Annotated in this window: 55 protein-coding genes, 1 tRNA gene and 2 pseudogenes (1 of these 58 cut by a window edge); 34 read left to right on the top strand and 24 right to left on the bottom strand. The window is 54.5% G+C overall.

Translation table 11 applies throughout. The features are described from left to right. Together NG99_RS29970 and NG99_RS30205 are read left to right on the top strand one after the other, a co-directional pair. Positions 1–246: PI-PLC domain-containing protein (locus NG99_RS29970; RefSeq protein WP_034893229.1), on the top strand; the 246-nt coding region annotated here is incomplete at its 5' end. A 421-nt stretch (positions 247–667) separates the two neighbouring features. Further along, the gene (locus NG99_RS30205) at positions 668–796 is read left to right on the top strand and encodes a hypothetical protein (RefSeq protein ID WP_269745681.1); all 129 of its coding nucleotides are present in this window, start codon (positions 668–670) and stop codon (positions 794–796) included. Positions 797–836: 40 nt separating this feature from the next. On the opposite strand, the gene NG99_RS12765 is transcribed toward NG99_RS30205, so the two are convergent. Genes NG99_RS12765 through NG99_RS12775 form a run of 3 tightly spaced genes read right to left on the bottom strand, consistent with a single transcriptional unit; the run spans position 837 to position 4,661 of the window. Next, positions 837–1,310, bottom strand: coding sequence for a hypothetical protein (locus tag NG99_RS12765; RefSeq protein ID WP_034893235.1), 474 nt, complete (start codon positions 1,308–1,310; stop codon positions 837–839). A gap of 57 nt (positions 1,311–1,367) precedes the next feature. Beyond that, positions 1,368–3,947, bottom strand: coding sequence for a fimbria/pilus outer membrane usher protein (locus NG99_RS12770; protein ID WP_052130704.1), 2,580 nt, complete (start codon positions 3,945–3,947; stop codon positions 1,368–1,370). Between the two features lie 15 nt (positions 3,948–3,962). After that, positions 3,963–4,661 carry a fimbria/pilus periplasmic chaperone gene (locus NG99_RS12775; RefSeq protein WP_034893240.1) on the bottom strand — a complete coding sequence of 233 codons (699 nt, stop codon included), beginning with the start codon at positions 4,659–4,661 and terminating at the stop codon, positions 3,963–3,965. A 915-nt stretch (positions 4,662–5,576) separates the two neighbouring features. Here NG99_RS12775 and NG99_RS29250 point away from each other — a divergent pair. Continuing rightward, a complete protein-coding gene (locus tag NG99_RS29250; protein WP_157032627.1) occupies positions 5,577–5,753 on the top strand; it encodes a hypothetical protein in 177 nt (58 codons plus the stop codon). Here NG99_RS29250 and NG99_RS12780 read toward each other — a convergent pair. Beyond that, entirely contained in the window at positions 5,743–6,405 is a 663-nt protein-coding gene (locus NG99_RS12780) for a TetR family transcriptional regulator (protein WP_034893242.1), read from the bottom strand. The genes NG99_RS29250 and NG99_RS12780 overlap by 11 nt on opposite strands. Before the next feature lie 121 nt (positions 6,406–6,526). On the opposite strand from NG99_RS12780, the gene NG99_RS12785 reads away from it, so the two are divergent. Together NG99_RS12785 and NG99_RS12790 are read left to right on the top strand one after the other, a co-directional pair. Beyond that, positions 6,527–7,186, top strand: a complete 660-nt coding sequence (locus NG99_RS12785; protein WP_034893245.1) for an O-methyltransferase — start codon at positions 6,527–6,529, stop codon at positions 7,184–7,186. 112 nt (positions 7,187–7,298) lie between these two features. Next, a complete protein-coding gene (locus tag NG99_RS12790; protein WP_052130690.1) occupies positions 7,299–8,504 on the top strand; it encodes an arabinose transporter in 1,206 nt (401 codons plus the stop codon). A gap of 171 nt (positions 8,505–8,675) precedes the next feature. Here NG99_RS12790 and NG99_RS12795 read toward each other — a convergent pair whose 3' ends face one another. Together NG99_RS12795 and NG99_RS12800 are read right to left on the bottom strand one after the other, a co-directional pair. Then, positions 8,676–9,461 (bottom strand): DeoR/GlpR family DNA-binding transcription regulator, encoded by a 786-nt coding sequence (locus NG99_RS12795; RefSeq protein WP_034893250.1) that lies wholly within the window; start codon positions 9,459–9,461, stop codon positions 8,676–8,678. Positions 9,462–9,499: 38 nt separating this feature from the next. Next, positions 9,500–10,396 (bottom strand): sugar kinase, encoded by an 897-nt coding sequence (locus NG99_RS12800; RefSeq protein ID WP_034893253.1) that lies wholly within the window; start codon positions 10,394–10,396, stop codon positions 9,500–9,502. 173 nt (positions 10,397–10,569) lie between these two features. Between NG99_RS12800 and yihU the strand changes: the two genes are divergently transcribed. The 7 genes from yihU (at position 10,570) to NG99_RS28260 (ending at position 17,469) form a co-directional block, all read left to right on the top strand. Next, positions 10,570–11,460 carry a sulfolactaldehyde 3-reductase gene (gene yihU / locus NG99_RS12805; RefSeq protein ID WP_034893256.1) on the top strand — a complete coding sequence of 297 codons (891 nt, stop codon included), beginning with the start codon at positions 10,570–10,572 and terminating at the stop codon, positions 11,458–11,460. A 24-nt stretch (positions 11,461–11,484) separates the two neighbouring features. Then, positions 11,485–12,372, top strand: coding sequence for an aldolase (locus tag NG99_RS12810; RefSeq protein ID WP_034893258.1), 888 nt, complete (start codon positions 11,485–11,487; stop codon positions 12,370–12,372). A 32-nt stretch (positions 12,373–12,404) separates the two neighbouring features. Next, positions 12,405–13,415, top strand: coding sequence for a zinc-dependent alcohol dehydrogenase (locus NG99_RS12815; protein ID WP_034893261.1), 1,011 nt, complete (start codon positions 12,405–12,407; stop codon positions 13,413–13,415). A 120-nt stretch (positions 13,416–13,535) separates the two neighbouring features. Next, complete coding sequence (locus NG99_RS12820; RefSeq protein ID WP_232298297.1) at positions 13,536–14,912, top strand: MFS transporter; 1,377 nt, start codon at positions 13,536–13,538, stop codon at positions 14,910–14,912. A 94-nt stretch (positions 14,913–15,006) separates the two neighbouring features. After that, positions 15,007–16,380, top strand: a complete 1,374-nt coding sequence (locus tag NG99_RS12825; RefSeq protein ID WP_034893264.1) for an MFS transporter — start codon at positions 15,007–15,009, stop codon at positions 16,378–16,380. After that, positions 16,370–17,263 carry an aldose epimerase family protein gene (locus tag NG99_RS12830; RefSeq protein WP_034893267.1) on the top strand — a complete coding sequence of 298 codons (894 nt, stop codon included), beginning with the start codon at positions 16,370–16,372 and terminating at the stop codon, positions 17,261–17,263. The genes NG99_RS12825 and NG99_RS12830 overlap by 11 nt, the downstream gene beginning before the upstream one ends. 26 nt (positions 17,264–17,289) lie before the next feature. Next, positions 17,290–17,469 (top strand): hypothetical protein, encoded by a 180-nt coding sequence (locus tag NG99_RS28260; RefSeq protein ID WP_072017591.1) that lies wholly within the window; start codon positions 17,290–17,292, stop codon positions 17,467–17,469. Between the two features lie 138 nt (positions 17,470–17,607). Here the strand turns inward: NG99_RS28260 and NG99_RS12835 are convergent, their stop codons facing one another. Next, positions 17,608–18,666, bottom strand: coding sequence for a YeiH family protein (locus tag NG99_RS12835; RefSeq protein ID WP_034893270.1), 1,059 nt, complete (start codon positions 18,664–18,666; stop codon positions 17,608–17,610). 363 nt (positions 18,667–19,029) lie between these two features. Here NG99_RS12835 and NG99_RS12840 point away from each other — a divergent pair, with 363 nt between their 5' ends. After that, entirely contained in the window at positions 19,030–19,776 is a 747-nt protein-coding gene (locus NG99_RS12840) for a GntR family transcriptional regulator (protein ID WP_052130691.1), read from the top strand. On the opposite strand, the gene NG99_RS12845 is transcribed toward NG99_RS12840, so the two are convergent. The 4 genes from NG99_RS12845 to NG99_RS12860 form a co-directional block, all read right to left on the bottom strand. Next, a complete protein-coding gene (locus NG99_RS12845; protein ID WP_034893271.1) occupies positions 19,763–20,758 on the bottom strand; it encodes an Ldh family oxidoreductase in 996 nt (331 codons plus the stop codon). The two genes, NG99_RS12840 and NG99_RS12845, sit on opposite strands and share 14 nt — an antisense overlap. Continuing rightward, the gene (dctA, locus tag NG99_RS12850) at positions 20,755–22,077 is read right to left on the bottom strand and encodes a C4-dicarboxylate transporter DctA (protein ID WP_052130692.1); all 1,323 of its coding nucleotides are present in this window, start codon (positions 22,075–22,077) and stop codon (positions 20,755–20,757) included. Before dctA ends, NG99_RS12845 begins: the two co-directional genes overlap by 4 nt. Before the next feature lie 101 nt (positions 22,078–22,178). Continuing rightward, a complete protein-coding gene (locus NG99_RS12855) occupies positions 22,179–23,348 on the bottom strand; it encodes a UxaA family hydrolase (protein ID WP_034893274.1) in 1,170 nt (389 codons plus the stop codon). A gap of 2 nt (positions 23,349–23,350) precedes the next feature. After that, entirely contained in the window at positions 23,351–23,635 is a 285-nt protein-coding gene (locus NG99_RS12860; protein WP_034893276.1) for a UxaA family hydrolase, read from the bottom strand. Between the two features lie 372 nt (positions 23,636–24,007). Between NG99_RS12860 and hpsN the strand changes: the two genes are divergently transcribed. The 4 genes from hpsN to NG99_RS12880 are packed head-to-tail and all read left to right on the top strand — an operon-like array spanning position 24,008 to position 28,459. Beyond that, positions 24,008–25,321 (top strand): sulfopropanediol 3-dehydrogenase, encoded by a 1,314-nt coding sequence (gene hpsN, locus NG99_RS12865; RefSeq protein WP_034893279.1) that lies wholly within the window; start codon positions 24,008–24,010, stop codon positions 25,319–25,321. 10 nt (positions 25,322–25,331) lie between these two features. Continuing rightward, positions 25,332–26,087: an SDR family NAD(P)-dependent oxidoreductase gene (locus NG99_RS12870; RefSeq protein ID WP_034893282.1), complete on the top strand. Its 756-nt coding sequence runs from the start codon at positions 25,332–25,334 to the stop codon at positions 26,085–26,087. Between the two features lie 29 nt (positions 26,088–26,116). Continuing rightward, the gene (locus NG99_RS12875) at positions 26,117–27,445 is read left to right on the top strand and encodes an MFS transporter (protein ID WP_034893284.1); all 1,329 of its coding nucleotides are present in this window, start codon (positions 26,117–26,119) and stop codon (positions 27,443–27,445) included. Between the two features lie 6 nt (positions 27,446–27,451). After that, a complete protein-coding gene (locus NG99_RS12880; protein ID WP_034893286.1) occupies positions 27,452–28,459 on the top strand; it encodes an alcohol dehydrogenase catalytic domain-containing protein in 1,008 nt (335 codons plus the stop codon). Positions 28,460–28,874: 415 nt separating this feature from the next. Here the strand turns inward: NG99_RS12880 and NG99_RS29980 are convergent. Further along, positions 28,875–29,009: pseudogene (locus NG99_RS29980) on the bottom strand (integrase); the annotation flags it as partial. A gap of 491 nt (positions 29,010–29,500) precedes the next feature. On the opposite strand from NG99_RS29980, the gene tssD reads away from it, so the two are divergent. Genes tssD through NG99_RS12895 form a run of 3 tightly spaced genes read left to right on the top strand, consistent with a single transcriptional unit; the run spans position 29,501 to position 30,831 of the window. After that, a complete protein-coding gene (gene tssD / locus NG99_RS12885) occupies positions 29,501–29,992 on the top strand; it encodes a type VI secretion system tube protein TssD (protein ID WP_034893287.1) in 492 nt (163 codons plus the stop codon). A gap of 12 nt (positions 29,993–30,004) precedes the next feature. After that, a complete protein-coding gene (locus NG99_RS12890; RefSeq protein ID WP_034893289.1) occupies positions 30,005–30,367 on the top strand; it encodes a tlde1 domain-containing protein in 363 nt (120 codons plus the stop codon). Beyond that, positions 30,364–30,831, top strand: coding sequence for a hypothetical protein (locus NG99_RS12895; RefSeq protein ID WP_034893292.1), 468 nt, complete (start codon positions 30,364–30,366; stop codon positions 30,829–30,831). Before NG99_RS12890 ends, NG99_RS12895 begins: the two co-directional genes overlap by 4 nt. An 82-nt stretch (positions 30,832–30,913) precedes the next feature. Here the strand turns inward: NG99_RS12895 and NG99_RS12900 are convergent. Both NG99_RS12900 and NG99_RS12905 read right to left on the bottom strand, forming a co-directional pair. Then, positions 30,914–31,549: pseudogene (locus NG99_RS12900) on the bottom strand (tyrosine-type recombinase/integrase); the annotation flags it as partial. Between the two features lie 160 nt (positions 31,550–31,709). Next, positions 31,710–31,785: transfer RNA gene (locus tag NG99_RS12905), tRNA-Asn, on the bottom strand. A gap of 330 nt (positions 31,786–32,115) precedes the next feature. Here NG99_RS12905 and NG99_RS12910 point away from each other — a divergent pair. After that, the gene (locus NG99_RS12910) at positions 32,116–33,237 is read left to right on the top strand and encodes a Gfo/Idh/MocA family protein (protein ID WP_034893294.1); all 1,122 of its coding nucleotides are present in this window, start codon (positions 32,116–32,118) and stop codon (positions 33,235–33,237) included. 7 nt (positions 33,238–33,244) lie between these two features. Here the strand turns inward: NG99_RS12910 and NG99_RS12915 are convergent, their stop codons facing one another. Next, positions 33,245–34,435, bottom strand: a complete 1,191-nt coding sequence (locus tag NG99_RS12915; protein WP_034893296.1) for a LacI family DNA-binding transcriptional regulator — start codon at positions 34,433–34,435, stop codon at positions 33,245–33,247. A gap of 220 nt (positions 34,436–34,655) precedes the next feature. Between NG99_RS12915 and NG99_RS12920 the strand changes: the two genes are divergently transcribed. Genes NG99_RS12920 through fsa form a run of 4 tightly spaced genes read left to right on the top strand, consistent with a single transcriptional unit; the run spans position 34,656 to position 37,381 of the window. Further along, positions 34,656–35,099 carry a PTS sugar transporter subunit IIA gene (locus tag NG99_RS12920; protein ID WP_034893298.1) on the top strand — a complete coding sequence of 148 codons (444 nt, stop codon included), beginning with the start codon at positions 34,656–34,658 and terminating at the stop codon, positions 35,097–35,099. Between the two features lie 17 nt (positions 35,100–35,116). After that, a complete protein-coding gene (locus NG99_RS12925; RefSeq protein WP_034893299.1) occupies positions 35,117–35,404 on the top strand; it encodes a PTS sugar transporter subunit IIB in 288 nt (95 codons plus the stop codon). An 11-nt stretch (positions 35,405–35,415) separates the two neighbouring features. After that, a complete protein-coding gene (locus NG99_RS12930) occupies positions 35,416–36,675 on the top strand; it encodes a PTS ascorbate transporter subunit IIC (protein WP_034893300.1) in 1,260 nt (419 codons plus the stop codon). A gap of 40 nt (positions 36,676–36,715) precedes the next feature. Next, positions 36,716–37,381 carry a fructose-6-phosphate aldolase gene (gene fsa / locus NG99_RS12935; protein WP_034893302.1) on the top strand — a complete coding sequence of 222 codons (666 nt, stop codon included), beginning with the start codon at positions 36,716–36,718 and terminating at the stop codon, positions 37,379–37,381. A 40-nt stretch (positions 37,382–37,421) separates the two neighbouring features. Here fsa and NG99_RS12940 read toward each other — a convergent pair whose 3' ends face one another. Beyond that, on the bottom strand, positions 37,422–37,730 hold the full coding sequence (locus NG99_RS12940; RefSeq protein ID WP_034893304.1) for an ArsR/SmtB family transcription factor: 309 nt from the start codon (positions 37,728–37,730) through the stop codon (positions 37,422–37,424). Positions 37,731–37,948: 218 nt separating this feature from the next. On the opposite strand from NG99_RS12940, the gene fusA reads away from it, so the two are divergent. The 6 genes from fusA (at position 37,949) to NG99_RS12975 (ending at position 45,503) form a co-directional block, all read left to right on the top strand. Continuing rightward, positions 37,949–40,054, top strand: coding sequence for an elongation factor G (fusA, locus tag NG99_RS12945; RefSeq protein WP_034893307.1), 2,106 nt, complete (start codon positions 37,949–37,951; stop codon positions 40,052–40,054). 434 nt (positions 40,055–40,488) lie between these two features. Continuing rightward, the gene (locus NG99_RS12955) at positions 40,489–41,604 is read left to right on the top strand and encodes a branched-chain amino acid ABC transporter substrate-binding protein (RefSeq protein WP_034893313.1); all 1,116 of its coding nucleotides are present in this window, start codon (positions 40,489–40,491) and stop codon (positions 41,602–41,604) included. Between the two features lie 102 nt (positions 41,605–41,706). Continuing rightward, positions 41,707–42,621 (top strand): ABC transporter permease subunit, encoded by a 915-nt coding sequence (locus NG99_RS12960; protein WP_034893316.1) that lies wholly within the window; start codon positions 41,707–41,709, stop codon positions 42,619–42,621. A 10-nt stretch (positions 42,622–42,631) separates the two neighbouring features. Beyond that, on the top strand, positions 42,632–43,918 hold the full coding sequence (gene livM, locus NG99_RS12965; protein ID WP_034893319.1) for a high-affinity branched-chain amino acid ABC transporter permease LivM: 1,287 nt from the start codon (positions 42,632–42,634) through the stop codon (positions 43,916–43,918). Then, positions 43,915–44,790 (top strand): ABC transporter ATP-binding protein, encoded by an 876-nt coding sequence (locus tag NG99_RS12970; protein ID WP_034893321.1) that lies wholly within the window; start codon positions 43,915–43,917, stop codon positions 44,788–44,790. Before livM ends, NG99_RS12970 begins: the two co-directional genes overlap by 4 nt. Next, positions 44,787–45,503, top strand: coding sequence for an ABC transporter ATP-binding protein (locus tag NG99_RS12975; protein ID WP_034893324.1), 717 nt, complete (start codon positions 44,787–44,789; stop codon positions 45,501–45,503). Before NG99_RS12970 ends, NG99_RS12975 begins: the two co-directional genes overlap by 4 nt. A 121-nt stretch (positions 45,504–45,624) precedes the next feature. On the opposite strand, the gene NG99_RS12980 is transcribed toward NG99_RS12975, so the two are convergent. The 8 genes from NG99_RS12980 to NG99_RS13015 all read right to left on the bottom strand — a co-directional run bounded on the left by NG99_RS12980 (position 45,625) and on the right by NG99_RS13015 (position 53,351). Further along, positions 45,625–47,085 (bottom strand): AMP nucleosidase, encoded by a 1,461-nt coding sequence (locus tag NG99_RS12980; RefSeq protein ID WP_034893327.1) that lies wholly within the window; start codon positions 47,083–47,085, stop codon positions 45,625–45,627. A 72-nt stretch (positions 47,086–47,157) separates the two neighbouring features. Beyond that, the gene (locus NG99_RS12985; protein ID WP_034893330.1) at positions 47,158–47,889 is read right to left on the bottom strand and encodes an amino acid ABC transporter ATP-binding protein; all 732 of its coding nucleotides are present in this window, start codon (positions 47,887–47,889) and stop codon (positions 47,158–47,160) included. Beyond that, complete coding sequence (locus NG99_RS12990; protein WP_034893333.1) at positions 47,886–48,542, bottom strand: amino acid ABC transporter permease; 657 nt, start codon at positions 48,540–48,542, stop codon at positions 47,886–47,888. Before NG99_RS12990 ends, NG99_RS12985 begins: the two co-directional genes overlap by 4 nt. A 15-nt stretch (positions 48,543–48,557) precedes the next feature. Further along, entirely contained in the window at positions 48,558–49,217 is a 660-nt protein-coding gene (locus tag NG99_RS12995) for an amino acid ABC transporter permease (protein ID WP_034893337.1), read from the bottom strand. After that, the gene (locus NG99_RS13000; RefSeq protein ID WP_034893340.1) at positions 49,214–50,584 is read right to left on the bottom strand and encodes an MmgE/PrpD family protein; all 1,371 of its coding nucleotides are present in this window, start codon (positions 50,582–50,584) and stop codon (positions 49,214–49,216) included. The genes NG99_RS12995 and NG99_RS13000 overlap by 4 nt, the downstream gene beginning before the upstream one ends. A gap of 45 nt (positions 50,585–50,629) precedes the next feature. Next, positions 50,630–51,415 carry a transporter substrate-binding domain-containing protein gene (locus tag NG99_RS13005; RefSeq protein ID WP_034893343.1) on the bottom strand — a complete coding sequence of 262 codons (786 nt, stop codon included), beginning with the start codon at positions 51,413–51,415 and terminating at the stop codon, positions 50,630–50,632. A 53-nt stretch (positions 51,416–51,468) separates the two neighbouring features. After that, entirely contained in the window at positions 51,469–52,443 is a 975-nt protein-coding gene (locus NG99_RS13010; protein WP_034893346.1) for an agmatinase, read from the bottom strand. 32 nt (positions 52,444–52,475) lie between these two features. Beyond that, complete coding sequence (locus tag NG99_RS13015; protein WP_034893349.1) at positions 52,476–53,351, bottom strand: MurR/RpiR family transcriptional regulator; 876 nt, start codon at positions 53,349–53,351, stop codon at positions 52,476–52,478. Between the two features lie 443 nt (positions 53,352–53,794). Here NG99_RS13015 and NG99_RS13025 point away from each other — a divergent pair, with 443 nt between their 5' ends. The 3 genes from NG99_RS13025 to NG99_RS13035 form a co-directional block, all read left to right on the top strand. Next, a complete protein-coding gene (locus tag NG99_RS13025) occupies positions 53,795–54,664 on the top strand; it encodes a transporter substrate-binding domain-containing protein (RefSeq protein ID WP_198138772.1) in 870 nt (289 codons plus the stop codon). Positions 54,665–54,754: 90 nt separating this feature from the next. Then, on the top strand, positions 54,755–55,810 hold the full coding sequence (locus NG99_RS13030) for a proline racemase family protein (protein WP_052130693.1): 1,056 nt from the start codon (positions 54,755–54,757) through the stop codon (positions 55,808–55,810). Beyond that, on the top strand, positions 55,807–56,413 hold the 5' portion of the coding sequence (locus NG99_RS13035) for a proline racemase family protein (protein ID WP_052130694.1). 437 nt of this gene lie beyond the right edge of the window; 607 of the gene's 1,044 nt are visible here — the first part of the coding sequence; its start codon is at positions 55,807–55,809; its stop codon lies beyond the right edge, outside the window. The genes NG99_RS13030 and NG99_RS13035 overlap by 4 nt, the downstream gene beginning before the upstream one ends.

A 56,413-nucleotide genomic window follows, 5' to 3' on the forward strand; every position in this document is an offset into this window, starting at 1 on the left:
AGAATCGTGTACAGGGTCTTTCATGGGTATTATCGCAATTCGGAGGTCAGAGCCCTGGCCCGTACCTTGTTTAAATCAATATCGGGCTACGCGCAAGAGGCCGTCAGCCCACCGTTTTCACCGTATCCCGTACGCCTGCACCAGCAGTCAGCGGGAGCGGGTGAGCAGCAAAAAGTCATCCATATAACGGGCATAAAACACCTCATCCGGGTCAAAAGAGCAGTAGTAACCCTCAATATGGCGTAACAGACTGCCACCAATGAGCGGGCTTAGCGCACATCCGCAAGGAATACCATTCTGTGGTGTCCATATTTCGCCGCTGCACATATTGATTTATCAGGTGCTGATATGCCGGGGAGACCACATACCGGTTCACCAGGTTTATCATCTGAGCCTTCCGAATATGCTGATAGTCGCCCCGGATATCCGTGCGGTGAACAAACCTGAACCTGCCGCTGTGCGTAACATCCGCAACCTGAGACAGGCTCATTCTGGCGTTCCTTCCCCGCAAATGCATACAGGCATCATGTTGTGGAAGCAGAACCTGGATTTTAAGACTGACCCATTTCAGCAGCAGCGTATCCCGGGCTGAACATCGGGTGCACACCTTTTCCCCTCTGCCCTGAATCAGCATCGGGGAGAGGCGGTAGTGGCCGGAGGTGACCAGATGAAAAAGGTCTTTGCCTTCCTGCTCCCAGCGTCACCGCTGGTCCCACACATCAGCTCCGGCTGGTGCTCCTTTGCGCTGATGGCAAAGCCAGGCCCAGGCAGTCAGCCAGTCCGTATCCACGAGTGATACCAGACTTCCTTCCCGGCAGCGCAGACGAATTACCTTTTTATACCGCCCCAACATGTACGGTGAGGGTACCTGAGTAGCTACCAGCCGGCAGTTCCTTATCTCCATTATTATTTTCAAGATGTAACGTCGTTTCCTGATCGCCAGTTCCCTTAACTGTGGTCATCATTTGGTGGTTGGTTTTATCGAATTTCGCTTTATCATCATTAGCTATTGTGGCCTTGACCTGATACAGGTCATCACCTTTAGTCAGGCTGAAATGGTCATCCTCCCCGTTAGCCGAAGTTATGGTCACCTTTGCTTTGGTCGCATTCGTATGTGTTTTTATCAATACATCATGGTTCTTTTTAGTCTCATTCAGTGTCACAGAGTCGATAGGTTCCACTGAGAATATTGCCTGCACGGTAGCGTTGATTTGTACAGTCGCAGTATCTGCCGCCTGCGTAGCCAGCGGCAGTCCTGCCGCCGCCAGAACCAATGCACCCGCAATCTTCTTACTGATAATGCTTTTCATTAATAGTACCTTCTCTTTTTACTGTTAATCATACTGATTTTGTTTAAATTATTATGTTTACTGGCAGGCTACTGTCGTTCTGAGCAGTCCGGTTGCCTGCCGGTTTTCACTGACACTCCAGGCCCCCTGGCACATCTGTGTTTCTTCGCTACCCCATTTAACCTTCAGGGTTCCGCTACGGGGGAGGCCGCTCAGGTAAACCTGTCCTTCCTCCCCCACAATTCCACTGCTCTCTCCCGCATTCACCATTGCGCCAAATGGCAAGGGTTTGCCGTTTCTCATCAGCGTCATCAGTACCCGCAGGCCCGTTTTCGCCGCAAAATCAGCCCGGACTATCGCACCACGCGTCGGCACCACCCGCTTCACGGGTTCCGCCACTTCCGTATGCGCATCCAGGTGCACGACATCCAGTGCCACACGGTTCTCTCTGAACTCTCCCGCCCAGGGCTGCACCGCATAACCCCGCCAGTCCGTTATCACCCCGGTACCACCTTCCAGTGGCACGCCGGAGGTCCCCGGCACCGCGACCAGAACGCTGGTATTTCCCAGTGGCTGGCCTGCCGTCAGACCACCACTGTGCAGGATGAGGCCGCCAGCAGCGTCATAGCTCACCTGATGGTAATCCCGACCCTGACTGTAACCGGCAGACACATCACCGTAGCCCCCCCGGTATCCCAGCCGCACGCTGCCGGTGTTTCCGCTCTGGCGCGAGTAACCCTGCGAAACGTTCCAGCTCAGGTTGTTCAGCTCCAGCGCCGTTCCGCTCAGACCAGCCTGCTGAGATACATCACCGTTGCTGTCCCGCCCCGCACTGAATGAGGCATAGGTGGACTGCCCCGTCCCGGAGAACAGGCGTTCCAGTGGAACGGACAGAGACAGATTTACCCCCCGGTCCGTTCGTCCGGCAGACGGGCTGTGGCTCTCGCTGTAGCTCAGGCTGTAGCTGACCGGTCCCAGTAAACTGCTGTACCCCGCCTGCAGCGATGTGTTTGTCCCACGCCCGTGCCAGTAGGTCTGCCGGCTTCCCGTCAGGTACAGGGAGCCCCTGTCGCCCGCTCGCTGGGAAACGTTTATATCCATCCGCTCACGTCGGTTGTCCTTCAGGTCATACCAGTCACTCACAGGCCGTGGAAGCAGCCGGCCGGACGCGTCACGCAACTGCTCTCCACGCCAGCCCCGCATCACTGGCCGATGACTTTCATCCAGGGTATAGAACCCCCGAGTCGAATAGCGGTAGCCCGCCAGCTGAAAGGTCGTGCCGGTGCTTTCAAATCCACGACTGTACAGGAATCGTACAGACTGCCCCCGGTGACGACTGCCGTCTGCCAGCGTGCTGTCGGCATGCGTGACATCCGCCGATACTGCACCCCAGGAGCCCATATTCAGACCGGCGCCCAGTGCGGCGGCCTGATACTTACGGGTAAACTGCATCCCGCCGAAAGCTGTCATCCCGTGCGGCAGCCCCCATGCCAGAGTTCCCTGAAGTACCTCAGGATGGCCTCCGTCACGGTGCCCCACGTCATACAGTTGTCCGCCGCTGAGCGCATATTTCACGCGCCCCTCCCTGAGCAGATTAGGCACCGTGGCATAAGGCACGGTGAAGATACGTACGCCTCCATCTGCCTCTGTTACCGTCACCTCCAGGTCACCGCTGGAATACATCGGGTTAATGTCATCAATCTCAAATTCCCCCGGAGAGACGTTGGTCTCATACATCACATAGCCGTTCTGACGTATGCTGACCCGGGCATTGCTCATCGCGGTACCGCGAATGACCGGTGCGTAGCCCCGCTCCTGTTCAGGATACATACTGTCGTCAGTCCTCAGCTTCACGCCCCGGATGCCTGCAGAGTCAAAAATATCGCCTTCCGTGACGGTGTCTCCCATCGTCAGGGTGCTGCGCCAGGGGATAATGCCCCGCTCAAGCCAGGTTCGTCCGTGTCGCCACTGCTGGCTGTGGTATGACGAACTGCGGTAGTCACTCATCGTCCGTCCGTCACGTAAACGCCAGGGCCCGGCGTTAATTCCGCTGTTAAGGCGCAGATAGTGATTACTGCTGCTCCCGTAGCGCCCCCGACTGTCAGTGCCGCTGAACGACCAGTTCAGCAGGGCAGCCGGGATGCCGTTATCCCAGCGCTCCGGCGGAACCCAGTTACGCGGGCGTTTCTGTACCCATTTATGGGGAATACTGATATCCAGCCGCATTTGCTGAAAATCAAAAAGAACGGTCGCATCCGGTATCATGCTGACAGGCGAAACGGTCTCTCCGGTTTTATCTTCACGCGCCTGGTTGTCTCCGAAAGCCTCCGGTTTTACCCCTGCGGACATTAAATCCTCGCGGCTCAGGCAGGCCACCAGGCCCGTGTGGTCTTTAATGCCAGCCTTCTGTGCTTCGGTTTTGGCCGCAACGAAACGGACATCGCGGGTCTCAATCAGAACCCGATTGAGGTACACGCTGACCGGGTACGTACCGGGCATCTGCCCCCCACTCTCGAACTGAGAGAGGTCTACCGTTTCACCAGAACCGGACACCAGCTCAGGCGGGAACCAGAGCTCCTCTGCGTACACTCCCCGGCTGCAGAGCACTGCTGTAGCCAGTACGGTCAGCCGGAAAATCGCTAAATGTTTATGCCTCATCACGATCATTGCCTTTTAGCGAATGCGACTCTGTCCCTTGTCCAGACCACCGTAATCGTTAATGGACTGCCAGGTGACAGTATTCCCACTGCCGGTCGGCAGACTTATGGTTCCGGTTCCCTGTGGAGGTACCATCACATCCGTAAGAGCCTGAGAGCCCACTTTCATACCGCTCAGAGTCAGGTAATAGGGGGTTGGATTGCGGATGACCAGTTGCTCTCCTTTTCGGGTAAACGCCAGGTTATCTGCCGCATTTTGCCGGGCCGGTTTCAGCCCCGGCGGGCGGACAAATAGTTTTATCTGCATGACCGTCGCCACCACCAGGCTGGCCGGGCTGCCCTCAGCAGCCTTTTTGTTGACCGAAGGAATAGCCTTGACGTTGAAGTAATACAGCGTCTCCCGGTCCCGTGCGTGCGGAGCCCCGCCGGATATAATGCGCAGCACGTTTTCATTGCCCGGTGCGCTCGTATAGAGCGGCGGGGTAACAATAAAGTCGCTGGTTTTTGTTCCGTCGGCCTTTTCCACCCAGGACTGAATAAGATAGGTCGATGCATCGCTTTGATTAGCGACGGAGATGGTTGTCTGTGCTGCATCTGCCGGATACACCACGCGGGTGCCACCAAGAGATATTCCGCCTGCTGAAACAGAAGCGGACAGCAGACTGAATGCGCACAGCAGGCCGCACCCAAAAAGCTTCAAAGATATATATTTCATTTTTTCACTTTATATAAAATGCTAATCAATGAGGGGGAGCCTGAAAAACATCCACCTGTGATAATTAAGGGCAGCCATAAAGAATGCACAGGCGCAACAGAGAAAACACCATGCCTGATTTTTTTTCAAGGGAGGGTATCGATACTGCTTACCCGGTATATAATTTCGTTATCGATATCACGAACCAGTCTCTTTAAATCATTAAAATAGTCACTTTCATTATCATGTATATTCAGGCACTCTTTTGTTTTCTCACGAATATAAGTCAAATCGCTTATCTCCGGTGGAGTTGCGCAGATCAGTTGCAAAAACTGCAGCATCGCACCGCATTCAATAAACCCGTAAGGACGTACCCGCTCAAGAATGACATGACGACTTATACCGCAGTATGTTTTTTTCCTCTCATCTTTTCTGAATTTATAATTTCCGCAAGACATAATTAATCATAACGCTAAGTATTAAAAAGAATGCTGTCATTTCAGCCGCTCGTACATGGTATGCAGTGAATTATCCATACATAAAGTTAACCGTCAACACAACCATAATCCTGAATATTTCGATATTTGGTTATTTATTAAAAATAAATTCACCCATACTCATTTCATTCAGATTACACAACGTGTTGTTGTCATTGGTGTTATTGGCAAGGAGGGGGTAAACTATGATGAATGTTATTCTGACTAGTCAGAAAACCATTGTGAGATGAACAACAGGAAGATGTTTAACAATGGTTTAGGAAGACCGAAATGTCCCAATAAAATACCCATTTAATAATAACATAAAAATAACATTTAACTGGCGTTACTGGGTGGGGCGGGCTGAAGCAAAGGAGCGCGCCGAGTATTTTCTGCAAAAAGTTGGGCTGAGCGCGTTTCGCAATGCTTATCCCAACACCTTATCCGGCGGAATATGGATATGCCGTTGACGACAGCCGCGCTGGGTATCGGCGATAATATCGTTTTGCTGGAACACATTGCCGCAGGCGTAAAAATCAAGCCTGAGGCCAGTGAAAATCTGCCCTTTGCCGTGGATACTATCAGCCTGACGGCGGCGCTGAATGCCACGCTGACGGTAAACCCGGTTACGGGGTAGCTGGCCGGATCAGTGAATTCAATGCATTACCCATACTGTCAATGTATGCGCAAAACATATCTGCCATGGCATCAGCCCAGGCGGTTATTTCCTGCTGGGTACGTGGGCTCTCCGAAAAAGCATGGCCGACCGCGCCAAGCGTGGTAATAATCAACTCGCTTGCCTGAGCCAGGACCTCATCTGGCGCATCAGGTAACACTTCCCGCATAAATGCCTGATATATCTCGTCACCTTCAGATTTTGCTGCCTGAGCCTCCGGCGCGTCGCGGTAGAGCGGCGCGGCATCGTTAAGCGCCACTCTCATCGCAGACTCATCGCATTCAGACTGAATAAACGCCTGTACCAGTCTCCGCAGCCTTGCCTGCGGTGGCTTGCCGTCATCTTCGAGAATCTGGCGTAGCATTGCGGTGGTTTGTTGCCACTCATCGTATTGCAGACGGAACAGAATGGCCGCTTTGTTCGGGAAATATTGGTAAAGCGAACCAATGCTGATCCCCGCCTTTTCTGCTACCCGGGCGGTAGTGAAACGCTGTGCCCCCTCCGTTGCCAAAACCTGAGTAGCCGCCTGCAAAATGGCGGCGACAAGTTCTGTTGAACGCGCCTGTTTAGGTAGCTTTCTTGAGGATATCCGTGGGCTCTGGCGATATGTCATGGCGTTGCTTCCTCAGTGAAATGAATGCGAATAGCGAAAACGACTAATTCATCGCATTATATCAATGTGACGAATTAGTCACATTAGTTTTTAGACTTATTACACTTATGGAGTGCTATCGATGACTGCAACACTGACTTCTCCGGCTTTAGCGACGCTGCTGGATCGCTTGTTTAAACAGGCGGAAAAAGCCTCCAGCCCGGCATTAGCCAGTATGCCGCGTGCCGAACGTGAACGCCTGATGAGCAGTAAAACCGAGTATCTGGATTTTTACGGTTACCTGAAAGACCTCTGGTTACCCGTTTCACGCGAGACCGGTGTCTTATTGTATATGCTGGCGCGGAGCACGCAGGCACAAAATATCGTCGAGTTCGGCACCTCGTTCGGTATTTCAACGCTGCATCTCGCTGCGGCACTACGTGATAACGGCGGAGGGCGATTGATCGGCAGTGAGTTCGAACCCGCAAAGGTGCTCCAGGCGAATGCACATCTGAAAGAAGCCGGATTAGACGATCTGGTCGAAATCCGGGAAGGGGATGCTTTACAGACGCTGGCGAGAGATCTCCCGGAAACGGTCGATCTGCTGCTGCTTGATGGGGCCAAATCAATCTATATCGATGTGCTGGCAAAGGTGGAAAGCCATCTGCGCCCCGGCGCGTTGGTGATCGCCGACAACGCAGATTTCAGCCCAGATTATCTGGACTATATCCGTTCTCCGAAGAATGGCTATCTGTCGGTGCCCTTTGCGGGTGATGTTGAACTATCGATTCGCCTGCGGTGAGTTTTTAAGGGTTGCTGACAACGTGGCGGTTGCAGGCGACTTTCAGGGACAGTAATGAAGAGGTGAGAGCCTGCATCACTGGTTATAAAAATATATTTATTTGATGATATCTATGACTGAAAAACAAAATCACTCTTCCCCGACGATGGCTGACATCGCGCCGCCTGTAAAAAGCGTTTTCCTTACGCTGCTGCCGCTGGTGCTGTCCGTATTTATCGGGTTTCTTATTATTGGGATGCAATTACCGGTATTACCGATACATCTGCACGTCACGCTGGGAATGAGCCCGCTGGTTGTCGGGGTAGTTATTGGCGCCCAGTTTGTGGCGGCATTACTTTCCCGCTCGTGGGCCGGGAATTTTGCCGATATTAACGGGCCAAAGCGCGCCATGGTTATTGGTCTGCTTATCGTTACAGTATCGGGCATAATATTCTTAATCTCGCTGATGTTTATTTCCCTGGCGGTGGTCTCTGTCTGGATCCTGCTGGCAGGTCGTATTGTGCTGGCTCTGGGGGAAAGCCTTATTGTCACTGGCGCTATGGGCTGGGGGATTGGGCTGGTAGGAACGCGTAACGCTGGAAAGGTGATGTCCTGGAATGGCATAGCCATGTATGGCGCTTATGCGCTGGGAGCCCCCTTAGGCGTGGCTGCCAGTACGCAGGGCGGTTTTTTCGGTATCGCTCTCTCAGCGACTCTTATTCCATTTATCGCTCTGGCCATTATTGCCAAAGTTACCGGGGTCGCCCCTGTTGCTGCTGAGCGGACGCCGTTCTACAAAGTGCTTAATGCGGTGTGGAAGCCGGGGATGGGGCTGGCGCTTTGCAGCGTGGGCTTCGGCGTGATTGAAGCGTTTATTGCCTTGCTGTTCACCGCGCGGCAGTGGGGCGATGCGTCTCTGGCGTTCACTACTTTTGGTCTGGCCTTTATCGGCGCCCGTATTTTCTTTGGTCATCTGCCGGATAAACTCGGTGGGGCACGCGTCGCGTTAGTCTGCGTAATTATTGAGGCGCTGGGACAGGTGCTGATCTGGCAGGCCGACACGGCAAATGTGGCGCTGCTGGGCGCGGCGCTCACGGGCTTTGGTTATTCGCTGGCGTTTCCCGGATTCGGCGTTGAAGCGGTGCGCCGCGCGCCCCCGCAAACCCGCAGTCTGGCAATGGGCGCTTATGTCGCTTTCCTCGATCTTTCTTTGGGAATAACCAGTCCGCTGGCCGGGGTGCTGGCGGGAGAATGGGGGATCGGTTCTGTGTATCTGGCGAGCGCCGTCGCCGTTGCGCTGTCTGTTTTCATGGCTGTGATTCTGTTGCGGGGGCGCTAAACCGCGAATCAGTCTCAACTTCAGTTGGCGAACTGTCGGATATGGAATCGCACCTTGATCAAAGGCCTTGATTGAGGCAGTTCATAAGAACTGCCTCACGGTGCAAATTAACTGAGCTTTACTGCGTATCGGTGCCCGGTTTTCCGGGCACAGGTAATAATGTTGACCCGATCAGGCATTATCCTCTGCGATAATCAGTTCTACCTTGTCTTCTTCCAGCAATTGTCGAAATGCCGCAGGCGGCGGTTTATCGGTAAAGAATGCTTTGACCTTCCGCGCGTTGCCAATTGAAACGGCGGCAGATGCATGGAATTTTGTATGGTCGGCGACTAACAGCGTGTGACGGGAATGGCCCATCATGGTTTTCGCGACGGTGGCTTCATTAACATCAAACTCAAGCAAGGTGCCGTCGTTTTCGATAGCACCCACGCTGGTGATAAGGTAGTCCGCCCGGAAACCTTCAACAAAATTCACCGTTCCCGGTCCGACAATGCCGCCGTTATGCGAACGAAGCACCCCGCCGGGAACCATCACTTCCAGATCCTGGTTTTTGTATAGAATTTGCGCCACGCGCAAGCTGTTGGTGATGATACGCAAATCCTGACGTCCTAGCAGTGCACGGGCGACGGCTTCGACGGTGGTTCCAATCGTGAGAAACAGGGTACAACGTTCAGGAATGTAATCTGACACGGCATCGGCCATTTCCCGTTTTTCCTGGGTTAAAGACAGCTCGCGCTCTTCAAACGCCGTGTTCATCACGCTTGAAACGCGTCCGGCCCCGCCATGGTGTCGGGTGATTAGACCTTGTTCACTTAGCTTGCGAATATCGCGGCGGATGGTTTGGGTCGAAACATCCAGTAATTGCGCGAGTTCCTCAATATTCATATAGCCACGCTCAGCGATATATTGAACAAGCTGATCGTGCCGCGGATTACCCGTTAGTTCGGTGATGCTCATGAACACTCCTGTCAGTTCCCCTGTAAAAAACCGTTATTTTAAGCATAAAGTGACAAAAATGACGCGATTTGCTGACGGTCAGGTATCCCCGCACGCCCTCCGGGACGCGTACATTTCATTGCTGCAACGGCGCTGGCGAATTGTACGGCGATTTCTGTCGACATTTTTTCCGCCAGCGCAAGGGCGAGTGCGCCGTGGAAAACGTCGCCAGCGCCGGTGGTATCGATGGTTTTGACGGAAAAGGCCGGTGAGTAACAGAAACGATCATACTCTTTCCATAATGCGCCTTCCAGGCCCTGAGTAACATAAACGCGCCCATCCGTCAGGGCAGCAGCCTTGTTCAGCCCTTCTTCTCCCTCCGTGCTTCCGGTCAGCCGTTTCAGGCCTGGGGCAGAAAAAACGGCGTGGTCTGCAAGGGCGACCAACGAGGTGATGTCCTGCGGCGTGACATCGGCATCCAGCAATGTCGGTACGCCAGCCGCCTGCGCCAGCGTAAAAGCTTTCAGGGTACCGTCATGCCAGCGAACATCAGCAAGCACCATATCATATTGCGAAAAATCAATGGTATCGAGCCAATGTGCGTCGGCAGGGAGGTCCGGACTGGGAGAGTTGATGATAATCCGTTCACCTTGTTTATCAACCAGAATAGCCGATTGTGAGGACCGAGCTTGCGGTACCTGGCGGCAATATTGCGTATTCACACCAAGCTGCTGGAGTTCGGCAATTAACGTATTACCCGTGCTGTCATCCCCCACGCGTCCAATAAAATCGACCTCTGCGCCAAGACGTGCAATTGCTACAGCAGCCGTAGCCGCAGGTCCGCCGCCCGTTTCCTGGTAGTGGTCAGACTGGTATTTGCCGCCTCCTGTGGGTAATGCATTCACAGAGTAAATACGATCCTGTACGGCAATCCCTACACAAGCAATTTTGATCATCTTTGTCTTTTCCTGTTTTATTTTGTCGTCTGATGCTTATTTTAATGACGTAAATGATCAAATTAGTGACGAATGTCTGGTTTTTAGCCATGAATTACAAATATGATCAAAAACAGACGAAAAGTGACTTGGTGTTTGTGTTTTTTTGCTCATTAAATGACAGGAGAGTGTTCATGTCTACTATCGCATTTTTGGGGCTTGGTCAGATGGGAAGCCCAATGGCCAGCAACCTGCTGCAGAAAGGCCATACCTTACGCGTTTTCGACCTTAACCAACAGGCAGTCAATGCGCTGGTGGAAAAGGGCGCGGTTGCTGCTGATACACCCGCGCATGCCGCCCAGGATGCCGAGTTTATTATCACTATGCTGCCTAATGGCGACATTGTCCGTAATGTCTTGTTCGGTGATTCGGGCGTTTGCCAGACCATGAGTGCGAATGCGCTGGCGATTGATATGTCCACCATCCACCCCCTGCAAACCGATGCGCTGATTCGCGAAATGGCTGAAAAAGGGCATGACATGATGGACGCGCCGGTGGGTCGAACCTCCGATAACGCAACAGATGGCACCTTACTTATTCTCGCCGGCGGGACTTCTGTGCAGGTTGAACGCGCACGTCCAATCCTGATGTGCATGGGTTCTGAGCTGGTCGAGGCTGGCGGACCGGGAATGGGCATCCGCGTCAAATTGATTAACAACTACATGAGTATTGCGCTTAATGCGCTTTCTGCCGAGGCGGCGGTACTTTGCGAATCCTTAGACCTTGACCTCGGCGTCGCTATCAAGGTGATGAGCGGTACGGCGGCGGGTAAAGGCCACTTCACTACCACCTGGCCGGGCAAGGTTCTGAACGGCGATCTCTCTCCGGCGTTTATGGTCGACCTTGCGCTGAAAGATCTGCGGATTGCTGTTGATGTCGCCAAACAGACTGGGGTGCCATTGGGTATGGGCGAAGTCGCCGAAACCTATTACCAGTCTGCCAGCCATGATGGCCGGGGCCGTCAGGACTGGAGCGCCTTGTTATCTCAGGTTCGCCATCTTGCTGGCCGACCAGACTCTCTTTAATCATCGACTATGACAGGAGTAATTATGTCTTCCCTGAACACCCCTTATACCCTGAAAGATATTTCGCGCCCGGGCGGCGGATTCGCCATGCTGGCTGTCGATCAGCGTGAAGCGATGCGTTTGATGTTTGCCGCTGCGGGGCAGCCAAAACCTGTTGCTGACAGCGTACTGACCGATTTTAAAGTGGCGGCGACGCGCATTCTTTCACCGTGGGCGTCTGCTGTGCTGGCGGATAAACAATTTTGTCTCGATCAGATCATCAAGCAGGGCGCGGTAGCCGAAACTTGCGGTCTGATTGTCGCCGCCGACCATTTCCTGCCGGGTAACGGTATTCCGGTGGATAGCGTGGAAATTGACCGTGCAATCGATCCGATCCGCGTGCGCGAAATGGGCGCTAAAGCCATGAAGCTATTGGTACTGTGGCGTGAAGACGAACCGGCAGATGCGCGTCTCGCTATGGTGGAGGAATTTGTTCAACGCTGCCGCAGTGCAGGTTTGGTGAGCATCATCGAGCCGGTTGTCCGTCCGCCGCGCCGTGGCTGGGAATTTGATCGTGAAAGCGCCATTGTGGCGGCGGCTGCGGAATTAGGCAGTACTGCTGCGGACCTTTACAAAGTGGAAATGCCGCTGGGCGGGAAAGGCAGTGAGCAGGCATTACTTTCTGCCTGCCAGAAACTGAATGACCAGATGAACATGCCGTGGGTCATTCTTTCATCAGGCGTAGAGGCCGATATCTTTGGCCGCGCCGTGCGTATTGCCATGAAAAGCGGTGCATCCGGCTTCCTGGCGGGGCGCGCTGTCTGGGCCTCGGTTATTGGCGCACAAGATCCGCAAACGATGCTACGTGATGTGTCAGTACCACGCCTTCAGCGGCTGGCCGAGATTGTTGATGAAGGTATTTCTCAGCGTTAATACAAAACCATAAGCGCATCAGGAGAACAACCATGGACAAAATTACCCAAGTTTTATTTTCCGACATCGGAAAGGTCACAACGCAGTATGTCGAACAGCCACACCAGGAACTTAAGCCTCATGAAGTCCGCATTGCTCCTGCATTCTTCGGGATTTGCGGTTCTGATTTACATGTATTGAAAGGTGGCCATCCGTTCGCCAAACCGCCCGTCGTGCCAGGGCATGAAGTTGCTGCCCGCGTGACTGAAGTGGGCAGTGAGGTGGTGAATGTGAAGCCTGGCGATCAAGTTGTGGTCGATCCCATTATGGCCTGCATGGAGTGCCGCGCCTGTAAAGCGGGGCGTTTTAACTTGTGTGAGCCGCCGCAGGTAGCCGGTTTTCGTGCGCCAGGATTTGCCCGTTCGCAGCATATCGTTCCGGCGCGTAACTGCCATGTTGCGCCTGCCTCAATGCCATTAAAAGTGCTCGCGTTTGCGGAGCCAGCCGCCTGTGCGCGTCACTGCGTTAGCCGTATGCCGCAAGATTCGCTGGAAAGCGTACTGGTGATTGGTGCAGGCACCATTGGGCTGTCGATTGTTCAGGCGTTACGCATCATGGGGGCGGGTGACATTACCGTTATTGAACCCGATGCCGCTAAACGCGCTCTGTCACTCAAACTGGGCGCTGCGCAAGCGTGGGCGCCAGGCGAGCTGGATGCGCTGGCCCGTTTTACTGGCGCAATTGACGTGGTTGCCGCTCAGGCAACGCTCAATGAGGCATGCACACGAGTGTATGCCGGCGGCACAGTGTTGTGCATGGGTGTACCAAGCGGTCCGCGTGAAATTCCGTTGCCGATGATGCAACGTTTCGAACGCGACCTGCTCAACTCCGGCATGTACATTCCTGAAGATTTTGACGTGGTGATCGGCTGGCTGGCGGACGGACGATTTGATACCAGCGAACTGGTAACTGACATGTTCCCGGTGAGTGAAGCCGCCGCCGCCTTTGAGCGCGCGCAGCAAAATGATTCCATCAAAGTCATGCTGCAATTCGCCGAAGCCTAACGGATCACAACCTCTGACCGACGCCGCACCAGGGCGGCGTCCTCTACAACATAAAGAAAGGATATTGTGATGGTACAAATCACCAGTCCTGCACCTTACTCAATTAGTTGACCACAAGATGTGATTGATATTGTTAATAAAAACTCAGCTGTTAACGCAGGTGCAGGCGTTATATTCATTGCGCTTGGAGGCATTCTGATCGATGCCTATCAGGCCGCAATGGTGGGTTTTGGTAATAAATATATTGCCGCGCAGTTTGGGATCTCTCCCGGACTTGCGGCCACGGTAAACGCTTCTGTCCTGATCGCTGCACTGATTGGTGGCCTGCTGGCAAACCGCGTGATTAGCCGTTTTGGTCAGCGACGTGCATTTTTGATTGGTATGGCGCTGTGTACGCTGGGAGCGGCAGCGGTAGCGGTGGCACCAAATATTTGGTGGGTACTGGTATGCCGTGTGGTGATGGGGTTTGGCCTCGGTATCGACTTCCCGTTGGCGACCAATGCAGTGGCGGAACTTCGTGGCTCGACGTCGAAAAAAACCGGTACATCAGTCAATTTATGGCAGATGGCCTGGTACGTGTCGACCACCGTGGTGTATCTGGTACTGCTGCCACTGTTGCTCTCCGGGATCGCGGAAGATCAGCTCTGGCGCTACGGCATTTTCATAGGCGCCGTGTTCTCTGTCATCATCATGATCCTGCGTTACGTTTTCATTGGTGAATCGGCAATGTGGGCGGCGCGTGTCGGTCGTTATGATGAAGCCTGCGATATCTTACGTAAACGTTATGGCGTGCATGCCAGCGTCGCGCTGGAGAAATCCATCACTCAGGCATCTCAGGGTGAAAACAAAATTCATACGGGGTATGCCATTCTGTTTAATGCGCGTTACCGCAAGCGTACCGTTCTGGGATGTGTTGTTGCCACGATGCAGGCATGGCAGTACAACGCGGTAGGGGTCTATTTGCCGCTGACGCTGGCGGGAATTCTGAGCGGCGGTCTGACAGGGGCGCTTTCAGGCTCGGCTGTGGTCAATGCCCTGTGTGGGATCTCCGGTGGTTTGATTGGCTCTTTCGTCCTGCAGCGCTTAGGGACTCGTCTGCAATCCATGTACGGCTTCGTTGTGGTCACTCTGGCACTGCTGGCGCTGGGTGCGCTGGCCACGACCAACCCATGGCTCTCTTTGGGACTGCTGGGTGCCATCATTTTCTTCCACTCAGCCGGGCCTGGTGGGTTGGGGATGACTATCGCCACGCTTTCTTATCCGCCGAGTATTCGCCCAACAGGCGTGGGATTTGCCCGAGCCATTATGCGTACCGGTGCGATTGCAGGCCTAATCTTCTGGCCCATGCTCTGGGGCGCATTAAAGACGGATGCCTTCTACTGGCTGGCGCTGGTGCCATTCATCGGCTTCATCACCTGTGCGCTGATAAAGTGGGAACCGCTTGGTGCCAACGTCGACGCGGAAGACGCTCAGGTGTTAGCCGAACTGGAAAAATAATAACGCGCCCGACATGGATTGATGCGCGATGACCTGTCCTTGCTGTGGGTGAACTTCACCCACAGTTTTCTCACCGCTTCGGAGAGGAAACATAATGTCTGAAAGATTACATGAACCCACTGCCGGGCTTTCCGGCAAAGCGATGCGTCGCGTCGTATGGGGAAGTTTCGCTGGCGCGTTACTTGAATGGTATGACTTTTTTATTTTTGGCACCGCCGCCGGGTTGGTGTTTGCGCCCTTGTTTTTTCCCGATAGCGACCCGTCTGTGGGTGTTATTGCGGCTTTCGCTACTTTTGGCGTGGGTTTTCTCACCCGCCCGCTGGGAGGTATCGTTTTCGGCCATTTTGGCGACAGGGTTGGCCGTAAAATTACGCTGATCTGGACATTAGGCATTGTCGGTACCTCTACTTTCCTTATTAAATTTATTCCTACCTACAACGATATTGGTATTTGGGCGCCGCTGCTGCTGATGGTTCTGCGCCTCATCCAGGGGATTGGCCTCGGTGGTGAGTATGGCGGGGCGGCACTGATGACTATTGAATCTGCGCCGCAGAAGAAACGTGGCTTTCTTGGCTCATTACCGCAAACGGCCGCTTCCGTCGGCATTATGCTGGCTACCGGCATTTTTGCGCTCTGTAACCACCTGTTGACCCAGGAGCAATTTCTTGCCTGGGGTTGGCGTATCCCTTTCTGGCTGTCGGCGTTAATGCTGGCGGTGGGGATGTTCATTCGACTGCATACCGAAGAGACGCTGGACTTTAAACATCGGCAGACAAAGCCACAGGAAAAGAAAGCGCCGCTGCCGCTGATTGAGCTGTTTCGTAAACACCCGAAAAATATCTCGCTGGCGCTGGGTGCGCGTCTCGCTGAGAGCGTTTCCTCAAACATTATCAACGCCTTTGGCATCGTCTATATCTCTACGCAGCTGGCGCTTTCCCGTGATGTCCCGTTAACCGGTATGTTGATTGCCTCAGCTATCGGAATAGCGATCTGCCCATTGGTCGGCTGGATCTCCGACCGCACAGGGCAGCGGAAAATCTATCTGTTGGGTGCCGGCTTTTGTGTGCTGTTTGCTTTTCCCTTCTTCCTGCTGCTGGGCACCAAAAGCGTGGCGATAATCTGGATAAGTATGATTCTGGGTTACAACTTTGGCCCAACGATGATGTTTGCCGTTCAGCCAACGCTATTTACCCGCATGTTTGGCACCCAGGTTCGTTACACGGGACTCTCTTTTGCCTATCAGGTCTCTGCCATTCTTGGCGGCATGAGCCCGCTTATTGCCTCAAGTTTACTGGCATTAGGCGGAGGCGAGCCCTGGTATGTTGCCACGTTCTTATTTTTTATCTCTGTGGTGTCATTTGTCTGCGTCTGGTTTATCGAACCGCTGCCGCTAAATACATCACCGGGAAAGACGCAACAATTGACGCATGACTATCACTTTCTCAGGAAGCAATCTCATGAACAATAAAGGAAATAATGAGCATTTTCTGGCTCTGCAACAGGCGTTTGATGCACCATGGCCGGGGCCGATGGGGGATGCCATTACTCTAAAAAAAGGGCATGTTGAGGTGACGGTCTTTCCTCAGGATGCCGCCAGAATCACCTCACTGCGGGTATTTGGCTATGAATTGCTGCGCCAGTGGAACCCGCAGCGTCGCGCGTTTCAATATGGTTCGTTTCCTATGGTGCCGTGGGTAGGGCGTCTGGGAAAGGGGCAACTGGCTGCTGATGGTAAAATCTGGCAGTTGCCCGCCAATAAACCTCCTCATGCGTTGCATGGGATGGCGTGTTATTCCTTGTGGGAGGTTGTTGAACAAACTCATGAGAGTCTGACACTCCGTATGACACTGGCAGACCCGTGGCCGTGGAAAGGCTATGTTATACAGCGGATTGCGTTACAGGGCGATGCGCTAATCATGCACCTGGAAATTCACAGTGACGCAGATACGTTTCCGGCCTCTGCAGGGTGGCACCCCTGGTTTTTGAAACATCCGTATTCCGATGGTGAGCAGAGTGAACTGAGCGTTCAGTTTTCAGCGGACTGGCAAGAGGAGACTGGCGATAATGAACTTCCCACCGGTAAGCGGATAACACCTCAACCAGGACCCTGGGATGATTGTTTTGGTTTTATCCGAGGGGGACACGCCAGTCTTGTTTGGCCCGGCCAACTGACGCTGAAGATGACTTCTACTGCCCATAGTCTGGTTATCTTTGATAAGCAACCTGATGCGACTTGTGTCAACCCTCTAACCCAGGCACCTAATGATATTAATCGAATACCACAGTATGTGACTCAGAATCAACCGCTTATTATTTCATCTGAGTGGAAATTTACCAAACATATTAATTAGCAGATTGTCTGATGTGGAGAAAAATCATGTCCAAATTATGTTGGTTACATATTGGAGCAGGTGTATTTCATCGCTCACATCAGGCATGGTATTTTAATCAGCTTATTAAGCTGAAAGAGGCAAAATGGGAATTTGCTTTAGGTAATAACAGAAGTGATGCCGATCAAACTCTGAATGCGCTAATGTTGCAAAAAGGAGAATATTGAATCGCCACGGATAATGCAGACACTTCCGAACCGTTGTGGAATGACCCTGAGTCAGTAGACAACGCTACCCTGTATGTCGAGATACAAAGAAAAGTCTATGGGCACACCACAATTTGCCCCTGAATTTTACATTATTCATCATCCCAACCAGTGATGGATGAGCAGATTTATCATCCCGCCACCAACGACTAACCAGATAAACAAAATTAACCCCAACAAAAACGGACGTAATCCGGCGTTTTTAAGTTGACTGATTCTTGTTGATAATCCCAGCGCAGCCATCGCCATCGCCAGCAATACGTTATCCAGGATATTGATGCCTGATACTATGGCGGGCGGTAAAAAGTGGAATGAGTTAAACAGTGCGACCAACATGAATATCAGCGCAAACCACGGAAAGGTGATGCGTTTCTGGCGAGTTCCGACTTCGCCCGCGTACCGGTTCACCATCACTCCCAGTACCAGCAGAAAGGGCGCCAGCATCATGACCCGCAGCATTTTCGCTATCACTGCGGCGTTTTCGGTGTCCACACTCACCGCATGACCGGCAGCGACCACTTGTGCCACTTCATGCATGGTTGAGCCGGTATAGATGCCAAACTGTGTCAGTGAAATGCCGGGCAGCGCATGGGCAAATTCGCGCCAGATAAAGGGATAAAGAAAAATACCCAGCGTGCCGAAAATTACCACCGTTGCTACAGCCACCGAGACTTTTGACGATTCTGCTTTTACTACGGGCGCGGCTGCCAGGACTGCTGCAGCACCACAAATGCTGCTGCCAGCGCCGATTAACCAGGCGGTTTTTCTATCGATTCCTAACAAGCGATAGCCCAGAGTGCTGGCAATAATAAAAGTGCTGCACAGCATTATCACATCGATCATGACACCACTGACGCCTACATCCATCACCTGCTGAAAAGTCAGGCGGAACCCGTACAGAATGATGCCAAGACGCAGTAATTTCTGTTTGGCAAACTGCATTCCTTCATCACAATACGGATGAATCGACGGATACACAGTATTGCCCACCGCAATGCCGACGATGATGGCCAGTGTCAATGCACCCAAACCGAGGCCTGACATAATGGATTGATTGCCCAACCACGCGGTAGTAAAAGCGATAATCGCCGTTAGCAATAGGCCAGGGATGAAACGCTTGAAGCTTTGTGAATGTTTCGCCAGGGATAATTCGGCCATAACTCTCTCCTCATGTATAGGACTGAGCATGAGAGTAAATCGGCCAAAAGAATAATTTATTATAACGTTATCGCTAATCTGAATATCAGATATAGACCCATCGGGAACAAGGTTTCTGCGTCAGCGCCACTCAGGATTAAGTTAATACTGGAGTATTATCAGATAATTAATTGAATTCACGGCCAGTGTAGCGAGATAAAAATCACGCATCTCAGAGCAAAAACGTGAGCCGTGCTGAAGAGTAACAATAAAAAACCAGCTGAATAGCGTGATTAAACGCGATCAGGATGCTCCGAACTCCTCTATATGTCATAGTATGAATAGTCAGCATTGCCCTATGTCGTTCTTAGTGAGGGAGACATCATGAGTCAGGACATTCCTTTATCGGCTGAAATGAAATCCGCCGTCTTTCAACCGCTTTATCTGCAAATCAGCCAGCTATTGCTGGAAAGAATAGCCTCCGGCGAATGGCCAGCAGGCACTTATATCCCCAGCGAGGCGAGTCTGGCAGATTCCTATAATGTCAGCATTGGTACCTTGCGTAAGGCCTTAAATGAGCTGGTGAGTAACAACGTGGTTATCCGCTACCAGGGTAAAGGCACGGTGGTTGCTGCACATGATTCCGATAGCGCATTATTTCGGTTTTTTAATATCCTGCGTGAAAATGGCGAGCGTTCACTGCCGCTGTCGCGAGTGCTGGCGCGTCATCTGCGCACCGCATCAGAAGAAGAAGCGCTGGCGCTGGATATTGAGCCTGGCAGTAAGCTTATCCATATCTGGCGCGTGCGTGACCTGGATGGTGCTCCCGCCATTCTTGAACACGTCTATATTGATGCAGCACGCTTCCCAGGCATGGATCGTGAACCTGACATCCTGCCGAACACGCTTTACCAACTGTACCAGCAGAAATATGCCTGTACCGTTGCCAATGCGCATGAGCAAATCAAAGCGGTAAATGCAGGACCGGATGAAGTCCTGCATCTGGAGGCGGAAGAGGGGGAGGCACTGCTGCGCATCTACCGCATTGCGCGGGATTTCCAGGATAAAGCTATGGAGTATCGTGTATCCACTGTGATGACGCGCCACCACGCCTACTTTAACCAGCTCTGATTCGCAGCTGCTCAAGCAAAGCAGCTGGCAATGAAATCTGCGTGCTGTTTTGCTGCGCTACTGCCTGACGACGTTCTCCAGGCAAGCGCACGCCGGGTTGCTGCAGCATGGCTGCAAACAACTGTTCGCTGTGTTGCAAATATCCTGCGGAGAAAAACGCGGGGTTCAGCAATAGCAGCAACTGTGCAATATGTGGCGGTCCTCCCTCGGTATTGAAAAATGAACTGGCCTGAAAACCATAATTGCTGCCAGTCAGACCAGCGGTGAGCAGTTCAACCATCAGTGCCAGCGCCGCCCCTTTCGTACCGCCCGCTGGTGCCATGCTGCCCTCTAGTGCGGCGTCAGCATCCTGCGTGGGATGCCCCTCTCTGTCCAGCGCCCAGCCCAGCGGAATAGCCTCTTGCTTCTGGCTTGCCAGCATAATCTTACCGCGCGCGACTTCAGAGAGTGACAGGTCAATCACCAGCGGAGGCTTGTTCTCTCGTGGCGAAGCAAAAGCAATAGGGTTGGTGCCAAACAGTGGGATATTGCCGCCCCAGGGTGCCATCGCAGCCGGTCCGTTGCTAAACGCGAGACAAACTAAGCCCTGACGCGCAGCCTGTTCAGCGTAATAACCTGCCATGCCGAAGTGGTGTGAGCGTCTGATCGCCACAGCCACAATACCGCTATGCTGTGCTAAGGCGCTCCCGCGATCCAGACCTTGCTGAACCGCAGGAAACGCCAGACCGGAATCGGCATCAACATTCACCACGCTGCCATACTCTGCCAGCACGGACTGCGCATCTGGCTTCAGTTTACCGCTATCCAGCTGATCGAGATAGAACGGCAGTCTGGCAAAGCCGTGAGAGGCGATGCCAGCTTGCTCGGCTGCCATCAATGCGGCGCAGGTATCCGCCGCTGATACAGGGCTGACGCCGGATTTTCGTAGTGCCTGCTGAGCAATAATGCTGAGTTCTTCTACCGTCAGCGTCACATGACTCATTGCAATGTACTCCTCTCTTCTCGTGTGGCCGACATCGGCGTGTCGACATTTTGCTGTTCTGGCAGAACGATCACCCCCGGCCCCTGTCGTAGCTGTTCATGTAGCTGTGCCAGATCGAGTTTCTTTTCCCAACGGGCGATCACCAGCGTCGCCACCACATTACCGATCATGTTGGTGACGGCGCGCATCTCATTGAGGATGCGATCAATGCCCAGCACCAGCGTGATACCTGCCAGCGGAATAATGTTATGGGTTGCCAGTGTGGCGGTTAACGCTATCAGCGCCGCCCCCGCAACGCCTGCGCCACCTTTTGATGTGAGCAACAGAATCAATAGCAGGCCAGTTTGTTGCCACAGCGTCAGGTCGGTATTGGTGGCCTGAGCAATAAATAGCGAAGTCATAGTGAGGTAAATCGCTGCACCATCAAGGTTAAATGAGTATCCCGTCGGCAATACCAGCCCGACAATGGCGCGGTCGCACCCCAACGTCTCCATTTTTACCATCAGGCGCGGCAGTACCGATTCGGTGGTTGAGGTGCCCAGCACAATTAATAACTCTTCCCGGAAATAGAGGATGAGCCGCCACAGGTTGACGCCGACCAGTTTACAAATCAGACCCAGTACGCCGCCAATAAACAGAAAACTGGTGATATAGAGACAGACAATCAACATGCCAAGGTGTTGCAGGGAGGTGAGGCCATATTTACCCACGGTAAAGGCGATGGCACCGAAGGCACCCAACGGTGCCAGGCGCATGATGAGCTCGACAATCCGCATCAAGACTTCGCCGCACTGCTCGATCGTTTTGGTGATGAAGGCGCTGCGCTGCGAAACCAGCGAGAGCGCAACCCCAAACAGCACCGAAAACAACAGTACCTGGAGTAAGTTCCCCTGGGCAAAGGCGCCAATCACCGAGTCTGGAATTATCTGCTCCAGGAAGCCTTTACTGTGCTCACTGATGCTAACGTAATGATTTACGGTGCTGCCGTCCAGCTTACTGGCATCAATATTCATGCCTGCGCCTGGTTTGATCACATCGGCCACCACCATGCCGATAATCAGCGCCAGCGTGGTGACCACTTCAAAGTAGATCAGCGTCTTGCCGCCGACTTTGCCGACCTGCTTCAGGCTCTCCATCCTTGCAATACCAATCGCCACGGTACAGAAAATCACTAAGGTCACGATCATCTTTATCAGACGGATAAAGGTATCGCCGAGGGGTTTCATCTGAACGGCAAAATCAGGAAAGGCGTACCCCACAGCAACTCCGGCGACCAGGCCAATAAGAACCTGGACGTAAAGGTGCTTGAGCATTCGCATTGGGTTGTCCTCGCGAAGCCTGGCGGCTGCGAACCGGCGCTCGGGAAGCCGCCGCAGGCGAGTAAAGAGATGACGCCCGCCACTGATGGCGGGCAGGTATGTTACGCACTTTCAAAAATACGGGTCAGGACAAACTCACGATGGCCGAGCGCTTCAGCGGCGGTGAGTCGCCCGTTAGCGGTACGCAACAGTGACTCAAGCAGCGCATCCCCGGCCCCATCCATATTCATTTCGCGGCGCAGCACGGCTGAGACATCCACATCGATATGCTCTGACATGGTGCGCACCGTGCGTGGATTCGCACACACTTTGATGACCGGCAAAATCGGGTTGCCAATGACATTCCCCTGGCCGGTCGGGAAGAAGTGCGCTACATAACCGGCCGCCGCGCACAGCGTGACCATTTCGGCTGCCGCAGATGAGGAGTCCATGAACCACAACCCGGGTCTGGTGGGGGGTTCTGCTTTATCCAGTACGCCATCGACCCGACATTTCTTACCGATCTTCTGAATATTGCCCAGCGCTTTCTCTTCGATGGTCGTGAGCCCGCCCTCAATGTTGCCTTTGGTGGGCTGCGATTCCGAAAGATCGCTGGTTTTCCAGCGGTCGATCATTGCGCTGTAGCGATCAAACATGAACTGGAACTTCTGGCGCACATCGTCATTGGCGCAGCGCGCAGCCACCAGATGTTCGCCGCCGGTCAGCTCGGAGGTTTCGCCAAAGACCAGGGTGTTACCGTTTTCATACAGGCGGTCAAACAGGTTGCCCACAGAAGGATTAGCACCGCATCCCGAGGTCGTATCAGACTCGCCGCATTTGGTCGATACCCAAAGCTCGCTGATGTCGCAAGTTTCCCGCTGCAGTTCAGATGCATATTGTGAAAACTCCCGCGCTTTGCGTGAGGCGGCGCAAATGGTGTTGTGATCTCCGTTCTGCTCGATCCAGAAACCGGCTACCGGTTTACCCGTGGCTTTAATGCCGTCAACCACGCGTTGAGTCCAGCCTGGCTCGATGCCAATCACAATTACTGCCGCCACATTCGGGTTGCAACCCGTACCAATCAGGGTGCGGAAATGGAGTTCCAGGTCTTCACCGAACTGCAGGCGACCATAAGGATGGGGCAGCGCTATGGTCCCTTTGATATTGTTTGCCACCGCTTCTGCTGCTGCATTGGAGATATCATCCACCGGTAGCACAATCACATGATTACGAATACCGACACGACCATTTTCACGGCGATAGCCAGCAAACTGACGTCCTTTGATTTCCATCATTACCACCTTTTAGTTTTAACGTTGTGTACGTGCAGATGCTCGCCCTGCTGGATTGTCGCCACGACACGGCCAATGTCTTCACCGTATTTGATCACGGTGTCATTTATCGCCAGATCGCGAATCGCCAGCTTATGGCCGATTGGAATGGCATCTTTTACTGCAAATTCAATGGTTTTGTTTTGATCCATTATCCAGCCTGTCAGGGTTTGACCGGCCTCGATCCCTTCCACTACCACGACTCCTACCGAGTCGCCATCATCGTGAACCACGAAATCAATACTCATTACAGCCTCCGATTGTCGAACAACAAATGAACTCATATATATGACATATTATAGATGAATTGAGATGGCAAAATTTATTTCGATTTTGCCGACTTTTTTGCGAGCGGCTTCACGAATGCAGGAATAGATGAAAGCAGGAGATGAGAGGACAAATCTCTAATCAGTTAAAGTGGTGATTTATAATGGTTTAATTTCTAAGGCTTAAAGCCATGTGGTTAAAATGTGATCGCCTTATGAGTTTTGCGGATTGAAGTCGATCGCGATCACTTTTTGTTCAATTCGATTTTGCACTATTTACACATGCTCACTATAGATAAATGCAGTCATATATATGACACATGATTTCACCTTTAATTTTGTCTGGAGATGCGTATGTCAGTTACCTGGTTAAAGAAAGCAACTAAATCACCGGAATCCAACACGCCTGAAGCGCGGCAGGTGGTGGAAGAGATGCTCGCCACGATTAAGTCGCAGGGTGAAGAGGCAGTGCGGCAATACGCCAGGAAACTTGATAACTGGAAAGGCGACATCATCCTGACACCGGAACAAATCGCGATGCAGGTGCGCGATGTGCCAGCGGAAGTCAGAAAGGATATCGACTACGCCATTGAACAGGTTTACACCTTCGCCTGTGCGCAGCGTGAATCCATCAAGGATTTTGAGGTGACGCTGCCATCAGGTCTTGTGGCCGGACAAAAGGTGCTGCCGGTGACCAGCGTAGGTTGTTACGCACCGGCTGGTCGCTATGCGCACATAGCTTCCGCTTACATGGGCGTGGCCACTGCCAAAGCGGCTGGGGTAAAGAACATTATAGCCTGTTCAGGCCCCTATCTGAGCCAAAGTATTCATCCTTGCGTGCTCTACGCTTTTCACCGTGCTGGCGCGGATACCATTATGACGCTGGGGGGTGTACAAGCCATTGCCAGTATGGCGTGGGGGTTGTTTAGCGGTAAGGCGGCGGATGTTGTGGTGGGACCGGGCAATAAATTCGTTGCTGAGGCGAAACGTACGCTGTTTGGTCAGGTGGGCATTGATGTCTTTGCCGGACCTTCAGAAGTGGCGGTGATTGCCGATGAAAGCGCTGATGCCGACATCGTTGCCAGCGATCTTGTTGGTCAGGCGGAGCATGGTCATGAATCCCCTGCGTGGCTGTTTACCACATCACGCGAACTGGCTGACGCGGTGATGCTCAAAGTCCCACGGCTGATTGCCGAACTGCCGCCGGTAGCTCGCGATGCAGCGAGCTGCGCCTGGCGCGATTATGGCGAAGTGATTGTTTGCGACAGTCGCGAAGAGGTGGTGGAAGTTTCCGATCGTTACGCTTCCGAACATCTTGAGGTACATACCCGCGATTTGAACTGGTGGCGAGATGCGCTCAGCTGTTACGGCTCGCTGTTCCTCGGCGAAGAAACCACGGTGGCATTTGGGGATAAGTGCAGCGGACCGAATCATGTCCTGCCTACTAAGGGCGCAGCACGCTACTCCGGTGGACTCTCCGTTCACAAATTCCTCAAGACCCTGACATGGCAGCAGATGCCCCGCGATGCCATACCGCAGATTGCCGAAACCACCGCGCGTATTTCACGCATGGAGGGCATGGAGGCACATGCGCGCACGGCCGAGGTGCGTCTCGCGAAATACTTCGCGGGTCAATCATTCCAGCTTGGTTCACCTGTTACGCGCTAAGGAGGTTGCGATGCAAGCGGCAACATTATTCAACTTAACGGGCAAAACCGCGCTGATAACCGGCGGTGGCAGCGGCATCGGTTTTGCTATCGCGCAAACGCTGGCTGCAGCAGGCGCGCAAATCGTTCTTGCGGCGCGGCGCGAGGGGCAGCTGGCTGAAGCCACACAGCAATTGATTCAGCAGGGTGCGCAGGCGCGTTATTGCTGTGCCGACGTGACGCAGATGGCGACATTACACGCTCTGGCGCGTGAAAGTGCAGATGCCGATATTCTGGTGAATGCTGCAGGCGTTAATCTGCGCCAGCCATTCGAAGAGGTAACAGAATCAGATTGGGATCAGCAGCTGTCGCTCCATCTTAAAGCCCCGTTTTTTCTTACTCAGGCGCTGGCGCCCCGTATGGCACAGCGCGGTTGGGGGCGCATCATCAATATCGCGTCACTGCAATCACACCGCGCTTTTGATAACAGCGCACCCTACGGCGCGGGCAAAGGAGGCATTGTTCAGCTTACCCGCGCGATCGCACAGCGATGGGGACGTGACGGCATCACCTGTAACGCTATCGGTCCGGGCTTCTTTCCTACCGCACTGACCGGCCCCGTTTTTGCCGACCCCACCATTCGTGAGCGACATGCCGCGCGAACTTGTCTGGGGCGCAATGGCGAAATGAACGATTTACAGGGCGCGACATTACTGCTTGCCAGTGACGCCAGTGCCTATATCACCGGGCAAATATTGATGGTGGATGGCGGTTACAGCGCTATCTGAATCAACACTTATGTGGAGAGAAATACATCATGCAAACACCTGCTGCCGGCAATCTGCGACGCGTCACGTTGTCGAGCCTGTTTGGTTCGACTATAGAATGGTATGACTTTTTCCTTTACGGCACAGTCGCGGGAATGGTGTTCAACAAACTCTATTTTCCGGAAGGCGACCCCTTTATCACCACGCTGCTCTCTTACGGCGTCTTTGCCATTGGCTTTTTAACCCGGCCATTAGGTGCCATCATTTTTGGCCATTTCGGCGATACGCTGGGCCGAAAAAAGATGCTGATCCTGACGCTGGTGATCATGGGGGGGGCTACCGTGGTGATCGGGCTTATTCCTGGCTATCACCAAATTGGTCTGTGGGCACCGTGCTTACTGATTCTGTGTCGATTAATTCAGGGTATCGGATTAGGTGGCGAGTGGGGGGGAGCGGTGCTAATGACATTTGAATCTGCACCGCAAAATCATCGCGCTTTCTTTTCCAGTATTCCGCAAATTGGAATGTCCCTTGGCCTGCTGCTGGCGTCAGGTGCGATTGGTTTGGCTTCGTTTTTGCTGCCCGATGAGGCCTTTATGTCGTGGGGGTGGCGCGTGCCGTTTATACTTAGCGGTGTCTTTGTGATCATCGGCACTTACATCCGTAAAAACGTCGCAGAAACCGAAGATTTTCTCAAAGCGCAGGAGGCGCGTCAGTATGCACCGAAACGCATCCCGCTGGTGGAGCTGTTCCGAAATAACACAAAACTGGTGTTTACCTGTATGGGGATGCGGCTGATTGACGGTGTGTTCTTCAATATTTTTGGCGTGTTTTCCCTGACTTATCTGACGCAAAACCTGAATATTCCGCGCGATCAAGCCATTGTCGCGATCCTCGCCAGCGCCTTTGTCATGAGCTTTTTTATCCCGTTCTGGGGCTACATGGCGGATCGCTGGGGGCGTGCGCGCATCTTTGCCATGGGGGCAACGCTTTCAGCACTGTCGGCGTTTCCATCGTTTGCCCTGATGCATAACCATCCGGACAACATCTGGCTGGTATGGGCTGCCATTGTGATCCCGTTTGGCATTTTCCATGCCGCCGTGTTTGGCACGCTTTCATCGGTCTATGCTGAGTGTTTTGATGCATCGGTGCGCTATACCGGTATCTCGTTCGCCTATCAGATTTCCGGCGTGTTTGCAGGGGGTCTGACACCGGTGCTGGCAACGCTATTCTCTAACATGCTCGGTGGTCGTCCGTGGCTCATCTGTGCCTATGTGTTGATTATCGGCCTGACCAGCGCTGCATGTGCACTCTATCTGTGGCGACAAACACACGGCGCAGGTCGGGTTGCGGTGACAAATTCTGTCCTGATTAAGTGAGGGCTTATGAAAACGTTGATTTACAGCCGTCCTTATCAGATGGCCATAGAAGAACGCCCCTACCCGCTGCTGGGAGACGGGTGTGAGCAAGTAGTGATCCGCATTGGTGCTGCGGGCATTTGTGGCTCTGACATGCATGCTTTTCATGGCCAGGACCCACGCCGACAGCCAGGGTTGGTTCTCGGCCATGAACTGGCAGGAGAAATTGTGGAGAGTCAGTCGCCGCGTTTTCTACCTGGCGATCGTGTCACCGCCAATCCGCTGATTACCTGTGGGAAGTGTGAATACTGCCGCCAGGGGCGCGATAATTTATGCAGCGACCGTCATATGGTAGGAATGGATTGGCCTGGCGCGTTTGCTGAGTTCATGGCCATTCCTGCTCGTTCGGTGGTTCCGCTGCCAGCTGGTATTTCTATCCAGCATGCGGCGCTGACTGAACCGGCGGCAACCGTAGTTCATGCCATGCGTTTAACCCAGCGGACGTTAACGCAACCGTTGGCGGAAACGCGAACGCTGGTGATTGGTGGCGGTGCGATAGGTTTGTTAACGGTATTAGTGCTGCGGGCATGGGGCTGTCGTCACATCACTCTGGCAGAGACCAATGCGCTGCGTGCTGAGGCGGCTGAGCGCTATACCGGTTGCGTCAGTATTAACCCAATGGAAACCAGCATCAGCGAGTCGAGTCATCAGTTGGTGGTTGATGCTGTGGGTGCGGCTGCAACACGTCAGATGGCTATTCAGGCAGTAAAACCAGGTGGGGTGATCATGCATATTGGCTTGCAAGCGTGGGCTAGCGAGATAGATATGCGAAAAATCACGCTTGGCGAGATCACGCTGCTGGGCACCTATACCTACACCATGGACGATTTCTGCCTCACTCTGTCGATGCTGGAAGAGGGGGCACTTGGTGAGCTTGGTTGGGTGGAATCGCGGCCACTTAGCGAAGGTGAACAAGCCTTTTCCGATCTGGAATCACAGCAGGTTTCAGCTGCGAAGATTTTACTTATACCTTGAAACAAAAGCGGTGCCAGGGCGCCGCTTTCGCCGACTCATCTCATCCATACTCGTTGATTTTGATATTTTCATATTCATAACTGGACTAGTGTTCAATTCAATTATGCATTTCCGGTTTTAGAATTTCTGAGAGGTACAATCTTTTTGAGCTATACGATAGAGTACCGAATGAACGCCACTTTCTTCCTTACAACAGCCATGACCGACCTCTGCCACAATTCTTTTCAGTGCGTTGCGCCTGGACTAAAGCCGCAGGAACGTATCTCCGGCGAACATCGACATAGCTTTACGTCTATTTCCCGGACTGGGTTTTTTGCACAACAATCCATTCCACTTCATGCAAGCCAGTAGTCGATCCTGCTATGGCTCTACTATGTTGAGACTGTCGATTCAATAGTCAGGTCGTAGAATTACTCTATTTCCTACCTGGAATATACGGTGGTACATAAGATTTATGGCAAGTATCAAGATGATCCGACCACCCCTGCATTATCGCCTTGCGGGCTTCCAGATGCTCAGCTTTATGAATGTAAGCCAGACGCACGGTGTTGCCAAGGGTAACAGCGCCAGACCGGAAAGGGCCAAAGGGCTTAAAAGGGCCGCTGATGCAGTTCGCTGTTAATTCGCTGACAGCTGGTGCAGCCCTGCAATATCAGAGGGCAGGAGTCTGGTGCAGTTTAAATCGGGTGAGGACGAACAGGCGTACTTTCGATGTGGCAGAAATAATGGTCGCTGTCGCTCAGGCTGAGCGCATTCTGGATCGCACCAATGACGGAAGTATTATGGCACTTGCATCATGCGTTAGTTTGTCAGAAAAATTCATCCCAGAACGCCAGCAACCCTGACGCTTATCCTGCAAGGTGAAACTATGGGTTCTGTGACAGAAAAAATCGGCATCTCACGGGAAAATACTTTTGTTCAAAAAGAAAAATAAAAAAATGAGTTTTTTGATGTATATCAATAAATTTCAAGAGGTGACTCATTCATATTGGAAGAGAAGGCAATAATTATCCTCTCTGGCACAGAAAAGGAGTTCGCTGAATGGCTATACCTGTTTATTTATGGTTAAAGGACGATGGCGGAAACCCTGTCAAAGGCTCTGTAGACGTACATCAACGTGAGGGAAGCATAGAGATCACCGCGCTGGCTCACAGCGTGTCACTCCCCACGGATGACCTGTCCGGCAAGATAACCGCAACTCGCGAACATGCACCCTTTATTCTCACCAAAGCGCTGGACTCTTCCAGCCCGTACCTTTATCAATTCGTTAGCTCAGGAAAACGATTAAAATCCGCAGAGCTGAAATTCTATCGAATTAATTGCGCCGGACAGGAAGATGAATATTTTAACGTACTTCTTGAGAATGCCCGGATTACCTGTGTTGTACCCTTTATGGAAGATGTTAAAGACCCGGACTACGAACGCCACGATCATCTGGAAGTATTCGAAATGACGTATGAGAAAATCATCTGGAAATATCTGGACGGCAATATTATCCACTCTGATTCCTGGAAAGAGCGCAGCACGGCATAAGGAGCACGGCACATGGCATGGACATACTCTCAAAGTACCGGCGAGCTATGGCACAACGGTAAGTTAATCGGCAAAGGTTATTCGGGTAATCTGACTAACAAAAATAATCCGGACCGGCAGCATGTTAGAGGAATGGGGCCAATTCCTCGCGGCACCTGGCATATTGGCGGGCATACCAGTACAAAAGGGCCATTTACCATAAATTTGACGCAAACATCTGGCGAAAGTTATGGCCGTTCTTTGTTTCGCATCCACGGCGAGAGGAAGCCGCCGAAAGTACCTGGATTCGCTTCTGAGGGCTGCATAATACTTGGGCCAGTCACCCGTACAAAAATCATCCAATCGACAGATAAAACGCTGGAGGTGGTAAGATGATTTGGCGAACCATCTTGCTGACCGCCTGCATTATCTCGTCCTCCTGCATGGCATCATCAAACGAATGGAAAGTTTATATTCAAATGATAGAACAGGCAGACAACAAAACGCTCCATGCATTTCCGGGGAAAATTGACAGTATTGGAGATACCCTTGACGCTGAGCATACAGAAGAACTGACGACGGCTCTTAGCATGGCGCTTATTAAAGACCCAGTTTCTGTAATTAACGCAACCAACGCGCTGGACAAGAGTACCGACCCCTTAAAGCAGCGGTTCGGTACATCAATGGTATGCGGTATACCTTTAATCACACATGCAAATCAGATGAAGGTTGAGGAGTATTTCTCGAAGGCAGAACCAGTGCTGGAAAAGGCTGGAACTCCAGCCGCAGAATGTCTGAGTAACATGCGCGACACGATTGAAGAGATTAGACAAGAAACAGCACAAAACCCAGCAAAGTAGTCCTCAGAACAAACCTGGCTGTTGCCGGGTTTTCTTAAAAGATGTAAATTGTATTAAATTTCATTTAATACAATACGTTATGCAGTTCGGCTAACCGCTCTGGAGGCAGGGCAAGGTAATGATTTTTAACCGGAGGAGCGGTAACGCCTTCCAGATGCTGCGCTGGATTACTCTCGGTGAGTCCCTGCTGCACGGCATAACGCATGATGTTGCAGAGCTGCTGCCGGGTACGGGACGCGACTTCCATAAAGCCTTTATCCTCAATAACTTTCAGCAACGCCGTGAAATGCTGCGTTTTTAGCATCGTGACAGGCAGATGACCAATTGCCGGGCAGATATGGTTTTTCATACTGGCGAGAATGCGTTCCGCATAGTCAGCCGACCATTTTTTGTTGGTTTTATGCCAGGCCCGCGCCACGGCCTTAAAGCATTTTTCCGGTGAAGCGGCGGCTTTTTCAGAAACGCGCTGCTGTACCGGATTGATATTCTGCGCCAGCAGCTTGCGGATGCCGTCGCGTTTCTGACGGGCGTCGGAAAGTGAAATATGCGGATATGCGCCTAATGCAATGCGGGATTCTTTTCTGTTGAAGCGGTATTTGAGATACCAGAGGCGAGAGCCGCAAGGATTGACAAGCAGATACAGACCCTGCGAATCGGTCAGTTTAAAGGGTTTATCAGAAGGCTTAATGCTGCGAATTTTCGCGTCGGAAAGGGACATGTGGTGGTCATTCCATTATCGAACTGAATGACCCCAAATCAGACCACCAATTTCGCCGGATGCGCCGGGAAAACCAGATACGCATCGGGAAAGATTTTCACGCTAACCTGTTGAATAAAAAATTGATAAGGACTCACGGGGAAGCATGAAAACAATAATATGGCTCCTCTGACTGGACTCGAACCAGTGACATACGGATTAACAGTCCGCCGTTCTACCGACTGAACTACAGAGGAATTGTTGGAACGGGGCGCATAATATCCAGTGGGCAGGGGGATGTCAAAGCCTGATTGCAGCTTTTTTTTTGACTGCTGAATAAAACAGCATTTTGCGGAAATTTTCATTAATTACCGGCTAATTGGGCTTACATCCCTCCCGTTCACTTCGGCGGTTCCGTTACGCAAGTCAGACTGTCTCAGCGGAATCCCGCATAGCGATCCGCCATTGCAGCATCCGTTACAGCGACTTTCGTCAGAATGATCACGTTTATTTCATTTTCCCGTTGTGAAACGAAATTATGAAATATACATTCCACAAAATACTTCGCAAACCTGTAAGGAACCGCTGTGGAAAAGGTCAGAATTGGACTGATTGGTACCGGCTATATCGGACGCTGCCATGCTATTGCCTATGCTCAGGCTTCTACCGTGTTTTCGCTGAAGGGCGAAATCGTGCGCGAGATGGTCGCTGAGGTCAATCCTGAGGTGGCGAAGCAGCAGGCGGCTTTGCTGGGGTTCAAACGATCGACGGGAGACTGGCGCGAGCTGGTTGCCGATCCGGATATCGACGTGGTGGATATCTGCGCGCCTAACTTCCTGCACAAGGAGATGGCGCTGGAGGCGATCCGCCACGGTAAGCACGTCTATTCAGAAAAGCCGCTGGCGCTGGATGTGGCTGACGCCGAGGAGATGACGCGGGCGGCCGAAGCGGCGGGGGTAAAAACGCTGGTGGGCTTTAACTACATGAAAAACCCTACCAGCCAGCTGGCGAAGGAAATTATCGCCAGGGGCGAAATTGGCGAAGTGGTGCATTTTTATGGCACCCACAACGAAGACTATCTGGCCAGTCCGAACACGCCGCTGGACTGGCATTGCCAGCGGGCTCTGGCCGGGCTGGGCGCGCTGGGAGACCTGGGCGCGCATATCGTCAATATGGCTCACTTCCTGGTTGGCAACATCAGTGAAGTTTCCGGCGACATGCTGACGGTGATTAAACAGCGTCCGGACCCGAAAGACCCGTCGCGACTTCGCGAGGTGGAAAACGAGGACCAGGCCAGCGCGCTCCTGCGCTTTACCAACGGCGCGCACGGTGTGATTGAAACCTCCCGCATTGCCTGCGGCAGCAAAATGGGGCTGACCTACGTGGTGACCGGCACCAAAGGCACTCTCCGCTATACCCAGGAAAGAATGGCCGAGCTGGAGCTGTATATCCATGACGACCCGGCGGGTCGCCAGGGGTTCAAAACCATCCTCACCGGCCCGGCGCACCCGGACTATGCCAGTTTCTGCATCTCAGCCGGACACGGCATTGGCTTTAACGATCAGAAAACGGTGGAAATCCGCGACCTGATCAACGGCATCGCCGCCAATGACCGTATGTGGCCTGACTTTGCCGAGGGGCTACAGGTGTCGAAAGTGCTGGAGGCGATAGCCGTTTCCGCGCTGGAACGTCGCTGGATGCCGGTCTGATCCCGCGTCAGGTGCTGGCTCGCCACTTAAGGGTGTAGCCAATCCGCTCAACCAGCGGCTGAGCAGGGGGATCGTCAAGCATCCTCATCAGCCGCTCGCCAACCTGCTGTCCCAGCGCGCCGTAGTCCATGCGCATGGCCGTCAGCGTGGGGAACGTGTGCTCGCAGTCGTCAGAGCCTTCAAGGCAGGCGATGGCCAGATCGTACGGAACCTTGAGCAACCGCCGCTGGCACTCGGCCAGCAGGCCGAAGGCAATTTCCTCATGGCTGCAAATCACCGCGTCCATATCGGGGTGGCTTTGCAGCAGCTCGCTCATGGCATAGCGGCCAAATTGCAGGCTGGGCGTATCGGGTACGGTGCGGATCAGATCGGCATTCTGATAGTGCGACAGCATCGCCTTGCGCCAGCCGTTAAGCTGCTGTTTTTGCAGCGGGTTATCCGTATGCGCGCCGATATAGGCGATTTTCTGATAGCCGGTTTCCAGCAGCTTTCTGGTCAGCTGCTCGGCCGATTCAGCAAAGGCGAGCTCAAGAGAGATATCCGCACTGAACGCGACGGCGCCGCTGATGTTGACCGTCACCAACTCGGCTTCGGCGATCAGCGCCAGCGTCTGGCTGGACAGGGGCGCACCTAACAGCACCAGCGCAGAAGGGCGGTTTTGCAGCAGCTTTTGTAGAATCCGCGCTTCGCTATGCTGGTGATATTCGTGGCAGGCCATCACCAGTTCAAACTGGTGTTTACTCACGGTGGTTTGCAGCGCCTGTAAAAACCGGGCGCAGGCGCGATCCTGCTGGAACGGGTAGAGCACCGCTATCGTATTATGTTGGGCCGTGGCGAGCGCGCTGGCCGAGACGTTAGGCACGTAGCCCAGGGCTCTGATCGCCTCGTTGATCTTTTTCAGCGAGCCTGCGGAAACCTGGCCGGGATCGCGGAGCGCTCTTGAGACGGTCATCGCGCCGACGCCCGCGTGGCGCGCCACGTCCTGTAGGGTGATGCGCTCCGCGCTGTTCGCCACCGCGCTGGCATCCTGATTGGGCGTGTAGCCGAGCGCGTGCGCGGCCTGCTCCACTTTGCTGCGAATGCTGTCAGATACAAGTTCTGGCGTGCGCATCACGCGTGAAACCGTCATCGTGCCCACACCCACGTAATCGGCAATATCCTGCAGCGTCACTCTGCCGCTGGTACGACGTTTGCGCATTTCCTTCTCCACTTTCTCTCACTGCTGAGGTCAACGCCTCTCATCCAACCAGTTTGCCTGCGCACGGCGCGGCGCGGCAAGCGGCAGCCGCACTTGTGATAAGCGGATCACACTTAATGATAGTTATAACTGTTAGCGCTATCTTTTACGATCTCCATCACATTATTCGCTCCCGCCGATCGCTACGCTGCTGTTGCCCATTCAGAGAGGTGACCTTTTAATGCTGAACGATTTACTTACCCCGGACGTCATTCGTATCCATCCAGCCTGTAAAGACTGGCGTGAGGCCGTAGCGCTGGCCTGCGAGCCGCTGATCGCTAACGGTGCCATCGAACCGCGCTACGTGGAGGCGATCTACCGCAGTCATGAGGCGATCGGTCCCTATTACGTGGTCGGTCCGGGTATCGCGATGCCACATGCCCGCCCGGAAGAGGGCGTCAACCGCCTGGCGCTGAGCCTGACGGTGATTGAACAAGGCGTCAACTTTGATTCCGACGGTAACGATCCGGTGCGGTTGCTGATCGTGCTGGCGGCGACAGACAGTCACAGCCATATCGAGGCCATTGCTCAGCTGGCAGCGCTGTTCGACTGTGAAGAAGATACCGCGTCGCTGATGGCGGCAAAAGAGATAAACACTATCCAGTCCGTAATTTCACGTTATTAATCCAGAGGAAACACATTATGAAAATCACCGTAGTTTGCGGCAATGGCCTCGGTACCAGCCTGATGATGGAAATGAGCATTAAAAGCATCGTGAAAGATCTGGGCGTCGCCGCCGAGGTTGACCATGTGGATTTAGGCTCGGCCAAAAGTACGCCCAGCGATATCTACGTAGGCACCAGCGATATCGCCGAACAGCTCGAAGCGCAGCAGGTAAGCGGCAAAATCGTCTCGCTGAAAAACATGGTGGATAAGGCCGCGATGAAGGAACGGCTGTCCGTCGCACTGTCAGAACTGGGCGCGTTATAAGGGACTGAACAATGGAATTTTTCCGTTTTTTAATGAGTGACGTGCTGTCTGAACCCTCGATACTGGTGGGACTGATTGCGCTGATCGGCTTGATTGCGCAGAAAAAACCGGCCACCGAGTGCATTAAAGGCACGGTGAAAACCATCATGGGCTTCCTGATCCTCGGCGCCGGCGCCAGCCTGATCGTTTCCTCACTTGGCGATTTTGCCGTGATCTTCCATCACGCTTTCGGCATCGCAGGCGTAGTCCCGAATAACGAAGCTATCGTCGCCGTGGCGCAGAAAAACTTCGGCACCGAAATGGCGATGATCATGTTCTTCGCCATGGTGATTAACATCGTGATTGCCCGCTTTACGCCGTGGAAATATATTTTCCTGACCGGGCACCATACGCTGTTTATGTCGATGATGGTGGCGGTGATCCTGGCGACGGCCGGAATGAAAGGCGCGACGCTGATCGCGGTGGGATCGCTGGTGGTGGGCGTTTCGATGGTGTTCTTCCCGGCCATTATTCACCCCTATATGAAGAAGGTCACCGGTTCTGACGACGTGGCGTTCGGCCACTTTTCGGCCATTTCTCAGCTTCTTTCTGCCTTTATCGGCAGCAAGTTCGGCAATAAAGAGAAGTCGACGGAAGATATGGACGTGCCGAAAAGCCTGTTGTTCCTGCGCGATACGCCGGTTGCCATTGCCTTCACCATGTTCTTTATCTTTATTTTCACCTGCCTGGTCGCCGGACCGGCAGCGGTGAAGGAGATGAATGCCGCTGGTAAAAACTGGTTTATGTTCTCGCTGATGCAGTCCATCACCTTTGCCGCCGGGGTCTATATCGTGTTGCAGGGCGTACGCATGGTGATTGCCGAAATCGTCCCGGCGTTTAAAGGCATCTCTGACAAGCTGGTGCCCAACGCCAAACCGGCGCTGGACTGCCCGGTCGTGTTCCCGTATGCGCCTAACGCGGTGCTGGTTGGCTTCCTCAGCAGCTTTGTGGCCGGGGTGGTCGGCATGTTTATTCTCTATTTCCTGAACATGACGGTGATCATCCCTGGCGTGGTGCCGCACTTCTTTGTCGGCGCGGCGGCGGGCGTGTTCGGTAACGCCACCGGTGGGCGTCGCGGCGCAATGCTGGGGGCGTTCACTAACGGCCTGCTGATTACCTTCCTGCCGGTGTTCCTGCTGCCGGTACTGGGCAGCATTGGCCTGGCAAATACCACCTTCAGCGACTCCGACTTCGGCGCGCTGGGCATCCTTCTGGGCATTATTGTTCGTTAACCCTGCGCGGGGCTGCCCGCGCTCGTAACGAGAGGTAAGCATGGAATTTTATTTAGATACCGCAGATGTGGACGCCGTCAGCCGCTTAGCCAAAGTGCTGCCGATTAAAGGGGTGACCACTAATCCCAGCATTGTGGCGCGCGGCAGACGGGATATTTCTTCAGTGCTACAGGAGTTGCAGAGCATTATTGGCGCAGAAGGGCAGCTTTTCGCTCAGGTACTGGGGCGTGAGGCGGAGCAGATGGTGGCGGAGGCCCACCGGCTGCGCGAGATCGTTCCTTCGCTGGTGGTAAAAGTCCCGGTCACACAGGCGGGACTGACGGCGATCAAGCAGCTTAAGGCGCTGAATATTCCTACGCTGGGCACGGCTGTTTACGGAGCAGGGCAGGGATTTTACGCCGCGCTGGCGGGGGCGAGCTACATTGCCCCTTACGTCAACCGGCTCGACAGCCAGGGGGGAGACGGCATCGGCCTGGTTCGCGATCTGCAAAAGCTGATCGATCTCCACTGCCCGGCCACGCAGGTGCTGGCCGCCAGCTTCCGCACGCCTCGCCAGGTGCTGGACTGCCTGCTGACCGGCTGTAGTGCCATCACGGTTGATCCTGCGCTGGCGGAGCTGTTCCTGCAGGACCCGGCGGTAGATGACGCGCTAATGCGTTTCGATCGGGACTGGTCAGCGGCGTATGGCAGCATCGGCTTGAAATAAGCCGTCGTTCTCGCAGATGCGCAGGGAAGCGCATTCCTCTCTAACGCTGGCTCTCCATGGCAGCCAGTAGCGTGTCCAGCAGGCCGGGAAAACGGGTTTCCAGATCTTCCCGCCGCAGCGACAGCAAATTCTCCCGCCCGTTAGGCCGCTGCCAGATTACGCCGCTCTCCCGCAGAACTCGCCAGTGATGGGTCATGGTCGACTTCGCCAGCCCCTGTAACAGCGTCCCGCAGGCCTGCTCCCCCTGATTCGCCAGCACTCTGACCACTTCCAAACGGAGCGGATTACCCAGCGCGAAAAGCACGTTTTCCAGGCGAATATGTTGCGGTTCAGGGTGGTTGGCAATCATAACGATCCTTTTATTACGGGTGAAGGCTCGGGCGGCGCGGCGGCTACTATACCTGAAGGTCAGAAGTGGCGCGAGCCGATGGCTATTAGTTTAGCCGATAGCTTAAATAGTTCGAATATACTCGTACAGTTGTACTATAGTAGTCGCACTATTAACCCGCTTCTTCGCTGGCCGGGTGCTGCCAGCCTGAAGCCTGTCCCTGTGACTAAGGAACTTTTATGCCCCGAACAATCCCTCTCGCTCGCTACCGAAATATCGGTATCTCAGCCCATATTGATGCCGGAAAGACTACCACTACCGAGCGCATCCTCTTTTACACCGGCATGAGTCATCGGCTGGGTGAAGTGCACGATGGCGCGGCGACGACGGACTGGATGGCGCAGGAGCAGGAACGTGGGATCACCATCACCTCGGCAGCGGTTAGCTGCTTCTGGCCGGGAATGGATCGCACGTTTGAGCCGCATCGCATCAATATTATCGACACGCCCGGACACGTAGACTTCACCATTGAGGTGGAGCGTTCGATGCGCGTGCTGGATGGCGCGGTAATGGTCTATGACTCGGTCGGCGGCGTACAGCCGCAGTCGGAAACGGTCTGGCGGCAGGCGAATAAATACCGCGTTCCCCGGCTGGCGTTCGTCAATAAAATGGACCGCCAGGGGGCTGACTATTTTCGCGTGGTGCAGATGATGATCGATCGGCTGAAAGCCAATCCGGTGCCGATTGTGATCCCGATTGGCAGCGAAGAGAGCTTTCGCGGCGTGGTTGATCTGAACAAAATGCGCGCCATTCTGTGGGACGAGGCAAGCCAGGGCATGACCTTTAGTTACCAACCTGTCCCGCAGGCGCTGCTTGCCACGGCGCAGGAGTGGCGAGAGAAAATGGTTGCGGCCGCAGCGGAAGCCAGCGACGAGCTGATGGAGAAATACCTTGAGACTGGCGACCTCAGCGAAGAAGAGGTGACCGCCGGGCTGCGCCAGCGCACCCTTCGCGGTGAAATTCAGCCAATGCTGTGCGGCAGCGCGTTCAAGAATAAAGGCGTGCAGCGGATGCTGGATGCGGTGGTTGAGCTGATGCCGTCGCCGCTGGATATTCCGCCGGTCAAAGGTCTGGACGATCAGGGCAATACGGTTGAACGCCGGGCGGACGACGAGGAGAAATTCTCGGCGCTGGCGTTCAAGCTGATGACCGACCCCTTTGTCGGACAGCTGACTTTTGTGCGGGTCTATTCTGGCGTGCTGCATAAAGGCGACAGCGTTTACAACCCGATCAAGGGCAGGAAGGAGCGTATTGGTCGAATTGTGCAGATGCACGCGAATGCCCGTCATGAGGTGGATGAGATCCGCGCCGGGGATATTGCCGCCTGCGTAGGTCTGAAAGAGGTGACCACTGGCGAGACGTTGTGCGACCCGAACGCGACGATTACTCTGGAGCGGATGGTGTTCCCTGAACCGGTGATATCGCTGGCGATTGAGCCGAAGACCAAAGGCGACCAGGAAAAAATGGGCATCGCGCTGCAACGGCTGGCGGCAGAAGACCCTTCGTTCAGGCTGCATACGGATGAGGAGTCGGGCCAGACCCTCATCTCCGGGATGGGCGAACTGCATCTGGAGATTATTGTTGACCGCATGAAGCGCGAATTTGGCGTGGAGGCAAATATCGGTCGGCCGCAGGTAACCTACCGCGAAACCATTCGCGCCACGGCGAAAGATGTGGAGGGGAAATTTGTGCGCCAGTCGGGCGGCAAGGGCCAGTACGGTCACGTAGTGCTGACGCTGGAGCCGCAGGAAGCAGGAAAAGGCTTTGCTTTTGAAGACGCGACCAAAGGCGGCGTGGTCCCTCGCGAATATATTCCTTCTGTAGAGAAGGGAGTACGTGAAGCGATGAACAACGGCGTTCTGGCGGGCTACCCGCTGGTGGATATCAAAGTCACCCTGACCTTTGGCTCCTACCACGAGGTGGACTCTTCGGAAATGGCGTTCCGCATGGCGGCCATTTTTGGCTTTAAGGAGGCGGTACGGCGTGCCAGCCCGGTGATCCTTGAACCGATAATGAAGGTGGAAGTGGAAACCCCGGAAGAGTACGCGGGCAGCGTGATGGGGGACTTGTCCTCCCGCCGCGGCCTGGTGCAGGGCATGGACGAACTGCTGGGCAGCCGGGTGATCCACGCCGAGGTGCCTTTATCGGAGATGTTTGGCTATTCGACCACGCTGCGCTCGATGTCGCAGGGACGGGCCACCTACAGCATGGAGTTCCATCACTATGCTGAAGCGCCGCGTAACGTGGCCGAAGAGATTATCGCCGCACGGGGCGGCAAGGCATAACCGTTAACGGGAGCGCAGGCTCCCGTTTTTTTTCACTCTGCCCACCCGCTCACGTTCGGCACAAAAATTTGCCCACACTGTTGATCGCTCCCACAATTTTGCACCAACGCAGTGCGCAGCTTAATCATAGTGCAGCTATGTTTACGTTTCTGGCCGGTCCGGATACCGCGCTTCCCAGTCAGCCATGTGATGGCGAAGGCACCGCTTACTTTTCCATAAAGACGCCTGAACAGTGGGGCGGTAACGCGTGATTGCCGCGTGTCACCGCTCATCTCTGTAAGAAATAAGGCGTTTCCTGGCGAAATGGCGGGATTTTTGCTTAATCAATGCTAGCCGTTCGCGGCCCGCTCTCTTATCAGATTATCGATCCTGTCTACGCTGTTTCCCGCGCCGCTGGCTGGCGTTTAGCTCTGAACCGTGCTGAGGAATACTGAATGTCTTTTAAATTTAGAACGTTATCACTTCAGGTTGCAATCGTAGGTTGTTTAGGCACCGCGCTGTATGCCCAGGCGGACGTGACGATTGGCGTTGCCGGGCCGTTCACCGGTCCGAATGCCACCTATGGCGCGCAGTACTGGAAGGGCGCTTCGCAGGCGGCGGCGGATATTAACGCTGCGGGAGGGATTAAAGGTGAAAAGATTGTGCTGGTGCAGGGCGACGATGCCTGTGAGCCAAAGCAGGCGGTAGCGGTGGCAAACCGGCTGGTCGATGAGTCAAAAGTTTCAGCGGTGGTCGGGCATTTCTGCTCCTCCTCCACCATGCCAGCCTCTGAAGTCTACGATGAAGCGGGCGTGCTCACCATTACCCCTGGCTCCACCAATCCGCAAATTACCGAACGCGGCATGAAGGACATGTTCCGCATGTGCGGGCGCGACGATCAGCAGGGCGCGATAGCCGCCAACTACATGCTGGACGTGCTGAAGGCGAAGAAAATTGCGGTGATCCACGACAAGGACACCTACGGGCAGGGGCTGGCGGATGCCACCAAAGCCGCGCTCGAAAAGCGCGGCACCAAAGAAGTGCTTTATGAAGGCTTGTCCCGTGGGGAAAAAGACTTTAATGCGCTGGTCACTAAAATCGGCGCGCTGAAGCCGGACGTCGTCTATTTCGGCGGTTGCCATCCTGAAGCTGGCCCATTAGTGCGCCAGATGCGGGAGCAGGGCGTGCAGGCAAAATTCTTCTCCGGCGACTGTATCGTTACCGAAGAGCTGGTGACGGCAGCTGGCGGCCCGCAGTACACCGACGGCGTGCTGATGACCTTCGGCAACGATCCCCGGACCATTGCGGCAGGCAAATCGGTGATTGATAAGTTCCGCGCGGGCGGCTTTGAGCCGGAAGGCTACACGCTGTACGCCTACGCCTCCATCCAGGCTATCGCGGCGGCCTACAACGGCGCAGGCAAAGATAACGAGAAGGCCAGCGAGTGGCTGAAATCGCACAGCGTGGATACGGTGATGGGACCGAAATCCTGGGATGGCAAGGGCGATCTGAAAGTTTCGGATTACGTGGTCTACAAGTGGGATGACAAGGGTAAATATCACCAGCTGTAACCGCTGGCCCACTTCTCATCCTGTCTGCATGGCAGGACGTCGCAACAGTTAAGCCAGCCCGGAACGCCCGCGGCTGGCTTGCCCCAGACGAGACCGCGCACAATGGAAGCATTCTTTCTGCAACAGCTGATCAATGGGCTGACGCTGGGGGCCGTATATGGCCTGATCGCCATCGGCTACACCATGGTTTACGGCATCATCGGTATGATTAACTTCGCTCACGGCGAAGTGTATATGATCTCTGCCTATCTCTGCGCCATCGGCCTGGCGCTGCTCTCTTACTTCGGCATTCACTCTTTTCCACTGCTGATCTTCGGTACGCTCATTTTTACCATCGTGGTGACCGGCGTGTATGGCTGGGCCATTGAGCGGATCGCTTACCGGCCTTTGCGTAACTCAACCCGCCTGGCCCCGCTGATCTCCGCGATCGGCATGTCGCTCATTTTGCAGAACTACGTGCAAATCAGCCAGGGGCCAAACCAGCAGGGTATTCCAACGCTGCTTACCGGCGTGCTGCGTTTTGAGGTCGGTGACGGCGTGGTGCAAATCACCTGGACCAAAGTCTTTATTCTGTTCGCCGCGCTGGCAGGGATGGCGCTGCTGACCTGGATAATTCAGTACACCCGGCTGGGCCGGATTTGCCGGGCAACGCAACAGGATCGCCGCATGGCCTCGATTCTCGGCATTAATACCGATCGGGTGATCTCAATGGTCTTTGTGATCGGTGCGGCGATGGCCGGGCTGGCGGGCGTGCTGGTGACCATGAACTACGGCACCTTTGACTTCTACGCCGGATTTATCATTGGTATCAAGGCGTTCACCGCTGCGGTACTGGGCGGCATTGGTTCTCTACCCGGCGCGATGCTGGGTGGCCTGCTGCTGGGCATTGCCGAAGCACAGTTCGCTGGCATGGTGAACTCCGATTATAAAGACGTGTTTTCGTTTGCGCTGTTGGTGGTGATCCTGATTTTCCGCCCACAGGGGCTGTTGGGCCGACCGCTGGTTGCCAAGGTTTGAGGAATCAATCATGACGGATGCTTCTCTGAAGCCGGGGCTGGACGTGAAACAAAGCCTGGTCGATACGGTATTGGCCGGGCTGTGTGCGCTGGTGGTCTTTGGGCCGATTGTCGGCATTGTATTAAAGGGCTACAGTTTTGAACTTTCGCCGCAGCGGGTGGCGCTGTTGGTGGCGCTAGTCATGGCTGGCCGCCTGCTGCTGAGTCTGGCTTTGCAGAGCAGCAGCGGGCGAAAATTTATCTCGCGCTTTGAAAGCGGTGACGATGGCGTCTACGTCCGTCCGGTGGATTACCGCAGCCGACTGCGCTGGATCATCCCTCTGCTGTTACTGCTGGCTATCCTGTTCCCGTTTATCGCCACCAAATACCTGTTGACCGTCGCCATTCTGGGGCTGATCTACGTGCTTTTAGGCTTAGGGTTGAACATCGTGGTGGGGCTGGCTGGTCTGCTGGACCTGGGCTACGTGGCGTTCTACGCCATCGGCGCCTATGGCCTGGCGCTGGGCTACCAGTATCTCGGACTGGGGTTCTGGTCGATGCTGCCGATTGGCGCGATACTCGCCGCGCTGGCCGGAGCGCTGCTCGGTTTTCCGGTGCTGCGGATGCACGGCGACTATCTGGCTATCGTGACCTTGGGCTTTGGTGAAATTATCCGTCTGGTATTGACCAACTGGGTGAGCTTCACCGGCGGCCCTAACGGCGTCTCCGTCCCGGCGCCAACCTTTTTCGGCCTGGAGTTTGCGCGCAGAGCGAAGGAAGGCGGGGTGCCGATCCATGAGTTTTTGCACACCACCTACAACCCGAATCTGAAGTTTATTTTTATCTACGCGGTGCTGATTCTGGTGGTACTGCTGGTGCTGTTTATTAAACATCGCCTGACCAGAATGCCGCTTGGGCGGGCGTGGGAAGCCCTGCGGGAAGATGAAATCGCCTGTCGCGCCATGGGGCTGAATCATGTGCTGGTGAAGCTCTCCGCCTTTATGCTTGGCGCTTCCACCGCCGGGATCGCGGGCGTATTTTTCGCGACTTACCAGGGGTTTGTGAATCCGACCTCGTTCACCTTTTTTGAGTCCGCGCTGATCCTCGCCATTGTTGTGCTGGGCGGGATGGGGTCAACGCTGGGCGTGGTGCTGGCGGCCTTTGTGCTCACCGTCGCGCCTGAACTGCTGCGCAGCTTTGCCGAATACCGCGTGCTGCTGTTTGGCGTGCTGATGGTATTAATGATGATCTGGCGGCCACGCGGGCTGGTCCGTACCAGCCGCACCGGCGTTCCGGTGCGCAAGGGGGTGGCGCCATGAGCGACAGCATCCTTCGCGTTGAACACCTGATGATGCATTTCGGCGGCATCAAAGCGCTGAACGACGTCAACCTGGAGGTTGAGCGCGGGTCGGTCACCGCGCTTATCGGGCCAAACGGCGCGGGAAAAACCACGGTTTTCAACTGCCTGACCGGCTTTTATCAGGCGACCGGCGGCTCGATCCTGCTTAACGCGCAGTCGCGCACTACCGACGTTATTCAGGTGCTGGGGCAAAAGCTCCGCGCTGGCGATCTGCTCAATCCGGCCCGTCTTGGCTCGCGCATTTACTACAAAATGTTTGGCGGCACGCATCTGGTCAACCGCGCCGGGCTGGCCAGAACCTTTCAAAATATCCGCCTGTTCCGGGAGATGTCGGTAGTGGAAAACCTGCTGGTAGCGCAGCACATGCAGGCAAACCGTAACCTGATCGCCGGAATACTCAACACGCCCGGCTACCGCAAAGCGGAGAATCAGGCGCTGGATCGGGCCTTTTACTGGCTGGAAGTGGTGGATCTGGTTGACTGTAGCAATCGCCTGGCCGGAACGCTCTCCTACGGCCAGCAGCGCAGGCTGGAAATTGCCCGCGCAATGTGTACCGGCCCGGAGATGATCTGCCTGGATGAGCCTGCCGCCGGTCTGAATCCGGTGGAAACTCAGGCGCTGAGCCGCATAGTGCGCTTTCTGCGTCAGCAGCATGGCGTAACGGTGCTGCTGATTGAGCACGACATGGGGATGGTGATGGAGATTTCCGACCACGTTATTGTGCTGGACCACGGCGACGTGATTGCGCGTGGCGCGCCGCACGAGATCCAGAACAACGCCAGCGTCATCGCGGCCTATCTCGGCGCCGATGAAGAGGAGATCGCCGGATGAGCCAGACTCTGCTGGAGTTCCGCAATGTAAACGTGTTTTACGGCCAGATCCAGGCGCTGAAAGAGGTTTCGCTGACCGTCAACCAGGGCGAGACGGTCTCGCTGATCGGCGCGAACGGCGCGGGGAAATCGACGCTGCTGATGTCGATATTTGGCCAGCCGCGCATCGCTGGCGGACAAATTCTCTACCGGGGAGAGGATATCAGCCGTAAATCCACGCATTTTATCGCCAGCAACGGCATTGCTCAGGCCCCGGAAGGGCGGCGAATTTTTCCTGATATGACCGTTGAGGAGAATCTGCTGATGGGCACTATCCCGATTGGCAGCCGCTATCAACAGCAGGATAAAGCGCGGATGTACGGTTTATTCCCGCGTCTTGAGGAACGGCGTAGCCAGCGGGCGATGACGCTATCCGGGGGCGAACAGCAGATGCTGGCGATCGCCCGCGCGTTGATGAGCCGACCAAAGCTGCTGCTGCTGGATGAGCCGAGCCTTGGGCTTGCCCCGATCGTCGTAAAGCAAATCTTTCAGATCCTGCGGGAGCTGACGCGCGAAGGAATGACGCTGTTTCTCGTAGAGCAGAATGCTAACCACGCGCTCAGGCTTTCGAACCGGGCTTATGTGATGGTGAACGGACAAATCCGCCTGAGTGGAACCGGGCAGGAGCTGCTGGTCAATCCTGAGGTCAGAAGCGCCTATCTGGGCGGGGCATGAAAAAAGGGCGGCGGCTGAGTTCAGAGACAGCGTCAATTTCCCCTGCTTTTTCTCTGAGGCGTCCGTGCCAGAGAGCGTTGGTGTTTAACGTGCAGCGTAGCCGGAAAGCAAAGGGCCAGATTTAGCGGAACGGCGGCTCGTTAAAGGTGCGCAGCTTGCGGGAGTGGAGTTTTTCTCCCTCCGCACGCAGCAGGTCGATGGCGCGGATGCCAATTTGCAGGTGCTCGGAAATCGCCCCTTCGTAGAAGCGGTTTGCCTGTCCGGGCAGCTTGATCTCGCCATGCAGAGGCTTGTCGGAGACGCAAAGCAGCGTGCCGTAAGGGACGCGGAAGCGATAGCCCTGGGCGGCGATAGTGGCGCTTTCCATGTCGACGGCTACGGCGCGGCTGAGGTTAAAGCGCAGAGCGGAAGCGGAATAGCGCAGCTCCCAGTTACGGTCATCCGTGGTGACAACCGTACCGGTGCGAAGCCGCTCCTTGACCTGATCGCCCGGCATTCCGCTGACCTCTTTTGTGGCGTCGTACAGCGCTCTTTGTACCTCGGCGATGCTGGGCACCGGGATATCCGGCGGCAGCACCGCGTCCAGCACATGATCGTCACGCAGATAGGCGTGCGCCAGCACATAATCCCCAATGCTCTGGCTTTCGCGCAGGCCGCCGCAGTGACCAATCATCAGCCAGGCATGTGGACGAATTACCGCCAGATGATCGCAAATCGTTTTGGCGTTTGACGGCCCTACGCCGATATTAATCAGCGTGATGCCCTGACCTTCCTTAGCGATCAGGTGCCAGGCGGGCATCTGGTGATTTTTCCACGCCAGCCCGGAGATGGTTTCATGCGGGTTGGGCGTCTCTGCCGTCACCAGAATGTTGCCCGGGCAGGAGAGCGCCTCATAGGGGGAGTTGGCGTCGGCTATCTGCTCGCAGCCCCAGCGAACGAACTCGTCCACGTAGCGGGTGTAGTTGGTGAACAAGACCCAGGACTGGAAATGCTCGACCGGCGTACCGGTATAGTGGCGCAGCCGCGCCAGGGAGAAGTCGGTGCGCAGGGCATCGAAGTGCGACAGTGGAAACGCTTCGCCCGGCTGGTACAAACCATCGGCATTTTCATCGCCAATCTGCGCCAGCTCGGTAGTTGGAAAATGTTTCGCCAGCCCGGCGCTCATCGTGCGGTCCAGGTTCAGATTGGAGCCATCAATAACATAGGGGAAGGGGATCTCCTGCTTTGACGGCTTCACTTCCAGCGTGACCGGATATTCACCGGTTAACATTTCCAGCTGTTCTGTCAGGTAGTCACGCCGCAGATCCGGACGGGTAATGGTTGTCGCATAGCTACCGGGGCGGGTGAAACGACCAAAGGCGCGGGTCAGGCGATGGCTGGACTCGTCATTTTCCCAGCTGACCCGCAGTTCAGGATAGACAAACAGGCCGCTGGCCCGCCCGGTTTCATCCGGCAGCGTTCCGCTGCTGATGTAGGTGGTAATCGCCTCGCGCAGGGCTTTCACGGCGGATTCATACAGCGCATCAAGCTTATCCAGCGCCTCGACGACGGATAAGCCCTGGGGGGCAGAAGGCTGAGTCATGGTGTCTCCCTGTTAATGTTTCTCGTTTCTTCACAGCATGGTAGCTGAATTTACCCCAGTGCGCCTCGCTGGTCAGGACAGAAATTGTTTGAGCTCAGCGGTGGCCGGTGATGAAAACAGTGTCTCAGGCGCGCCCATCTCATGTACTCGTCCCTGATGCATAAACACCACTCGGTCACTCACCTTGCGGGCAAAGCGCATTTCATGGGTGACCATAATGATGGTCATTCCTTCGCTGGCCAGTGACTCAATAACCTGAAGAACTTCACCGACCAGCTCGGGATCGAGGGCTGAAGTTATTTCGTCACACAGCAGAATTTTCGGATTCATCGCCAGGGAGCGGGCAATCGCCACGCGCTGCTGCTGTCCGCCAGAGAGCTGATCCGGCCAGTGCGAGAACTTATCGCCAAGGCCAACGCGTTCCAGTAAACGTCGCGCGGTGCGTTCGGCTTCCAGCGGCTGAGCCTTCTTCACCAGCGTCGGCGCTAGCATCACATTGCGCCCGACGGTCAGATGCGGGAAGAGGTTAAAACTCTGAAAGATCATGCCGACGTTTTGGCGCAGCTCTCTTAACGACGCCGCGTTATCATGCTCCAGCGGTTGACCATCAACATGGAGAGAGCCTTGATCAAAGGTTTCGAGCCCGTTAATGCAGCGCAGCAGGGTACTTTTACCGGAGCCGCTTTTCCCGATGATACAGACCACTTCCTGGCGTTTGATCCGCAGATCGATCCCTTTCAGCACCGGGTTATCGCCAAAGCTTTTGTGCAGGCCGTTGATATCTACTAATGCAAAATCTGTCATTTGAGCGCTCTCCGCGAAAGACGGTGTTCAAGGCGTCTGCTCCACAGCGACAGCGGAAAACAGAGCAGGAAATAGAGTAAGGCAACGCTGCCGTATACCAGAAAAGGCGAGAAGGTGACGTTGGCGATAACCTGCCCGGAACGCGTCAGCTCCACAAAGCCGATCACCGAGGCCAGCGCAGTTGACTTCACCGCCTGCACCATAAACCCGACCGTCGGGGCAATGGCGATTTTCAGCGCCTGGGGGAGAATGATGGTTCTTAACTGCTGCATGAAGGTCAGCGCCAGGCTGCTGGCGGCTTCCCATTGCTGGCGCGGAATAGATTTAACCGCGCTAAACCAGATCTCGCTGAGAAACGCGCTGGCATAGACGGTCAAACATAAACTTGCCGCCATCAGCGGCGAGGTTTCAATACCGAACAGAGCCAGCCCGAAATAACAGAGAAACAGCTGCATCAGCAGCGGCGTTCCCTGAAAGAGCTGTACGTATAAACGCACCAGCCGGGCTCCTCCCGGCAGTGAAGAAAGGCGCAGCACCATCAGTAATCCGCCGACAATCCCCCCGCCCGCAAACGCAATCAGCGACAGCCCAACGGTCCAGCGCATTGCCAGCAGTAGATTTCGGTAAATATCCCAGGTGGTAAATTCACTCATCGACTTGTCCTCAGGTTAACGGCCAAAAATGAACCGGGGACCGGCCCAGCGGAGCAGTTGTCTTACCAGCAGCGCCAGAATCAGATAAATCGCCGCCGCCACTATGTAAGACTCGAAGTTATGGAAGTTGCGGCTGGCAATCAGGTTCGCCGCGAATGACAGGTCGGGGGTCGAGATCTGGCTGCACACGGCAGAGCCAAGCATGATGATCACCACCTGTCCGGCAAGCGTATCCCAGACTTTGCTCAACGCGGGCGGTAAGACCACGCGAGTGAATATCTGCCAGCGATCCAGCGCCAGGCTCATTGCGGCTTCGGTCTGGCTGTGCGGGGTGCTTTGAATACCCGCGCGGACAATCTCACTGGCATAGGCGGCGAGGTTGAGAATCAGCGAAAGGATGCTCGCGGTCAGGGCGGACAGCTGAATACCCGCCGCAGGCAGACCAAAGAAGATAAAAAATAGCTGGATGATGTACGGCGTATTTCTCAGCAGCTCGACATAGCAGGCGGTAATTAGCCGTAACCCTCGCGGACCATTAGCGCGGGCCCAGCCGCAGGCGATGCCCAGCAGCAGACCCAAAACGGTGGCGATCAGCGTCATCAGCAGCGTGATCCCTGCACCGCTCAGCAGTGAAGGCCATTCCGTCAGCACGCTGGCAAAATCGAGTTGAATCATGAAGTGGCTCTCCAGTAAGAGGACATGTGCTGATTGGCTGGCTCCTCAATGCGCCATAAGTGAGTAAGCAGCTTGTGCGCGCTGTCGCCTGGCATGACTGACTGACAGCACTGCATAAATTTATTGCTCAGCTCGTCATCACTCAGTGGGGCAGAGGCAGCGCCGCGCGCCTTCGCCACGAAGTGGCTGTGAGAGTTCCCATTGTTGAGGTACACGGTGATCTCCGCGCCTTCTGGCGCCAGCGTTGCCAGCGTTGCCTCGCTCCAGCGCGTTCCCGTGTGGCTGGACACCTTAGCCATCAGCGTCTGAAGTTCAGGCGTGAGCACATTGGCATCGTCAAGGTGACTGAGCGTCACATCGCCAGCGATAAGAGCCTGAGCCAGGGCAAAAGGCAGACTGAACTGCGCCTGCTGGCCGTTGACCGGTCGGTCATACTTAAGATTTATGCAAACAATTTCAGGCACATTGCATTCGATACGCGTTACGTCCCTGGCGGTAAAACCGTGCTGCTGTCGCAGACAGAGCAGGGCATCGACCGCGGCATGAGATGACAGGCAAACCGGGATGCGTTTAACGTCGATCCCCGGTTCGCGCAGACACCACTGGGAGGACGGCTCCTGAACCCACTTGCGGATCAGCCGCCGGTTATTGCACAGCGCGACAAGGCCCGCTGGATGCTCAATCACGTCAACCGGGCCGCTCATTCCCGCCTGCGCCATAAAGGCGCACATGATCCCGCGCTGTGCCGCCAGGCCAGCCAGCAGAGGTTTGCTGTCGGTGCCAAAAATGGCCTTCATCCCGGAAGCGCAGGCGATTGCCATCCCTAATGCGTTGGCGCATTGCCCGCTATCGAGGTCGAGGAGCACGGCGGCGGCCGCGCAGGCACCGACGGCGCCTAGCATGCCCGTTGTCCACCAGCCGGCATGGTAGAGTTGGTTATCCAGCGCCATACCCAGCCGATACTGACACTCACTGCCGAGCGCGACAGCCCTTAACAGCTGCTCGCCGCTGGCGCCGCACGTATCGGCAACGGCCAGCGCCGCCGGAATGATAACGGCAGAACCATGGACAAATCCCGCATAGCAGTTGTCATCAAAATCTAGCGCATGGGCCGCCACGCCGTTGATTAGCGCGGCCGACAGAGGATCGGTCCGCCGATCCAGGCCAATCAGGCAAGCTTCACCCTCACCCAGAGGGAGCGTTTGTCTGATTTTCTCAGACACGCTGCGGGTACTGCCGGGCAGCATCACCCCCACGGTATCGATCAGGCAGCGTCTGGCGATGTGTAGAATATCGTCAGGCAGTACTGCCGTTCTTTGGTTAATCAGCCATTCAGCCAGTGACGCAAGCGCGGGACGTTGATTCATTATTGATACCTGAAAACGGGCGACCGCACGGACGCCCCAGTGTCATTATTCCGGGAGGTCGCCTGCCGGCGCGCTCAGCCACTTCTCTGAGATTTTATCCAGCGTGCCATCCTTTTTAGCCTCGCGGATAATGTCATTCACTTTGGCCGTCAGCGCCTGCTGGCCTTTCTGGATGCCGATATAGCAGGGCGAATTTGACAGGATGACTTTCAGGGTAATATCTAATTTGGGATTCTGTTTCTGAATAGCCGCCGCCACGGTCGTCCCAATCGCCGCCATCTGCGTCTGGCCGGAGGCGAAGGCGGTGATGGTGCTGTTATTATCTTCGAAGCGTCGAATAATCGCCTTGGGAGCCAGTTTGGTCAGCTCATCGTCCTGCATTGAGCCACGGGTGACAGAAACCGTTTTGCCCGCCAGCTCGTCCGGCGTCGAGGCTTGCAGATCCTTTGGCCCAAAGACCGCATCAAAGAAGGGCGCATAGGCAATACTGAAATCAATCACTTTGGCTCGCTCTTGCGTTTTACCGAGTGAGGAGATGGTCATATCGGCCTTGCCAGTTTGCAGATAAGGTACGCGATTAGGTCCGGTTACCGGGATTAACTGCACCCTGACACCCAGCTGTTTGCCGATAAGTTTGGCGACATCAATATCCAGTCCCTGAGGCGTCATGTCCGGCGAGACAAACCCGTAGGGCGCATAATCCTGCGGCACGGCAATACGAACCAGATTGCGGCTTTTAATACTGTCCAGCAACGATTCGGCCGAGGCTGACATACTGATGGCAGAAATAAGGCAGCAGAGGGCCGCAGACAAAAGTGTATTCTTTGTCATGATATTACTCCGGTATGTGTTTAATTTAAGGGTGAAATATCCACCGCGTTACCTTATTTATTCTTTTTGAAATAGCCTGCTCGTACTGCCATGCCAATTAAATTAATAAAGAAGCGGCAGGCAGTAATTGAAGTGATATTATTCAGATCTTTCTTCGGGGTGATCTCTACGATATCCATTCCGACCACGCGACCTTTTTTCACCAGTCCATGAATTAATTTACGCATTTCACCGTAGGTTACCCCGTCCAGCGCTGGTCCATTTACCGCAGGCATAATTGTCGGGTCGATGCCATCTGCATCGCAGGTAATATAATAATTACCGCCATCGGGAATCCGCGCCAGCACCGCTTCCATCCCCTCATCATGCAGCTGGTGGGCTGGAATCAGGTGCGCGCCATAAGCCAGTGCTGCATCCACCTCTTCCTGACGCGCTGAGCCGTTCGCACGTAAGCCAATCTGGAAAATTTCGTGGATATGATCCATCTCTGAAGCGCGACGGATCGGGCTGGAATACCCGTCGGTCACGCCATTGACGTGATCGCGCCAGTCAAGATGCGAATCAATGTGAATCAGGGTAATCGGCCCCACGGAGTCCAGCGCCTTTAATACCGGGATCGGAACCCCATGATCGCCACCGATCACCAACGGCATCCCGCCCAGCGCGAGGATTTTTCGCACCACGGCTTCAGCGGCAGCATAATGGTTACCCAGCTCGCGGGCGTTACCTGCGATATCGCCGCAGTCCACCATTCGAACCGGCTGGTTGTCGGTCATTGAACCGCCGATGTCGAAGTCGTAGCGTTCAAAGCTCCGCAGTGCGCGGTCAGTGGCCTGGCGGACTGCCGTCGGACCGTTAGTCTGGTCGTTGGTCACTTCATCTATGGAATAAGGTGAACCGTAGGGAATACCCAATACGGCGATATCGACATAGTCCAGCGTATTCAGATCCGTAACGACCTCGGAGTACAGCAGACTTTTATGACCATGTTTTGGCGCAGTTGTTAATTCAGGTTTATAAGCTGTCATTTTAATACCTTATCTTTGCAGGAGTAAGTTACTCAGGTGGTTTTCAACCATTCGCCCAATGCCCATATTTTCTCCTCAGTATTTTTTACTTTGGAACGGACATCGCCACGGGTATTTGCGGCAAGGAGCGCGATTAATATCTCTGTTGTTAGTAAAGCGGGTGTTAGCGTGTCAAAAAAAGAATTCGTCTGTTTTTTTACTACAATGGCTTCGTCGGAGATTCTGGCGACCGGAGAACTGGCGTTATCGGTAATGGCGACAATTTTCACCTTATGTTGAGACATATATTTCGTCAGCGAAATGGTCTTTCTGGCATAGGGTGAAATGCTGGTAACAAATAACACGTCTTTATTGGACAGGTCATGCAGCAGTGTCATGATGCCACTCTCGCCGGAACCATCAACCAGGCGCACATCACGGTGAAAATAGCTGGTGACGTGCGCAAAGTGATGGGCAATAGGGTACGAAGAACGCAGGGCCAGGCAGTAAATACGGCGGGCGGCAGACAGAATTTTTCCCGCTCTGACAATGGATTCAATTTGCTGGGGAGTGCATAGCGACTGGATGTGCGCAACCGTGGTGTCAGCCAAATCCAGCGCCAGCGAGTTGTCGCCCACCTGTTGTTTCATGGCGACCAGGCCAGCCATACGTGATTCATAGGCATGACCCTGACCACGAATCTCAGAAATGTAGACCGAGCGAAGCTGGTCAAACCCAGTCAGCCCCAGACTCTTGGCGAAACGCGTCATTGTTGAGGCGGGTAATTCGGCCATTGAAGCCAGCTCACGCATCGACATTACGGCCACTTCATGGGGATGTTCCAGCACAAAGGCTGCCGCCTGTTGCTCACGTTTTGGCAGCGAGTCGTAACGCGTCTTAATGAGCTGGTTGAGAGTTTGCAGATCCATTCGATACCCCTTCGGTTGTCTCTGTGATACGTAGCAACAGATGGGCCATGTCTTTTTTGCTTTGATTCATCTGAATCAAAAATGGCGCGGTTCTGCCGCACGCCTGGCGGGGTTCCCGTTTATAAACCCCACGTTTTATGATTGTAATGATTCAAAAATGAATCAAAAAAAATCACCTGATTCAATTCAGGCAGGGGAAAACTGCAGCTTATCGCGCGTTATCGCAGGCACTATTTTGGTGAGGGCGCACCATCATGGTGAGGTTTTTGAACCAAACTGTTTTTAGCGCGAGGCGTGCCTGATAAGCAGAAAAAAACCATTGACAGAATGTTGCTGTACGTTATCTTTTATCGGTAAGGTGTAATATATTACATTCCATGTTCCCCGGAGGATTCAGAATGCGCTTGCGGATAAATGTCGGTTTGATGACAGGTTTAGCTCTTATGCTTTGCGGAGTCTCTCTCAACGCCAGTTCTGCTCAGAACATGCCCGCCGGGCAGGTGAGCCGCGTCGAACCCGTTGCGGAAATCGCTGAGCTTGTCCCCGATACGATCAGGAAACGGGGCGTGCTGCGCGTTGCCACGATGACCAAATATCAACCTTTCGCTTTCGTTGTGGATGGCAAAAATGTCGGCATGATCCCAGAGATGGTGACGGCGGTTGCACAGACGATGGGATTAAAGGCTGATATTCACGGCATGGACTTCCCCAGTATTTTGTTAGGGCTACAGGCGCAGAAATACGATATAGGCATGGGGGAGTTCTTCGTACGAAAAGATCGGGTTGACGTCGCCGATTTTGTTACGGAATGGAGTAACTTCGACGCCTTTGTCGTCAATAAGGGCAGCAAATACCTGCCGGAAAGTATCGCTGATGTTTGTGGTCATAAGATAGCGATCCTCGCAGGCTCCTCCGGCGTACCGGCGATGGAAACCGGCAAAGAGCGCTGTGCGCAGGCGGGCAAAGCCGCGCCTCAGGTTAGCGTCTTCCCGCAAATGGCAGATGCCGTGCTGGCCCTGTCCAGTAACCGCGCGGACGCGGTCCTGACCGGCCGTGAGGTTGGGCTGACGCTGGTCGCTTCAGGTCAACCCTTTGTGCCGACCGGTCGTGTAGGCGGCGGTCCCTGCGCTACTGCCGTCGCGCGCAACGCGGATTCAGCGAAGCTCGCGCAGGCGATTCAGGCTGCCTATGTTTATCTGATCAAGTCGGGTAAATATGAGGAAATCCATAAGCGCTGGGGAACCGATTACGGCGCGATCAATAATCCGACCATCTACCGTCAGGGTGATGCGCTGCCGGATTATAAGATATAAAACAATCAGCAGGTTAGCCTGTCCGTTAAGCCGTCGGCTCTGGCTGCCTGCTGCTGTTTTATTCGTGGTTTAATCACTCAAGGAGAGCAGATGCGTTCTCGATATCATTTTTCGGTGATTGATATGCACACCGCTGGCGCACAGGCGCGGGTGGTTATTGGCGGCGTTCCGCAGGCCAGAGGCGACACCATCAATGAAAAGCGGCACTATCTGGCCGCTAACTTCGATCACGTCCGCAAGCTTTTAATGTATGAGCCGCGTGGCGGCGCCCAGATGAGCGGCAGCCTGATTATGGAACCCTGCGATCCGCGAGCTGACGTGGGCATTGTTTTCATTGAAAGCGGCGGCTGGCTGACGATGTGCGGCGCGGGGACTATCGGCGCGGCGACGGCGTTAATTGAAACGGGAATGTTCAAAGCGACCGGGCCGGAAACGACCATCGTCTTCGATACCCCCGCAGGCTTGGTCACCGCGCATGTGATCATCAAAGAGGGCAGTGTCGAAAGCGTCTCGCTTTATAACGTGCCTTCCTTCCTGGCGATAAAAGATCATCCGCTCGATTTAGCAGAGCATGGCGCGGTCAATGTTGATATTGCCTATGGCGGCAATTTTTATGTGATTGTTCCTGCCGACCGGTTTAACCTGGAGGTGGCTCCGGCATTTGCTGAACAGCTGGTGTCGGTGGGGCGCAAAGTGAGGGACGCCGCCAACGCGACGGTCACTGTCCAGCACCCCCTGCAAGCGACGCCGTCCTCCATTCCCAACGTCATTTTCACCGGACCAGGCTCAAGGCCCGGCGTCCACCGGAATCTGGTGCTGTTTGGCGAAGCCGGGGTGGATCGTTCTCCCGGCGGCACCGGCACCTCAGCAAGGATGGCGCAGCGCTATGCGCGCGGTGAACTAGCGCTGGATGAGCCATTTTTGCACGAGAGCATTATCGGCTCCTGTTTCGAAGGCAAACTCACCGGCGTGGAGAGCGTGGCTGGCTATCAGATGGTGACTCCTCTGATCAAAGGGCGCGCTTTTTTGATCGCGCTACGTAACTTTTTCGTCGATCCGGAAGACCCTTTCCAGCAGGGATTTGGCGTTGGCTATGCCGCCGACGCGCAGCGCCCCGCCTTTTTAGCCAGTAAGGACTCAGCATGAAATCAATGGTTCATTATTCCGTGATAGATGCTCACAGCGCGGGTGCGCCTGCCAGGGTGGTGGTGGGCGGCGTTGCGCCAGCGCCTGGCTCTTCTGTCAGTGAAAAACGCAGCTGGCTGATGGAACATCACGACGAGATCAGAAAGCTGCTGATGTATGAGCCGCGGGGCAGCTCGGAGATGTGCGGCAGCATCCTGATGCAGCCTTGCGATCCCCGGGCTGACATCGGCATTGTCTTTATTGAAACCGGCGGATGGCCGTTGATGTGCGGCGCAGGGACCATTGGCGCGGCAACGGTAATGGTTGAAAATGGCTATGTTGAGGTTAGCGAGCCGGTCACCACTATTTCATTTGATACCCCGGCGGGGCTGGTCACTGCTCAGGTTGAAGTCACCGACGGCGTGGTGAAAGGGGTCACTATCCACAACGTCGCCTCTTATATGGTGGCGGCCGCACGGACGCTGGACATCCCTGAATTTGGCTCCGTCACCGTGGATATCGTCTTCGGCGGCAATTATTACGCGCTGGTCGCGGCTTCCAGTCTGGGACTGGAGGTTCAGCCAGCGTTTGCCGAGAAGTTAGTTATGGCCGGGCGCGCCATCC

This window comes from Erwinia typographi (assembly GCF_000773975.1).
Classification (GTDB): Bacteria; Pseudomonadota; Gammaproteobacteria; order Enterobacterales; family Enterobacteriaceae; genus Erwinia; species Erwinia typographi.

Bases quoted from the DNA above. Each gene is read 5' to 3' on its own strand.
- NG99_RS12870 (WP_034893282.1), top strand. From the start codon at position 25,332: ATGCAAGCGGCAACATTATTCAACTTAACGGGCAAAACCGCGCTGATA.
- NG99_RS12915 (WP_034893296.1), bottom strand. From the start codon at position 34,435: ATGCGCAAACGTCGTACCAGCGGCAGAGTGACGCTGCAGGATATTGCC.
- NG99_RS12825 (WP_034893264.1), top strand. From the start codon at position 15,007: ATGTCTGAAAGATTACATGAACCCACTGCCGGGCTTTCCGGCAAAGCG.
- NG99_RS12890 (WP_034893289.1), top strand. From the start codon at position 30,005: ATGGCATGGACATACTCTCAAAGTACCGGCGAGCTATGGCACAACGGT.
- NG99_RS12810 (WP_034893258.1), top strand. From the start codon at position 11,485: ATGTCTTCCCTGAACACCCCTTATACCCTGAAAGATATTTCGCGCCCG.
- NG99_RS12780 (WP_034893242.1), bottom strand. From the start codon at position 6,405: ATGACATATCGCCAGAGCCCACGGATATCCTCAAGAAAGCTACCTAAA.
- NG99_RS12840 (WP_052130691.1), top strand. From the start codon at position 19,030: ATGAGTCAGGACATTCCTTTATCGGCTGAAATGAAATCCGCCGTCTTT.
- hpsN (WP_034893279.1), top strand. From the start codon at position 24,008: ATGTCAGTTACCTGGTTAAAGAAAGCAACTAAATCACCGGAATCCAAC.
- tssD (WP_034893287.1), top strand. From the start codon at position 29,501: ATGGCTATACCTGTTTATTTATGGTTAAAGGACGATGGCGGAAACCCT.
- NG99_RS12830 (WP_034893267.1), top strand. From the start codon at position 16,370: ATGAACAATAAAGGAAATAATGAGCATTTTCTGGCTCTGCAACAGGCG.
- NG99_RS12770 (WP_052130704.1), bottom strand. From the start codon at position 3,947: ATGAGGCATAAACATTTAGCGATTTTCCGGCTGACCGTACTGGCTACA.
- NG99_RS12815 (WP_034893261.1), top strand. From the start codon at position 12,405: ATGGACAAAATTACCCAAGTTTTATTTTCCGACATCGGAAAGGTCACA.
- NG99_RS28260 (WP_072017591.1), top strand. From the start codon at position 17,290: ATGTCCAAATTATGTTGGTTACATATTGGAGCAGGTGTATTTCATCGC.
- NG99_RS29250 (WP_157032627.1), top strand. From the start codon at position 5,577: ATGCCGTTGACGACAGCCGCGCTGGGTATCGGCGATAATATCGTTTTG.
- NG99_RS12795 (WP_034893250.1), bottom strand. From the start codon at position 9,461: ATGAGCATCACCGAACTAACGGGTAATCCGCGGCACGATCAGCTTGTT.
- NG99_RS12775 (WP_034893240.1), bottom strand. From the start codon at position 4,661: ATGAAATATATATCTTTGAAGCTTTTTGGGTGCGGCCTGCTGTGCGCA.
- NG99_RS12925 (WP_034893299.1), top strand. From the start codon at position 35,117: ATGAAAATCACCGTAGTTTGCGGCAATGGCCTCGGTACCAGCCTGATG.
- NG99_RS12930 (WP_034893300.1), top strand. From the start codon at position 35,416: ATGGAATTTTTCCGTTTTTTAATGAGTGACGTGCTGTCTGAACCCTCG.
- NG99_RS12880 (WP_034893286.1), top strand. From the start codon at position 27,452: ATGAAAACGTTGATTTACAGCCGTCCTTATCAGATGGCCATAGAAGAA.
- NG99_RS12875 (WP_034893284.1), top strand. From the start codon at position 26,117: ATGCAAACACCTGCTGCCGGCAATCTGCGACGCGTCACGTTGTCGAGC.
- NG99_RS12785 (WP_034893245.1), top strand. From the start codon at position 6,527: ATGACTGCAACACTGACTTCTCCGGCTTTAGCGACGCTGCTGGATCGC.
- fusA (WP_034893307.1), top strand. From the start codon at position 37,949: ATGCCCCGAACAATCCCTCTCGCTCGCTACCGAAATATCGGTATCTCA.
- NG99_RS12855 (WP_034893274.1), bottom strand. From the start codon at position 23,348: ATGGAAATCAAAGGACGTCAGTTTGCTGGCTATCGCCGTGAAAATGGT.
- NG99_RS12985 (WP_034893330.1), bottom strand. From the start codon at position 47,889: ATGACAGATTTTGCATTAGTAGATATCAACGGCCTGCACAAAAGCTTT.
- NG99_RS12955 (WP_034893313.1), top strand. From the start codon at position 40,489: ATGTCTTTTAAATTTAGAACGTTATCACTTCAGGTTGCAATCGTAGGT.
- NG99_RS12860 (WP_034893276.1), bottom strand. From the start codon at position 23,635: ATGAGTATTGATTTCGTGGTTCACGATGATGGCGACTCGGTAGGAGTC.
- NG99_RS12845 (WP_034893271.1), bottom strand. From the start codon at position 20,758: ATGAGTCATGTGACGCTGACGGTAGAAGAACTCAGCATTATTGCTCAG.
- livM (WP_034893319.1), top strand. From the start codon at position 42,632: ATGACGGATGCTTCTCTGAAGCCGGGGCTGGACGTGAAACAAAGCCTG.
- NG99_RS12765 (WP_034893235.1), bottom strand. From the start codon at position 1,310: ATGAAAAGCATTATCAGTAAGAAGATTGCGGGTGCATTGGTTCTGGCG.
- NG99_RS12980 (WP_034893327.1), bottom strand. From the start codon at position 47,085: ATGACTCAGCCTTCTGCCCCCCAGGGCTTATCCGTCGTCGAGGCGCTG.
- fsa (WP_034893302.1), top strand. From the start codon at position 36,716: ATGGAATTTTATTTAGATACCGCAGATGTGGACGCCGTCAGCCGCTTA.
- NG99_RS12790 (WP_052130690.1), top strand. From the start codon at position 7,299: ATGACTGAAAAACAAAATCACTCTTCCCCGACGATGGCTGACATCGCG.
- NG99_RS12970 (WP_034893321.1), top strand. From the start codon at position 43,915: ATGAGCGACAGCATCCTTCGCGTTGAACACCTGATGATGCATTTCGGC.
- NG99_RS13005 (WP_034893343.1), bottom strand. From the start codon at position 51,415: ATGACAAAGAATACACTTTTGTCTGCGGCCCTCTGCTGCCTTATTTCT.
- NG99_RS12960 (WP_034893316.1), top strand. From the start codon at position 41,707: ATGGAAGCATTCTTTCTGCAACAGCTGATCAATGGGCTGACGCTGGGG.
- NG99_RS13000 (WP_034893340.1), bottom strand. From the start codon at position 50,584: ATGAATCAACGTCCCGCGCTTGCGTCACTGGCTGAATGGCTGATTAAC.
- NG99_RS30205 (WP_269745681.1), top strand. From the start codon at position 668: ATGAAAAAGGTCTTTGCCTTCCTGCTCCCAGCGTCACCGCTGGTCCCA.
- NG99_RS13025 (WP_198138772.1), top strand. From the start codon at position 53,795: ATGCTTTGCGGAGTCTCTCTCAACGCCAGTTCTGCTCAGAACATGCCC.
- dctA (WP_052130692.1), bottom strand. From the start codon at position 22,077: ATGCGAATGCTCAAGCACCTTTACGTCCAGGTTCTTATTGGCCTGGTC.
- NG99_RS13015 (WP_034893349.1), bottom strand. From the start codon at position 53,351: ATGGATCTGCAAACTCTCAACCAGCTCATTAAGACGCGTTACGACTCG.
- NG99_RS12990 (WP_034893333.1), bottom strand. From the start codon at position 48,542: ATGAGTGAATTTACCACCTGGGATATTTACCGAAATCTACTGCTGGCA.
- NG99_RS12800 (WP_034893253.1), bottom strand. From the start codon at position 10,396: ATGATCAAAATTGCTTGTGTAGGGATTGCCGTACAGGATCGTATTTAC.
- NG99_RS12995 (WP_034893337.1), bottom strand. From the start codon at position 49,217: ATGATTCAACTCGATTTTGCCAGCGTGCTGACGGAATGGCCTTCACTG.
- NG99_RS13010 (WP_034893346.1), bottom strand. From the start codon at position 52,443: ATGACAGCTTATAAACCTGAATTAACAACTGCGCCAAAACATGGTCAT.
- NG99_RS12895 (WP_034893292.1), top strand. From the start codon at position 30,364: ATGATTTGGCGAACCATCTTGCTGACCGCCTGCATTATCTCGTCCTCC.
- NG99_RS12835 (WP_034893270.1), bottom strand. From the start codon at position 18,666: ATGGCCGAATTATCCCTGGCGAAACATTCACAAAGCTTCAAGCGTTTC.
- NG99_RS12940 (WP_034893304.1), bottom strand. From the start codon at position 37,730: ATGATTGCCAACCACCCTGAACCGCAACATATTCGCCTGGAAAACGTG.
- NG99_RS13030 (WP_052130693.1), top strand. From the start codon at position 54,755: ATGCGTTCTCGATATCATTTTTCGGTGATTGATATGCACACCGCTGGC.
- NG99_RS12920 (WP_034893298.1), top strand. From the start codon at position 34,656: ATGCTGAACGATTTACTTACCCCGGACGTCATTCGTATCCATCCAGCC.
- NG99_RS12975 (WP_034893324.1), top strand. From the start codon at position 44,787: ATGAGCCAGACTCTGCTGGAGTTCCGCAATGTAAACGTGTTTTACGGC.
- yihU (WP_034893256.1), top strand. From the start codon at position 10,570: ATGTCTACTATCGCATTTTTGGGGCTTGGTCAGATGGGAAGCCCAATG.